This window comes from Ferrovibrio sp., assembly GCF_017994015.1.
Taxonomy (GTDB): Bacteria; Pseudomonadota; Alphaproteobacteria; order Ferrovibrionales; family Ferrovibrionaceae; genus Ferrovibrio.
On record NZ_JAGOLP010000014.1, the window covers coordinates 1 to 55,513 of the forward strand.

A 55,513-nucleotide genomic window follows, 5' to 3' on the forward strand; every position below is an offset into this window, starting at 1 on the left:
GTTCCGCCTAGACCACGATTTCTGAAATGCTAGGCTCATGATGCTGGCGGTGCCGTGCAAAAGTCGGTTCCGCCTAGACCACGATTTCTGAAATGCTAGGCTCATCGTTTGGTCGTCTGCTGCTGGCGTTGGTTCCGCCTAGACCACGATTTCTGAAATGCTAGGCTCCGCCTCTTGGCCGCCGCGCTGAAACAGGCGTTCCGCCTAGACCACGATTTCTGAAATGCTAGGCTCAAGCTCGGCATATCGCCGCTGCCAGTAGAGTTCCGCCTAGACCACGATTTCTGAAATGCTAGGCTTTACTGCTATCGATCAGGATACAGTGATCAGTTCCGCCTAGACCACGATTTCTGAAATGCTAGGCTAAGCCGCGCTGAAAGGAGAGAAGTGATGAAGTTCCGCCTAGACCACGATTTCTGAAATGCTAGGCTTGATTTGTCGATAACTTGTTGTAATGGCAGTGTTATCGGCAAATCTAAGCTGCCTAAAGCGAGCGGAAGTGCTTAGAAAAGCGCCAGCTGCCCGGGGTTTTGCGGAGCGGTGTCCCGCTTTCGCCCCCGAAAACTGACTAAATTCTCGTATTGCTTGTCGGTGAAACATAGGATTTTAACATCCCCATACTCTGGCACGGCGGACGCAATTCGCCTTGTCAACGACTCGGCCTGCTCCTTGCCGGTCAGGTGCTTCATGTACACCGAGAACTGCGTCATCTGGAAGCCCATATCAAGCAGCTCGTTGCGAAAGTCCGTCGCCGCCCTGCGGCGCTGGGAGTCGTCTACCGGAAGATCGAACAAGGCCATCATCCACATGAGGCGATACCCGCTAAGGATCGTAAATTGAGTGGTGTTGCCGCTCATACGCTGGCTTTTGCGTCGCCAAAGCCAAGCTGCCGAGGCCCAAATATCGGACGGGCGCAATCGAGCTTGCCGTCGCCGTTCTCGAACGCCCTGGCCATCGACAGAGTCAGGCGGCTGAGCGCCACATAAAGCGGACTGACGGAGTCCGGGAATTGCATGTCGATGGAGACCACTCCGGCCAGCCGCTCTTTCACGGTACGGGATACTTCGTACTCGCCATCCTGCAGCAACCCGATGACCACATGATCGACAACCGGCCTGAATGGTTCCACCAGGTCATCGACCAGAGCGAAGGAATTGCCCCGCCCGATATGGGCGATGCCAATGGTCGGATGCAGGCCGGCGCCGACCACGGCACGTGCCATCGCTGCCCGTAGGACTGTATAGCCGTAATTCAGCATGGCGTTAGCACCATCAGCGGTGCGGTCGCGCCGGAAGTCTTCGCCGAGAAGCAGCGGCCAATACCGCCGCGCAGCCTGCGCCTCCAGATTCTCTGGATCGCCGGATTTGACCCGTTGCGCCATGGCGCGAATACCCTCACCGCCACGTTCTCCGCGCGCGAGCAGCAGCGCTGCCTGAGCCCGAATCTTGGCGGCAACGATATCTCGCCACAACCGCTTCATCAGCGGTCGTGGCGCACTCCATTGGGCGCGCAGCCGGCCGCCTTGATCGTGATGGCCGTCAATCGGAAGCGACAAGGCGATTGGAAAGTGATTGGCGCTGCAGGCCACCAGCGGCGCATTGCGGGCTGCTAGTTCGACCAGTACGCTGTTGGAGTAGGTGATGCCGTGGGCATGGACCAGCAGGGCGGCGACATCGTCGAGCGCCACTCTGCCGACTTCGGTGCCATCACGTTCAACCAGCAAGAATCCGCGGTAGATGCTGAGATGCTGGCCGTGCTGACTGATATCGACTATGCGCTCCATGGCCCGACCTCATTCCAGAGGGCCGGGGTCGTAAATCTTTCCGCCCGGAGTAATGCGCAGCTTGCGGGCTGAAAGTTTCTGCAAGCCGCTGGCAGACGTGTTCGTGTAACTGAAATAGTCATCCTTGTCGGCATCGCGGGCCTTCAATGTGCCCGCCTCGAAATGCTCAGCCAGCTGCATTGACCCGTTGGTGGAGAATTTCACCACCCGCATAATACGGCGTCCTTCCGCATCCTGGATCGCGATCATATCGTCCTGCCGCAGGGTCATGATCTTTTTCGCTGTGGGGTGAGCGCTGCGGATTGCTGATGCCAACTTCGTCTGCGCAGCATCGAATAGCGACACAATCTCCGATTGCCATTTCCCGTTCGGTAGTCGCCAGATGGTGAAGCTGAAATTTCCCTCCGAAGCGTAGCCCTTATAGGCAACCCCCTGTCGATTGCGAACCAGGATCACGCTGCGTCGTTCAGCCACGCGGACGCGACGAATGCCCTTGAAGGGACCTTCAGCTTCCCGGAAGGCCAGCAGGGCTTCGGTGAATGCCTTGCCATCCTTACCATGCGTGGCGGCCAGCAGGGCTTCCTTCAGCGGTTCGTTATTGTGAATGGCCTCAAGGTCGGCGGCAGATTTCAGGCTCTCCAGCGGCACGCGATGGGCCACCAGCGGCACGCCGCGTTTGTCAGGCGCGCCAACCACAGCATAGGCCATGTCCTTGAAGAACTTGCCGATCCGCCCGCTGCCGGCTTCGCTGCGCTCGGGCTTGTGACTGATGACGATAGCATCCAGATGGGTCTTGATTTCGTTCTTTAGGCCCGGCCATGGCATCGGCACCTCAATGTGCTCAAGCCCGTCGCGGTCTTCCGCCTGTGCGGATGCACGAGACATGGTGTTCAGGAGGCCCCGATCGATCAGGCCGATCACCGCGGCGTCCTTGGCGTGGTGCTTGTGGTTGTCGCGGTTTTTGGTGTTGCTACCCAGCAATTCGTCGAAGCGCCATTTCCCGCGGATCAATGCCGTCAGGCTACCGGGAATTGCCCAGACCTGATCAGGATTGCAGACCGCCGAGAGATACTGTCTGGCAAGGCGGCTCAAATACTGAGTATCGGTCAGATGGCGCGCGAGAAAGTCCTTCTCGTTTCTCAGGAACCATTCCATCGCATCTGGCTGGAAGCGCCGTCTCTTTCCTGCCGAAAGCTGCTCCGCCCGAGCCGCGATATTCTCCCAGTCACTGCTTGCTCCGAAGGCCTCGTAGGGCGTGCGGTTGCCCTTGCGGCGATTCCATTCGTTCAGTACCAGAACGCGGTTGTCGAAGCGGTTATCCAGCGTTTTTGAGAAAGGCAGGATATGATCGATCTCAACTTCGCTGCTGAAGATCATACGCTGGCTGATGGGTTTGCCGCTGTAGGGGCATTTGTGTTCTAGCGGTGCTAGTTCGTCATACAGCCGCAGGCGAAGACGGTTTTCGCCGGTATCCGGCTGGCCCAGACTGGCCAGAGTTTCCCGGTGCGTGTCGGCCTGTTTCTTGTTGGCGGTGTGCCGTTTGTCCTGTTCCTCACGCTGCTTTTTGCTGGCCTTCAGGTCTCGAGCTAATTCGACGACGATCTGCTCCGGATGGCCGTGCCGGGTAATCAGTTCGTTGACTAGGCGGCGCAGCTGGTTGAGGGCGATATGCACGGTCGGATTGGCGATGCGGCCGTAGCGCGTCGCCTCGTCATCCTCCGGATTGCCGGTGCCCAGCCTGACTGCCGTTGGCAACCAGTCGGCATAGTAGGGCAGTGCATCGCGAATCTCGCCGGTGCGGAAATCGGAATGGTGATAGCCCGCCCGGCTGGCCGCCTCGCTGTAGACCACCACATCCTTTTCCAGTTCGGCTAGGATGACCCGGGTGGCGGTTTCACCCAGCGCACTGTAACCCTCCGGCAACAGCGCCAGCGCCACCGCGATGGCCTGTGCGCCGTCCAGACCGCAATCCTGCTGCAGCCACGCAGCCAGCGCCTGCTCATCCTCGTCCTCCAGCAGGCGGGTAACGATCCGACGCTGGCGATCCAGCGGCAGCTTGCGCCAGCCAGGACCGAAATGCTCGTCTTTCGACAGAATCGCGGCGGTCTCATCGCCGACCAAATCCTTGCGCTTGTCGCTTTCAAGGTTGAACCTGTGATCCGGGGTGAGTTTCAGTAGCCGCCGGATCTGGATAAAGGTGCGTTTTTGATTGGCCAGCAGCGCCGCGGCGACAAGGTCACGCTGCGACCGCGTGAGGGCGACGCCTTTCTGGCCCGGCATAACAATCATCAACTGGTTCACTTGCTCATAGAGCCGCCGCCGCTGGCTCAGCGGATCGGCCCATGGCAGGCGCGGTTCATCTGGCTTGAAGGTGCAGACCCCGGGGTCGACCGCCTTCAGCCGGCGCTGGAAGAAGATTGCATCCTTCAGTTTTGCGCGGGCTTCTACCGTCATGATCGCCGGATGGTGTTTCGCCTGCTCGGCCCAGACGATATCGAACTCGGCTTCCACCAGGGCGCGTTCTGGGTAGATGTCATACTGCTCGACCGTCTTGCCCTTTTCATTGGGCATCGGGCGTTTGCGAGCACGTACCCATTCGCCGTTTAGCTGGCGGGTATGGAGGAACTGGCCGAGTGTGCGGACGCCTGCCTCGTCCATCAGGATTTGGAGGCGATTGACGCCCTGACGCACCACGCCGCGTTCGCTGTCACCCCTGTCGGTCTTGCGGTTTGACTTAAAGCCGCGGCGCTGATGCAGATGGAACAACAAGCGGCCGATCTCGTGGAGTTCGAGCCGACGATCAAGCGCCGCAGCGCGCAGGGCGTAAGGGGCCAGCGTCACCAGCGCCCGGCGGGCGGTTTCGTCCGTCGGCAGCAGGCCGCACGCGATCAGCCGGTTCAGCAGCTTGGTGCGGCGGCGCAGATAGCGGTCGCGCCGCCGCCGCATCGAGCGGCCGAGCCGGCGGGTGGCGGCCAGCGAGGTCTTGTCCTTCGGGTTCCGGCCGTCCTTGAAAATCCGGACGCCGCCGCCCAGCGACCGAAGGGGGTTGTTGTGAGGGGCGAGCTGATACATCCACCAGCCAATCGAATTGGTGCCGATATCAAGCGCCAGTCGGTATCTCATTCCGCCCCCCAATACCCGTTTAACTATTAACTTGACAATTTTCTGGGAAATAGGCAACCTTGCATAGCATTTCAGAAATCGTGGTCTGGTCGGTAACAAGACGATCAGATCGTCACAAGATCGCAAAGGGGGCTCCGGCCCCCTTTGTCATGCTTTGCGCCAATGAATAGGCCGCCGCGCCGCATAACATGAAATTTTCTTTTCCGATCAGTAGGGCGCGGTTAGCGCTGCGGTTTACGGAGGTGTATCAGCTAAACGGTTCAGTCCTGAAACGATTGCATTTGATAAGCAGGCATTTGCCGTTTGGGATTCGTAAAAGATGAATGGCCAGGAGGCATAACTTGAAATATTTCCAGCCGCCTCCCGTTATCCCCGCCTAGTCAAAGCCAGAAATCAGCTGAAAGTCAGCTCGTCGTGGGCAACCTATCCTTCGAGACGCTAAAGGAGGTTCAGCCCAACGTATATGCTGCTGGAGACGGTCTTAAATTTGCCCAGGCCATAGGATCCGGCCTTGCTCTGGCTGAATAGCCCCGATTTTTGTAGACACCTTCGGGGTTAGGTTTGATGTCTCCGCTCGAACTCGACAGGCGATAGCATGCCATTGTGGACATGCTTGTGGGTCAGATTGTAGAACACCTCGATGTAATCGAACACATCCTGGCGAGCTTCATCGCGGGTTCGATATGTCCTCCGCCGAATCCTTTCACGTTTGAGCAGGTTGAAGAAGCTTTCAGCGACGGCATTGTCGTGGCAGTTCCCGCGCCGGCTCATGGAATGGGTCAGATTGTGGTGCCGCAGGAAGGATGATCAGTCCATGCTGGTGAACTGGGAGCCCTGATCGGAATGGACCAGCACCGTGTTCTGCGGCTTCCGCCGCCAGACAGCCATGTGCAAAGCCTGCAGGACAACCTCGCTGGTCTGCCGGCTTTGCAGGGACCAGCTGATGACGCGCCGTGAAAACAGGTCGAGGACCACGGCCAGATAAGCAAAGCCCTCCATGGTCTTGATAAAGGTTATGTCGGTCACCCAGGCGGTATCTGGGGCAGCGACGTCGAACTGCCTGGCCAGGGTATTATCGGCCACGGCCAATGGCTTGCCGCCATGGGTACCCGGCCGACGCCGATAGCCGATCTGGGCCCTGATTCCGGCTAATCGGGCCAGGCGTGCAATGCGGTTGGCGCAGCTGGTTTCGCCCTGGTCCCGCAGGTCGTCATGCAGTTTGCGATAGCCATAGACCTTGCCGCTCTGCTTCCAGGCATCCTCGATCAGCCGGGTCTGGCGGATATCCTCCTGCGCTCGGCTGCTCAACGGGTGCCTGAACCAGGCATAGAAGCCGCTGGGATGGATGCTCAAACACCGGCACATGGCACGAATGCCGAACTGCCCGCGATGCTCGGAAACGAAGGCGTACTTCACTTTGCATCCTTGGCGAAGTACGCGGCCGCTTTTTTAGGATGTCGCGCTCCTCGGTGACCCGCGCCAGTTCCCCTTTCAGCCGACGGTTCTCCTCGGCTTGCTCGTTGCCCTTGTCGACTGGCGTAGCGTACTTCCGCTTCCACTCGTAGAGCGAATGCGTGCTCACCCCCAGGCGCTGCGCGACCTCCGCGGCCGGATGGCCCCGCTCCGTGATCTGACGCACCGCGTCCCGCTTGAACTCGTCGCTGAAATTAGCTTTGCCCATCTTGGCCTCCTTGCCTCAAAATTAGGGAAGAAGACGTCTACGAATCTAGGGGGCTATTCAGCATGCGCTGGTGTGAGTTATGCGGTCTTTCGACCTGATGCGGTCGCGAAGCGCCCGGCGATATCGCCAAGGGTATCTCGACATCATCGCGTCGATGTATGCACGCACCTTTTCGGCTTCCGGACGGGCAGATGAGTCCAGATAGTCGAAGTCGGAGACTTGGCGCCGCAGACCTTCATTGAATGACCGGGCGCCCAACGAAAAGATGCTGGTGCTGCGGCGCGTTTCCCACAGGTCTAGCAGGAACTGCATTCTCTTCAGGGGGCTGGGTAACATCGGGTCGGATTGTAGGGTGTGGCGATTTTACTCTCCATGGCAAACCGAATAGGTCTGCGTTAGCGCTGTTAGATCGCGTTGGCTGAGTTTCTCTTCCTGCGTCGACCGAAATAGGTAATCACTTTTTTTACGGTCATGCCCTGCCATTCCCAGAGCATTTGTCTGGAAACTACCAGCTAGAAATTTAGATGGGTATAAAGATGGGTAAAGAGCAATTCAAAAATTAACATATTGTATTTATTGAATAATTTGGAAATTCTGGCGGAGAGGGTGGGATTCGAACCCACGGAACGCTTGCACGCTCAACGGTTTTCGAGACCGCCCCGATCGACCACTCTGGCACCTCTCCGCATCTGAGACGCTAAGGCCCGGGTGTGGCCCGGGCCGGGGTCGAAAGCGGCGCGGACCATAACCGATGCGGCCCAGGCCCGCAAGGCCCGCCCGGGGGTTAAGCTGCGCCGCCGTTCACGCTAGGATGGCGCCCTGGAATCAGGCAATTGCCGTTTGGGGAGCGGGGCTTATGCGGGCATTGGACGACATTCTGGTCTTGGACCTGAGCCGGGTGCTGGCCGGCCCCTGGGCAACCCAGAATCTGGCCGATCTGGGCGCCACGGTGATCAAGGTGGAAAAGCCCGGCGAGGGCGACGACACGCGGCGCTGGGGGCCGCCCTTCCTGACCGATCCGGCCACCGGCCAGCCCGCCGATGCGGCCTATTATCTGGCCGCCAATCGCGGCAAACGCTCGATCACCGTGGATATGGCCACGCCCGAGGGCCAGGCCATCATCCGCGATCTGGCGGCGCGGGCCGATATCCTGGTGGAGAATTACAAATTCGGCGGCCTGAAAAAATACGGCCTGGATTATGCCAGCCTGTCGGCGCTCAATCCGCGCCTGATCTATTGCTCGATCACCGGCTTTGGCCAGACCGGGCCTTATGCGCCGCGCGCCGGCTATGATTTCCTGATCCAGGGCATGGGCGGGCTGATGAGCATCACCGGCGAGCGCGACGACCTGCCCGGCGGCGGGCCGCAAAAGGCCGGCGTGGCTTTGGCCGATGTGATGACCGGGTTGTATTCCACCATCGCCATCCTGGGCGCCTTGCAGCAGCGGCATCGCTCCGGCCGCGGCCAGTATCTGGATATGGCCTTGCTGGATGTGCAGGTTGGCACCCTGGCCAATCAGGCGCTGTATTATCTGGTGGGCGGCGAGGCGCCGAAACGCATCGGCAATGGCCATGCCACCGTGGTGCCGTATCAGAGTTTTCCGGCCAGCGACGGCCATGTCATCATCGCGGTGGGCAATGATGGCCAGTTCGCCAAGCTGGTGGCCGAGCTGGGCCATGCCGAATGGGCGCAGGATGCCCGTTTCAGCAGCAATGCGGCGCGGGTGACCAATCGCAATGCGCTGATCCCGCTGATCCAGGCCGAAACCGCCAAGCGCAGCATGGCCGATCTGATCGCGGCGATGGAAAAGCGCGGCGTACCCTGCGGCCCGATCAACACGGTGGACAAGGTATTTGCCGATCCGCATGTGCAGGCGCGGCAATTGCGCCGCGATGTGCCGCATAGCCAGCAGGGCAGCGTGCCCAGCGTGGCCAGCCCGTTGCGGCTGTCGGATTCGCCGGTCAGCTATGATCGCGGCCCGCCTCTTCTGGGCGAACATACCGACGAAGTGCTGGCCGAGCAGCTTGGCTTTGATCCGGCCCGGCTGGCCGAATTGCGCCAGCGTGGCATCATCTGAAAAAATCCGCATAGCCTGGGGAGGCAAACATGCAGCTGGTTTCCGTGAAAGGTTCGCCCTATGCCGCGCGCGTCCGGCTGGCGATTTATCGCAAGGAGCTGCCGGTGGAGATCGTGTTTCCGCCGCGCGAGGGGCTGAAGGCGCCGGAATTCCTGGCGCTGAATCCGATCGGCAAAATCCCGGTGCTGGTGCTGGATGATGGCAGCACGCTGCCGGAATCCAACGTGATCCTGGAATATCTGGAAGATGTTTTCCCCGCGCCCAGCCTGCGGCCGGCGGTGGCTGAATTGCGCGCCAAGGCGCGGCTTTTGGCGCAGCTTGGCGATGTGTATGTGTTTGCCGCTTTGGGGCAGTTATTCCGCCAGGTTGATCCGGCGCGGCGCGATGCCGAAACCGTGGCCCGCGGTGCGGCGGCGCTGGGCAAGAGCCTGGGTTATCTGGAGCATCATCTTGGCCCCGGCCCGTTTGCGGTAGGCGAGGGGTACAGCCTGGCGGATTGTTCGCTGGCGCCGGTTCTGGCGCTGGCCGATATCCTGGCGCGGCATCTCGGCCTGCCCGATCCATTCACCACGCCCAAGCTGGCAGCTTATTGGGCCGCCTTGCAGGCCGATCCGGTCACTGCCCGGGTGCTGGAGGAAATCGCCGCCGGCATGGCCAAGATGCTGGCCAAATGATGGCGCCGCCAAGGGGCCTTGCCATGGCGCCGCTCTTGGCCGACACTGTTGGGCATCTGCCACACCGGAGGATCGGATGAGCGGCGGAACATACCGGCTGGTGACACGCAGCGACTTCGACGGCCTGGCCAGTGCCGTGCTGCTGAAGGAACTCGGCCTGATCGACGAGATCCGTTTTGTGCATCCCAAGGACATGCAGGATGGCCTGATCGCCATTGGGCCGCGCGATATCGTCACCAATCTGCCCTATGCGCCGGAATGCCATCTCTGCTTCGATCATCATCTGAGCGAGGCTTTCCGGGTGGGCGCGGCGCCGGCCAATCACATCATCCGGCCGGGTGCCGCCTCGGCTGCCCGGGTGGTGTGGGAGCATTTTGGCGGCGCCGAGCGTTTTCCGCGCCATTTTGATGCCATGATGGCGGCAGTGGACAAGACCGATTCCGCCGCCTTCACGGTGGAAGAAGTGTTGCAGCCGCAGGGCTGGGCCTTGCTCGGCTTCCTGATGGATGCGCGCACCGGCCTGGGCCGGTTCCGGCAATTCCGCATCTCGAACTACCAGCTGATGCTGGACCTGATCGATTACTGCCGCTCGGCCCGCGATATCGCCGATATCCTGGCGCAGCCTGATGTGGCCGAGCGTGCGGCATTGTATTTCGAACATGAGCCACGTTTCCGCGAGCAGTTGCTGCGCTGCGGCAAGGTGCAGGGCAATGTGGTGGTGCTTGATCTGCGCAACGAGGAAACCATCTGGGCCGGCAATCGCTTCATGGTTTATGCACTCTATTTGCGCTGCTCGATTTCGGTGCATGTGCTGTGGGGCGTGAACCGGCGCAACACTGTGCTGGCGGTGGGCAAGACCATCTTCGGCCGCGCGCCCGGACTGGAGATCGGCCCGCTGCTGCTGCATTACGGCGGCGGCGGCCATGCCGGCGCCGGCACCTGCCAGATATCCAATGAAGAAGCCGACCGCGTGTTGCGCGAGATCGTCACCTCGTTGCGGGAGGATTTGTAGCCAGCTTTTCAGCAGCCTGAGGAAAAGGAGGAAGCGTCATGAATGTCGCAATGATCCTGAAGGAAAAGGGCGGAGACATGGTGGCCGCCAAGCCGGGCGACAGCCTGGCGGCGGTGTGCAGTTTGCTTGCCGGCCATGGCATCGGCGCCGTGCTGGTGCTGAACCCCGATGGCGGTATCGCCGGCATCCTCTCGGAGCGCGATGTGGTGCGCGGCCTGGCCCAGCATGGCGGCGCCCTGCTGGAACGCAGCGCTGAAAGCCTGATGACCCGCAATGTGATGGTCTGCGCCCCGGCCGACACCATCGAGGATGTGATGCATGTGATGACCAAGCGGCGTATCCGCCATCTGCCGGTGATGGCGGAAGGCAAGCTGGTCGGCATGATCTCGATCGGCGATGTGGTGAAGCGCCGCATTGCCGATACCGAGCTTGAAGCCGAGGCATTGCGGCAATATATCGCCACCGGCTGAGCGGCATACTATATAGAGCGGCATGGAACAGGTTTCGCCCCACTTCATCCTACGTCCCGATCCCGGCAATCCACGTCTCACCGAAGCGGTGGCCGGGATCGATCAGGATGGCCGCCCGGCAGAAACCCGGGTGCCGGTGGAGCGTCCGTTGACGCTCTATCTCAACGGCCAGGAAATCGTCACCATGATGACGATCGGCGATTACCCGGATTACCTGGCGCTTGGCTATCTGATCAACCAGCATATGCTGCTGCCCGATGATGAAGTCACCGGCATCGATTTTGACGCCGAGATCGATACCGTGGTGGTGCGCACGGCGCGGCGCACCGATTATGAAGAACGGCTGAAGAAGAAAACGCTCACTTCCGGCTGCGCCCAGGGCACGGTATTCGGCAACATGATGGAAGCGCTGGATGGCGTGACGCTCGATCCGGCGGCGCGGCTGCATACGGCATGGATCTATGCCCTGTCGCGCCAGATCAATCTCTGCCCCAGCCTGTATCTCGAAGCCGGCGCGATTCATGGCTGCGTGCTGTGCGAACAGGATCGGCCGCTGGTCTATATGGAGGATGTTGGCCGCCATAACGCGATGGACAAGATCGCCGGCTATATGCGTCAGCATGGCCTCTCGGCCGCCGGCAAGATCATGTACACCACCGGGCGGCTTACCTCCGAGATGGTGATCAAGACGGCGCAGATGGGCATTCCGATCCTGATCAGCCGCTCCGGCTTCACCGCCTGGGGCGTGCAACTGGCGCAGCAATTGGGCATGACCCTGATCGGCCGCGCCAAGGGCCGGCGTTTTATCGCGCTTTCCGGCGCCGAACGGCTGGTTTTTGATGCCGATCCGGCCCAGCAACAGGATGAACCGGCGCGCAGCGGCCGCAAGGGCGCCGCGATGGCAGAGATTTAAGCGATGGCGCGTGATATTCTGGGCGTGGTGCTGGCTGGCGGCCTGGCGCGGCGCATGGGCGGCGGCGACAAGGGCCTGAAACAGCTTGGCGGCCGGCCTCTGCTGGAGCTCATCCTGCAAAGGCTGCGGCCGCAGGTCGGCGCCATCATCCTCAATGCCAATGGCGATCCGGCGCGTTTTGCGCCCTTTGGGCTACCTGTCGCGGCCGATGCGGTGCCGGATTTTGCCGGGCCGCTGGCCGGCGTGCTGGCCGGTCTGGCCTGGGCGCGGCAGCACCGGCCACAAACCACACATATTGTCACCGTGCCGAGCGACGGGCCGTTCCTGCCGCTTGATCTGGTGGCGCGGCTTGAAGCCGCCTGTGATGCGGCACAGGCCGAACTGGCCTGTGTTGCCTCGGCCGGGCGGCCCAATCCGGTGGTGGGGCTGTGGCCGCTGGTGCTGCATGACGATCTGCATCGTGCCGTGACCGAGGAAGGTTTGCGCAAGGTGGATATCTGGACCGCCCGGCACGCCCTGGCGGTGGCGGATTTTGCCGTGTTGCCGGTTGATCCGTTTTTTAATGCCAATACGCCGGAGGAACTGGCCGAGGCGGAAGCGTTGCTGATGCAGTGGGGGCGGCAGGGATGAAGGATTGGCCGATTTTTCCGCCGGGTTATGAAGCCCGGCTCTGTCTGGATGATGCGTTTGAAAGCGCCATTGCCGCCGCCGAGGCCGGGGCTGAGGATGGCCTGCTGCTGTGGCAGGATCGTGCCGACCGCTTTAATGCCGCGGTGCTGTTGCGCCCGCTTGATCCGCTGGATGCGGCTTTGGGCTTAAGCCAGGTTGGCCTGCTGGCGCTGCTGGATGCCCTGGCCGGGCTGGCGCCGGCGGAAACCCCGATCACGCTGGGCTGGCCGGATCGCCTGTTGGTGAATGATGCCACCGCCGGCGGCTTGCGCCTGGCGCATGGTGCGCTGGTGGAAAAGCATGGCATGCTTGAAGTGCCGGATTGGCTGGTGCTGGGCTTCACGCTGCAACTGGCGCCGTTTGGCGACGCCGATGCGCCGGGCCTGGAGCTGGAATATACCAGCCTGCATGAAGAGGGCTGCGGCGAGGTGACGGCCAAGCTGCTGGTGGAAGCCGTGGCGCATCATCTGCTTGCCTGGCTCAATCGCTGGCAGGAAACCGGATTCGAGCCGGTGCGCCGCGCCGCCGAGGCATTTCAGGCCCTGCGCGAGGCCAAGCTGGAGCCGAATGGCGATCTGTGGCTGCATGATGGCACGGCTAAGCGGCTGCGTGTGCTGCGCGCGGCCTTGCGACAGCCAAGCTGGGTGTTGCCCGAGGCGATATCGGCATGATCCGCAAATTGCCACGCTGCATCCAGCTTGATGCCACCGACAGCCGTATTTTTGATCCCTGCGCCCAGCCCGGCGAATGGGCGGTGCCGGGCGCTTTCATGTTTGCCGATATCGCGCCCGAGGCCATTGCCGGCAAGACCCGCCAGGCTTTTGCCAATGGCTTCCTGGGCATCGCCAGTTTCGGCTGGACCACCTTGGTCAGCGTGGCCAGCGTGCCGGAGGCGGAGTTTGAGGCTGCCGTCACACTGCTGGCGCAGCAGATCGGTCGCCGCTTCAATCCGCCCAGCCGGGCCGCGGCAGAGGCCGCCGCGCGCGAGGAACTCGAATATGCCGCCGGCCTTTGCGAACATCCGGTCAATACACTGCTGGCCTTGTCGCGCCGGCTGGAGGGAGAGCATATCGTGGAGCAGTTCCGCGTTGTGACCCCGCCCGGCGAAAAGCCACACGCCAAATTATGGGAGATTGTTGCCGATGAGCCATGATTTCTGGCTGTCCAGTGGCTATCACCTGCTTGATCGCACGGCGGAAGGCCGCCTGGGCGTGACCGAGGATTTTATCCGCGCCTATCTGAGCCGGCCCGAGATGATGCCGCCCGACGAGGCCTGTGCGCAGGAACGCGCCCTGCATGCTGCCCTGCTGCGCGAACCTTTGCGCGCCGTGTCATCGGCTGAACTGGCCGCCCTGGCTGATCCCGATGCGCGCGAGAATTTTGCCATTTTCTTGCGCCTGCGTGACCTGTTGCACCAGAGCGGCAGTGTCGAGACGGCTTATTGCGCGCTGTTCCGCCCCGGTGCGCCGGCCTTGCCGGCTTTGTTCATCGACCAGATGGCCGCCGTGATCCTGCGCGGCCTGCTGGAAGGGCGCGACGATCCGTTTCAGGCCCGTGCGGCGGAATTGTTTTTCCGCGTGCAGCGCAGTTCGTTGCGCGATGGCGCCATCCTGCTGGCGGATGACGAGACGGTGGAGGGCTTGGGCCGCACCGGCGGCTTCGGTGCGCTCGGCGCCCTGGTAGCGCAAGCCGGCACGGTTTTACGCGAAGTGGAGATGGATATTCTCACGCGCGAGAATGGCGAAGCCTATTGGGCGCGCAGCGACCGGCATGACATGGTGCTGGATATCAGCTTCACCCGGCCGGGCCAGGATGCCTTTGCCCGTGTGCTGGAAGCCTGGATCGGCCATCTGCTGGGCGCCGAGGTGCAGGTGCAGCCGGTGCAGACCATCCGCGACGAGCGCTGGGTGTGGCATGTCGGCCTGGATGCCGAGGCCAGCACCATCATGAATGCGCTGTATCAAGGCGAGGATGTGCCGGAGGAGCGGCTCAAGCAGGTGCTGGCGCTGTTCCGCCTGGATTTCCGCGATCCCAGCCTGATGCTGCCGCGGGTTGCCGGCCGGCCGGTCTATCTCGGGCTGGCCCAGGACAGGGCCGGCAATGTACGGATGAAGCCGCAGAATTTGGTGGTAAACTTGCCGCTCAATACTGGTCATTGAAAGCGGAGGTGAAGCCATGGCCCTGCCGCCCGGAACCGAAACCCGCCTGGTCGGCGTGATCCTGGAACGCCGCCGCGCCACCAGCCCGTGGATCGATTTTGTCTGGCGCCCGGTGCAGGTGCTGGATGGTGTGCCGCAATCGCCGCCCTGGACCAAGGTGGCCGAGGGCGAGGATTGGACACATTTTTATGCTGGCACGGCGGAATTGACGCTGTATCGCCATGAGAGCGAAACCTACGCCTATAACCTGGAAGGCCGCGAGCCGGCGGTGTGGGTGTTTCTGCGCCACAGCGCCGAGGCCGGCCGCATCGAGCTTTACGGCGCCTCGGTGGACCCCGGCGAGGCGCATGCCCATAACGATACCGGCGACGATATCGTGGATTTTGTGCCGATGCCGCCCGGCGTGCGTGACTGGATGCAGGATTATGTGCAGCGCTATCCGCCGCGCACCGAGAAATACAAACGCAAGCGTGACAAGGCCGATCCCGAAGCGCTGGCGCGTCGCACCCGGCTTTATGCCAGCGATCCGTTGCGCCAGATGCCGGAGGATGAGTGATGAGCGGCGACAGCTTCCTGTCGCGCTGGGCGCAGCGCAAACAGGCGGTGCGCCAGGCCGAGGCGGTTGAAGCCAAGGCCAAGGCCGAGCCGCCGGCCGAGGCCGAAGCCGCCATCGATCCGGCTACCCTGCCGCCAATCGAGACGCTGACGGCGGAGAGTGATTTCTCGGTCTTTCTGGCCAAGGGTGTGCCGGCAGGTTTGCGCCAGGCCGCGTTGCGCAAATTGTGGCTGACCGAGCCGAGTGTGCTCGAATACAAGCCGCTGGTGGAATATAACTGGGATTTCACCGCGCCGGGTTATGGCGACCTGCTGCCGACCGACGATATCAAAAAATTTGTGCAGCAAATCCTGCCCGATGAACCGGCAGAGCAGCAGCAAGGCGAGCAGCTAGCGGAAACCAGCGCTGTGGTATCGCCCGCCGAGGCAGCCCCCAGTGATACAGGCGCCGATATTGGTACTGGCACCGGCTCACTGCGCATCGCGCCGTTGCCGCCGGAAGCACCATTGGCCGAAGCACCGGAACAGACTGTTGAGCCGGCCGAAGCGGCACCCTTGCCGCCGCGCCGCCGCCATGGCGGCGCCTTACCGGCCTGAGGCTACGGCTGCCAGCAATTTACGATCCAGCGAGATCAGCCGGCAATCAAGCTGGTTTGCCAGCCAAAGATAGCAGGCATCATAAAACGTCAGGTCATGGCGCTCCGCCAGATTTACCGCCGCCCTGTCGGCGACATCATGATAGGTGATGCGCAGATGCTGGAAATGATCAAAAGCGGCAAATAGCTGTGTGTGCAGATGGGCGGCGCGTCGGCTTTTCATCAGGCATATATTCGCCATCTCGGCGCGCAGCAGCAGCGGGGCGTTAAGCTCGGTACCGGCCAGGGCCGCCACCATCCTGCTTGCCTCAGGTTCGCCGTAGATCACGGCGGCCAAGGCCGAGGCATCAACCACGATTACGGCCATCTCGCATCTCGCGCAGCATGGCCGCTGATTCATTCGAGGTTTTCAAACCCAGCCGCTCGATTTCCTCATAGACAGCCTGGATATCAAGCTGCGGCTCCTGGCCGGCCTGCTCAATGATTGTCATCAACTCACCTTGCAGTGAGCGATGATTACGCGCTGCGCGTTGGCGCAGGCGTTCCGCCAGAGAATCGGGCACTGATTTGATCGAAAGCGTTACGGGCATGGCAGGCTCCAATATGGCTCCATAACGGAACCATATAATGCGTGTTTCACACCTGCAATCACAACTTCTGCCTTCATCCGCTCTGCATGCAAATTATTCGGCGATAAATAGGCTTTTCCGGGAAATTCCGCCAAATGAAATATAGAGACTAATACTCATTATCAAAGCTACTGAAAATCACTCGCAAAATTTCGCAATTGCGAAGAGATTGTGCTTTGTTTTCAAGCACTTCCGGCGGATAAAGATTGCCTAACAACAAAACGATTAGTAGGATGAACGGGCAGGGGAGATACCGTGTCAGAAGCATTGGCAAAGGCAATCGAGATCGTCGGTGGGCAGACCCAGCTCGCCCGGCTGCTTGGCGTCAAGCAGGCCAATGTCTGGCATTGGCTCAACCGTGCCGAGCGTATCCCCGCCGAATATGTGCTGCCAATCGAGAAGGCCACCGGTGGCCAGGTCGGCCGCCACATGCTGCGGCCCGACCTGTTTCCCGATGCCGATGCCCCTGGTGCCTTGCCTGATCTGCCGGAAGAGGAAGTCTGGCGGGCGCAGATGTATGCCTTGCTGGCGCGCTGCCTGTCGCGCCGCCCGGATACCGGCCTGCTGACCGCACTGGGGCAGCTCAAGGGTGATGGTTCCGCACTGGGTCAGGCGATTGCCGAACTGGCTCATCTGGCGCGTGCCACCTCGCTGGAGCGGGCACAGGAGGAATGGGACGCCTTGTTTATCGGCCTGGCGCGCGGCGAATTGCTGCCCTATGCCTCGTATTACCGCACCGGTTTCCTGTTTGAGCAGCCGCTGGCCAGCCTGCGCGGCGATATGCGCCGCCTGGGCTTTGCCGCTGCCGATGGCGTGGTGGAGCCGGAGGATCATATCGGCGCATTGTGCGAAATGATGGGCCAGTTGATTGCCGGCGGTGACGGCGTGGCGCCGGCTGCCCTGGCGCAGCAGGAGCGTTTTTTCCAGAACCATCTGGCGCCCTGGGCCGACAAGTTCTTTGCCGATCTTGAAGCCGCCGAGAGCGCAGCCCTGCTGCGCCCGCTGGGCCGCATCGGACGGTTGTTCTTTGCCATCGAATCACAGGGTTTTGCGCTCGCGGCCTGAGCCGCGCGCCGTTTTTCACGGGAGGACCGGATATGAGCAAGCAAGACAAGCAAGAGAAACTGGGCCGGCGCGATTTTCTGCGCGGTGCCGGTGTAGGCGCCGCTGCCGCCACCGTTGCCGTGGTGGCTGCTGCCCCTGCCAAGGTTGAAGCGGCCGAGAATGCGCAGGAGCGCAAGAAGGCGCGCTACAAGGAGACCGAACACGTGAAGACCTATTACGCCCAGAACCGGCTCTGAACGGTTATCACAGGCGACTGTTGCAGGATCGGGAGGCTCCACCATGCTGATCAAAAAAAGTTCCACCACTGCCGTGCAATCCGGTGCGCAATCCGGTTCTGTGGCGCATAGCCGCCTGAGCGGCATGCTCGCGGGCGCCGCGCTTGAAACCATGGATCGCCGTGGTTTCCTCAAGGCTTCCGGCATGGCTGCGGGCGGTTTGGCCGCCATCGGCACGCTCGGCGGCGGCATGGTCAAGCGCGCCGAAGCGGCGCCATCGGCCGGCGCCAAGATCGAAAAGAAGAAGAATATCTGCACCCATTGCTCGGTCGGCTGCACCGTCACGGCGGAAGTGGAAAACGGCGTCTGGGTGGGCCAGGAACCGAGCTGGGAAAGCCCGATCAATCTCGGCACGCATTGCGCCAAGGGCGCGTCGATCCGCGAATTGACCCATGGCGACCGCCGCTTGAAGTATCCGATGAAGCTGGTCGATGGCAAATGGACCCGCATCTCCTGGGATGTTGCGGTCAACGAGATCGGCGACAAGCTGCTCGAAATCCGTGAGAAGTCCGGCCCTGAATCGGTCTACTGGCTCGGGTCGGCCAAATTCTCCAACGAGGGCGGCTATCTGTTCCGCAAGCTTGCCGCCTTCTGGGGCACCAACAATATCGACCATCAGGCCCGTATCTGCCATTCCACCACTGTTGCCGGCGTCGCCAATACCTGGGGCTACGGCGCGATGACCAACAGCTACAACGACATTCACAATTCCAAGTGCATTGTGATCATGGGCGGCAATCCCGCCGAGGCGCATCCGGTGTCGTTGCAGCATGTGCTGCGCGGCAAGGAAAAGAACCGCGCCCCGGTGATCGTGATCGATCCGCGTTTCACCCGCACGGCGGCGCATGCCACCGAATACATGCGCATCCGGCCCGGCACCGATATCCCCGTGATCTACGGCCTGCTGTGGCACATCTTCCAGAATGGCTGGGAAGACAAGGAATATATCCGCCAGCGCGTTTACGGCATGGATGACATCCGCGCCGAAGTGGCCAAGTGGACCCCGGACGAGGTGGAAAAAGTTACCGGCGTGCCGGGCGAGCAGATGAAGCGCGTCGCCGAGACCATGGCGAAGAACAAGCCCGGCACCCTGATCTGGTGCATGGGTGTTACCCAGCATACCGTTGGCACCGCCAATGTGCGTGCGCTCTCCATCCTGCAATTGGCGCTGGGCAATATCGGTGTTGAAGGCGGCGGCGCCAACATCTTCCGCGGCCATTGCAATGTGCAGGGCTGCACCGATCTCGGCCTCGACGTGACCTCGCTGCCGGCCTATTACGGCTTGGTGGAAGGCGCCTGGAAACATTGGTGCCGGGTTTGGGAGGTTGACTATAACTGGATGCTGTCACGCTTCCAGGACAAGAAGATGATGGAGACGAAGGGCATCCCGTCGACCCGCTGGTTCGACGCTGTCCTCGCTGAAAAGAAGGACCTGGAGCAGAAGGACAACGTGAAGGCGATGTTCTTCTGGGGCCATGGCGGCAATACCGTGCCGCGTATGACCGAGATGCGCACCGGCATGGAGAAGGTCGAGTTGATGGTGGTGGTGGATCCGCACCCGACCACCGCCGCCGCCCTGCCGGATCGCAAGAACGGCACTTATTTGCTGCCGGCCTGCACCCAGCTTGAAACGCGTGGTTCGCGCACCGCCTCGAACCGCTCGCTGCAATGGGGCGAGCAGATTGTGCCGCCGGTGTTTGAATCAAAGCCGGATCACTGGATTCTCTACAAGTTCGCCCAGAAGCTCGGCTTCGATAAGGAGATGTTCAAGAACATCAAGATCGATGCCGGCGACGAGCCGAATGTTGAAGACATCCTGCGCGAGATCAATCGCGGCACCATCTCCATCGGCTATTCCGGCCAGTCGCCGGAACGCCTGAAGGAGCATATGAAGCATCAGGGTGATTTTGATATCATCTCGCTACGCGCCACCAAGGGGCCGCTCAAGGGTGAATTCTATGGCCTGCCCTGGCCGTGCTGGGGCACGCCGGAGATGAAGCATCCGGGCACCCATGTGCTCTACAACACTAATCTGCCGGTGAAGGATGGCGGCGGTGCTTTCCGTGCCCGCTTCGGTGTGGAACGCAACGGCGTCTCGCTGCTGGCCGATGGCTCCTATCCGGTCGATTCGGAAATCAAGGACGGTCATCCCGAATTCACCTATGGCCTGCTCAAGAAGATGGGTTGGGACAAGGAACTGACCGATGCCGAACGCGCCACGATCGAGCGTATCGGCGGCAACAATCCCGATGGCGTCGGCTGGGCCATCGACCTGAGCTGCGGCATCATCCGTGTCACCATGGCGCATGGTGTGCAGGCGATGGGCAATGCCAAGGCGCGCGCCAATGCGTTCGGCCTGCCCGATCCGATCCCGGTGCATCGCGAGCCGATCTACACCTCGCGGCGTGATCTTGTCGGCAAGTATCCGGCCATGGCGGATCGCCGCGATTACCGCCTGCCGCATCTTGGCAAGAGCATCCAGGACAAGGATGTGACCAAGGATTTCCCGATCATCCTCACTTCCGGCCGTCTGGTCGAATACGAAGGTGGCGGCGAGGAAACCCGCTCCAACAAGTGGCTCGCCGAGTTGCAGCAGAACATGTTCGTCGAGATCAATCCCGACGACGCGGCGCGGCTCAACGTCAAGGATGGCCAGGATGTCTGGGTTTATGGCCCGGAGAGCAAATCCAAGGCCAAGGTCAAGGCATTGGTCACACCGCGCGTCGGCAAGGGCGTTGCCTTCATGCCGTTCCATTTCTCCGGCTTCTGGCAGGGCGTGGACCAGCGCAAGAACTACCCGCAAGGCACCGATCCGGTGGTGCTCGGCGAGTCGGTGAACGGCGTCACCACCTATGGCTACGACCCGGTTACCCATATGCATGAGAACAAGGCCACTTTGTGCCGCATCGAGGCGGCCTGAGCGCCGGTTAGGGAGACATCATCATGGCCCGCATGAAATTCCTCTGCGACTCCGAGCGCTGCATTGAATGCAATGCCTGCGTCACTGCCTGTAAAAACGAGAATGAGGTGCCTTGGGGCATCAATCGCCGGCGTGTCGTCACGCTGAATGACGGCCAGAAGGGCGAGCGCTCGATCTCGATGGCCTGCATGCATTGCGAAGATGCGCCCTGCATGGCGGTCTGCCCGGTCGATTGCTTCTACAAGACCGAGGAAGGCGTGGTGCTGCATTCCAAGGATTTGTGCATCGGCTGCGGCTATTGCTTCTACGCCTGCCCGTTTGGCGCCCCGCAATATCCGCAGGTCGGCAATTTCGGCAGCCGCGGCAAAATGGACAAGTGCACCTTCTGCGCCGGTGGCCCGGAAGCCGACAACACCAAGGAAGAATACATCAAGTATGGCGCCAACCGTTTGGCCGAAGGCAAGCTGCCGCTTTGCGCCGAGATGTGCTCGACCAAGGCTTTGCTGGCCGGCGATGGCGATGTGATTGCCTCAATCTACAAGGAGCGCGTCAGCCGCCGTGGTTATGGCTCGGGCGCCTGGGGCTGGGCAACTGCCTACAAGGGCGGTCTGGGTGCTTGACGGTTCAGGGAAGGAACAGCGCATGATCTTCGTTAAACGAGGTTTCCTGGCCGCTTTTGCCGTGGTCGCCATGCTGGCGATTGCACCGGTGCAGGCACAGCCGCAGCCGCCGGCCAACAATGATGCGGCCCTGCTGGAGCAGCTCAAGAATCCGGTGCAGGGCCGGGTCTCGATCCCGGATGCCAAATCCGCTTTGCTGATCCAGCCGCAGGGCCGCGAATGGCGTGAAATGCGCGAAGGCCCGGTCAAATCGCTCGGCGGCTGGCTGCTGCTGCTGGTGGTGGTTGGTCTGGCCGCCTTCATGGCGATCCGTGGCCGCATCAAGGTGGATCACGGCCTGTCAGGCCGCACCATCGAGCGCTTCAACGGCGTTGAGCGTTTTGCCCATTGGCTCACCGCCACCAGCTTCATCGTGCTGGGCCTGTCAGGGCTGAACCTGGCCTTCGGCCTCACCGTGGTGCGGCCGGTGCTGGGGCCGGAAGCCTTTGCCTCGCTGGCCAGTTTCGGCAAGGTGGCGCATAACTATCTCAGCTTCCCATTCTGCCTCGGCGTATTCCTGATGGCGGTGATGTGGATCAAGCACAATATCTTCAACGCGGTGGATGCAGCCTGGTTCGCCCAGGGCGGCGGCGTGTTGAAGAAGGGCGTGCATCCGGCAGCCGGCAAGTTCAACGGTGGCCAGAAGGTGTTGTTCTGGCTGGTGGTGCTGGGCTCCGTGGCGCTGGCAGTTTCCGGCTATATCCTGATGTTCCCGTTCTACTTCACCGATATGGCCGGCATGCAGATTTCGCATCTGGTGCATGCCATTGCCGGCATCCTGCTGGTGGCGGTGATCCTGGCCCATATCTATATCGGCTCGATCGGCATGGAAGGCGCCTTTGACGCCATGGGCAGCGGCCAGGTTGATGTGAACTGGGCGAAAGAGCATCACAGCCTCTGGGTGCAGCAGCAGCTTGGCGGCGGCAAGGCGGCAGCCGGCGACGATTGAGCGCCCGGCATAACCGAGGCACAAAAAAAGCGGCGGTCGTTAGACCGCCGCTTTCATTTTGGCCTGATACTCGGATCAGCCCAGATTCTTCTCGGCAAAATCCCAGTTCAGCAACTGGTCGATCACCGCATTGGCATAATCCGGGCGGCGGTTCTGCCAATCCAGATAATAGGCATGCTCCCACACATCGATGGTCAGCAGCGGCTTGACGCCGGCCACGGTCAGCGGGGTTTCGGCATTCGGGGTCTTGCGGATGGTCAGCTTGCCGTTCTCCAGGCACAGCCAGGCCCAGCCGGCGCCGAACTGGCCCACGGCGGCGGCGGCAAAATCGGCCTTGAACTTGGCGTAGTCGCCAAAGCTGTCCTTGATCAGGTCGGCAATGCGGCCAGAGGGCTGCCCGCCGGCCTTCGGCGCCAGCGAATCCCAATAGAAATCATGATTCCAGACCTGGGCGGCATTGTTGAAAATCGCCACCTTGTCGGCCTTGCCGGCGCTGTCCTGGATGATCTGCTCCAGGCTCTTGCCCTGGAGCGACGCATCTTCGCTGGCAAACTTGTTCAGATTGTTGAGATAGGTGGTGTGATGCTTGCCGTAGTGGAAGCCGATGGTGCCGGGATTAACCACCGGGCTGAGCGCATCATCGGCATAGGGGAGGGGCTTCATGCTGAAAGGGGCTGTCATACCAAAATTCCTCTTGCGTTTTGCCAGGCCCGGCCAGGTGGCCGAGCCGGCGGGAGTTACCTGTCTGGGCGGGATTCAAGTAGCGCGCCTTGGCGCTGGGGAAAACCATTTCGCACCCATAAAATGGCTGGAATGAGGCACAAAAAAACGCCCCCACCGGTAGCATGGCGAGGGCGGTGGCGCTGAAGCGGGCCGGATGGTTGGGTGGTCAGCCGAGATTCTTCTCAGCAAATTCCCAATGCAGCAGCTTGTCGATCACGGCGGCGACATAATCGGCGCGGCGATTCTGATAATCCAGATAATAGGCATGCTCCCACACATCGATGGTCAGCAGCGGCTTCACCCCGGCAACATAAACCGGCGTATCGGCATTGGCGGTGCGGCGGATGGTCAGCTTGTCGCCCTCGGCGCAAAGCCAGGCCCAGCCCGAGCCGAACTGGCCCAAAGCCGCAGCGGTGAAGGCGGCCTTGAACTTGTCGTAATCGCCAAAAGAGGCATTGATCCGCTCGGCAATGCGGCCAGTGGGTTTGCCGCCGCCCTTGGGATGCAGTGAATCCCAGTAGAAATCATGGTTCCAGACTTGGGCGATGGCGTTGAACAGCCCGGCCTTGGTCGGGTTGGTGGCGGTGGCCTTGATGATGTCGGCCATCGCCTGGCTGCGCAGATCATCGCTTTCCAGCGCCTTGTTCACGGCGGCAAGATAGCCGGCATGATGTTTGCCATAGTGAAACCCGATGGTATCGGCCGAGATCACCGGGGCCAGCGCATTATCCGCATAAGGCAAAGGCTTGAGTGTGAAGGGCGCGGCGGCGCGGGCAATATGCGGCATGGCGAACAGGCTGCTGCCGGCGAGCAAAGCCGATCCGTGCAGAAAATGGCGGCGCGTGGGGCGCAGCACCATCGAGCTTCGACTGGACATGCTGGTTGTCTCCCTGGATTATTGCTGCCGGTTTGGCACCGGCTGATGGCAGCATAACACAAAAGCCGGCAGCCGGTTGCGGCAGATGGGAGGCGCGGAATGATCGGGGCAAGGCTTGGCGATACGGGCTGGAAACTGCTGCTGGCGGCTGGCCTGTTGCTGCTTTTGCCGGTGTCCGGGGCGCGCGCCGATCTGCTCGGCCATGGCGCCATGGTGAATAGCGTGGCGGTGTCGCCCGATGGCAAAAGCCTGCTCTCGGCCAGTTGGGATTACACGCTCAGGCTCTGGGATTTACGCGCGCAGAGTGAGCTTAAGGTGCTGGATGGCCATACCGCTTCGGTGAACGCAGCGCTGTTCCTGCCCGATGGCCGCTCGGCGGTTTCGGGCAGCTGGGATCACAAGATCATTCGCTGGGATTTGCAAACCGGCAAGGAAACCGCCCGGCTGGAAGGCCATGTCAACAACGTGGCCGGGCTGGCGCTGAGCCGCGATGGCAAATCGCTCGCTTCCGCCAGTTGGGATCGCAGCATCCGGCTGTGGGATCTGGCCGGCAACAAATTGCTGCGCAGCTTCGAGGGCCACCAGGCCAATGTGATGCAGGTGGCGTTTGCCATGGGCGACCGCGAACTGGTTTCGGTCAGCTACGATCTGACGCTGAAAATCTGGGATATCGCTTCGGGCAAGGAAATCGCCAGCCTGACCGGGCATGAAGCCAGCGTGAATGCCGTGGTGGTGACGCCGGATGGCCGCACCGCGATCACCGGCTCCACCGATGGCGCGCTGCGCTTATGGGATATTGCCGGGCGCAAGGCTTTGGGTCGTTTGCCGGGCCATGCCGCCTTCGTCACCGGGCTGGCAATCTCGGCGGATGGCAAAAAGCTGCTTTCGGGCGGTGGCGACAAGCTGATGCGCTATTGGGATATCGCCGAGGCCAAGCAGTTGCGCCAATTCGCCGGCCATGAAAAGCCGGTCTGGACGGTGGCCTTCTCGGCCGATGGCAAACGTGGCATTTCCGGCGGCTATGACACGGTGATCAAGGTATGGTCGCTGGAAACCGGAGAGCCGGTTGAACCCGGCAAGTAGGGCCCAGACAGGACAATGCCCGCGACCGGCTGGCGCGGGCATGCAGTAATGCCGGAAAACCGGCGCGGGATCAGTTATGCGAGACGCGGGCGCTCTGCGTGGTGTAGGCAGTGTCCACCGGCTTGTTGACCGTATCCAGCACAAAGGCAGCGGCCACGGCGAGCAGCACGGCAACAGCAGAACCAGCGATAAAGGCTTTCATGGGTACCCTCCCGGAATTTATGGCCGGATTATAGCAAGCGCCGTCTGGTTGGGCAACAAATCCGTTTGTTTTCAGCGCCCTGTCGCGCGTTATTTCACGCCCAGCTTGTGCTTCAGCCAGAACAGCAGATCGGCGCGGTCCTGGGCGATGGCAAGCCCGCCATACATCTTGTTGCCGGGCATAAAATCCTGCGTCGCCGCCAGATAGGCATCCAGGTTGGCATCGGTCCAGATCACGCCGGACGTTTTCATCGCTTCGGAATAGCGGTAATCGGCCACACTGCCGGCCTGGCGGCCGAACATGCCGAACAGGCGCGGCCCCACCAGATTGCGGCCATTCTGCTCCAGGCTGTGGCAGGCGCGGCATTTGCCCCACAGCTCCTCGCCACGCTCCAGGCTGGGCGGTTCCAGGTCGGCGGCAAAAGCCGGCAGGGCCAGCAGGCAAAGCAGCAGAGCAAGAAATGATCTGAACACGCGGCAACACCCCCACAAGCTGGCCTTGGCGACCGTGAAACACTATAATTCCTTGAAAGCAAAAACCAAATCCTGCGCGGACAAATCCGTTGCCGGAGGCGGTCTGTAAGGGGATGGAGCCGGATGCGCCTGGAAGGCAAACGCCTGCTGGTCTGCGATTGTGAAGGCAGCATGCCGCTGGATGGCGCGGCACTGGCCAGGGCCTGCGGCCAGCCGGCCAAGGAAACGGCCGGGCTTGCCACCCAGCTTTGCCGGGCGCAGGTGGATCGGTTTCACAAGGCGCTGGATGCCGGCGAACCGTTGCTGGTGGCCTGCACCCAGGAAGCGCCGCTGTTTGATGAGTTGCGCGCCGAGCGCAAATCCACCACGCCGGTGGCCTATGTCAATATCCGCGAAACCGCCGGCTGGTCCAGCGAGGCCGAGGCGGCCATGCCGAAGATCGCCGCCTTGCTGGCTGCTGCCACCGTGCCCAATCCGGTGATGCCCACGGTGCCGCTGAAATCCGCCGGTGTCACGCTGATCTATGGCCGCGACGAACGCGCCATTGACGTGGCGCGCCAGCTTGGCAGCCGGCTGGATATCACCGTGATGCTGGATCGGCCGCGCGATGTGCCGGGCCAGCCGCGTATGGATATTCCAGTGGTGCAGGGCCATGTGCGCGGTGCGCGCGGCTATCTTGGCGCTTTCGAACTGGTGGTGGATGATTACGCCCTGCCGCTGCCCTCTTCACGTGGCAGCTTGCGTTTTGGTCCGCCACGGCAGGGCGCCGCGTCGCGCTGCGATATCATCATTGATCTGTCTGGCGGCACGCCGCTCTTTCCGGCACATGAAAAACGCGACGGCTATTTCCGCCCGGATCCCAACGATCCGGCGGCCGTGCAGCGCGCCTTGTTTGAAGCGGTCGATCTGGTCGGCGAATTCGAGAAGCCGCTTTATGTGCAGTATCATGCCGAGCTTTGCGCGCATGGCCGCTCAAAGAAAACCGGCTGCAACCGCTGCCTGGATGTCTGCCCCACCGGCGCAATCCGCCCGGATGGCGACAAGGTGGCGTTTGATCCGCATATCTGCGCCGGCTGCGGTGCCTGCGGCGCCGTCTGCCCCACGGGTGCTGCCGATTACCGCCTGCCGCCCGCCGCCACGCTGGCCGAACGGCTGCGCGCACTGCTGCTGGCCTACAAGGCCGCCGGCGGCGAACAGGCCGTGCTGCTGGTGCATGACGACAAACATGGCACGCCGCTGATTGATGCGCTGGCACGCCATGGCGATGGCCTGCCGGCGCGGGTGCTGCCGTTTGTGGTCTATTCGATCACCGAACTGGGCATTGATTTTTTTGCAGCGGCCTTTGCCTATGGCGTCTCCGCCGTGCAGGTGCTGGCAGCACCGAAGCGCGACGACTTGCTTCCGCTGGCACAATCGCTGGGCCTCAGCGAAGCCATGCTGGGCGGCCTGGGTTATGGCGCCGGCCGGCTCGGCCTGATCGATACCGCCGATCCGGATATTCTGCTGGCGGCATTGCGCGCCTTGCCCGGGCAGACGGCGCCGTCTGCCGCTGCCTTCCTGCCGATGGGCAGCAAGCGCGATATCGCCAAGCTGGGCTTACGCCATCTGCATAAGGTGGCACCGCAGCAGGATGGCGTGCCGCCGCCGGATCAGGTGGCGCTGCCGGCCGGCGCGCCGTTTGGCAATGTGGTGGTGGATGCTGCCGGCTGCACACTCTGCCTGTCCTGCGTCTCGGCCTGCCCCACCGGGGCGCTGAGCGACGATCCGGAATATCCGCGCCTCAGCTTCACAGAAGATGCCTGCGTGCAATGCGGCTTGTGCAAAAACACCTGCCCGGAAAAGGTCATCACGCTGGAACCGCGCTTCAATTTCCTGGCCGCTGCCGCTGCACCGCGCCTGGTGAAGCAGGAGGAGCCGTTTCACTGCATCCGCTGCGCCAAGCCATTCGGCATCAAATCCTCGGTTGAACGCATCGCCGAGAAGCTGGGCGGCAAACATTGGATGTTCGCCGAAAACAAGATGATCGACCGTATTCGCATGTGCGCTGATTGCCGCGTGATTGCGCAATCCGAAAATGCCATTGACCCCTATGCCGGCGCGCCACGCCCGATGGTGCGCACCACGGATGATTATTACGCAGATCGTGCCGCCGAGCCGAAGGACAGGAAGCCGTCGTGACCCATGTGCTTGGCATTGCCGGCTGGAGCGGCGCGGGCAAGACCACTTTGCTGGAAAAGTTGATCCCGGCCCTGGTGGCGCGTGGCCTCAGGGTATCCACGATCAAACATGCGCATCACAGTTTTGATGTGGACAAGCCGGGCAAGGATAGCCACCGCCATCGTGTTGCCGGCGCCAGCGAAGTGCTGATCTCGTCGGCGCAGCGTTTTGCCCTGATGCATGAATTGCGCGGCGCAGCGGAGCCCAGCCTGGCCGATCTGCTGGCGCGGCTCAGCCCGGTTGATCTGGTGCTGGTGGAAGGCTTCAAGCGCGAAGGCCATGCCAAGATCGAGGTTTGGCGGCAATGTGTTGGCAAGCCGCTGTTGCAGCCGGATGATCCGGCCATCATCGCTGTGGCCTGCGATGCCGAGCCGTTGCATCTCACTGCGCCGCGCCTGGATGTGGATGATGTGGCCGGCATTGCCGATTTCATCCTGGCTTGGTGTGCCAGCGCCGCCGGGCAGGCCGGCTTCGTGGCGGGGGTGAAGCTTGGCGCAGCTGACTGACGATTGTTTCGCCCATGGTGGCGCGTTGCTGCCGCTGGATCAGGCCCTGGCCGATCTGCGCCAGCGTCTGGTGCCGGTGACACAAAGCGAAACCCTGCCGTTGCAGGATTGCCTCGGGCGCGCCGTGGCGCTGCCGGTGCTGGCCCAGGTCAGTGTGCCGCCGCAGGCCAATTCGGCGGTGGATGGCTATGCGGTCTATTTCGACGATCTGAATCCCGATACCGCCACCACATTGCCGGTTGTTGGCCGCGCCGCTGCCGGGCATCCGCATGCCGGCCTGCCGCCGCGTGGGAGTGCTGTGCGTATCTTCACCGGCGCGCTGATGCCGCAGGGTATGGATACCGTGCTGATGCAGGAGGATTGCAGCGCAACTGAGGCGCAGGTGACGATCCGCCCGGGTATCAAACGCGGCGCCAATAGCCGCGCTGCGGGTGAGGATATTGCCGCCGGCCAGATGGCGCTGGCGCCCGGCACTGTGCTGACCCCGGCGCATCTGGCGCTGGCTGCCGCTGTGGGCCATGCCGATCTGCCGGTCTATCGGCCATTGCGGGTGGCCTTGCTGTCCACCGGCGACGAGGTAAATCCGCTTGGTCAGCCTTTGCCGCCGGGCGGTATCTATGATGCCAACCGGCCGATGCTGGCGGCCTTGCTGCGCCGGCTCGGCTGCCAGGTCAGTGATTTGGGCATTCTGCCTGACAAGCGCGCTATCCTGGCGGCAAAACTGGCCGAGGCGGCAGCGGGACATGACGCCGTGATTTCCTCGGGCGGCGTTTCCACCGGCGAGGAGGATCACGTCAAGGCCGCCATCGAGATGCACGGCGCGCTGCATCTCTGGCGCCTGGCGATCAAGCCGGGCCGCCCGGTGGCTTTGGGCCAGATTGGCCGTGTGCCGTATTTTGGCCTGCCGGGCAATCCGGTGGCCGCGCTGCTCACGTTTGCTTTTTTCGCACGGCCTTTGCTGGCGCGGCTTGGCGGTGCGGAATTGCCGCCGCTGCGGGCTTTTCCGGTGCGTGCCGGCTTTGCCTACAGGAAGAAGCCGGATCGCCGCGAATGGGTGCGCGTGATATTGGAGCCGGGCGAGCCGGGCGGGGCTTGGCTGGCGCGCAAATATCCGGTTGATGGCGCTGGCATCATCACTTCGCTCACCGGCAGCGATGGCATCCTGGAACTGGAGGAAAGCCGCACCCGGCTGGAGCCTGGCGACAGCGCGCGGTTTTATCCCTACGGATTGCTGGGACTCTGAGCCTCAACCTGGATGGCGCGGCACATGCATCATGCGCGTTTTGTCGACACTGCCAGGAACATCGACACTGCCACAGATCGCGTCACCCCATAAAACCCCGAAGCCGGCTGCCGTGGCGGCGTGCATGATGTCAAAATTATTCACATTGGCCAGGATTGATTCATGCCGGCCCAACGTGGCGCGACGGGCAAACAATGCCAGATCACGTTGCAGCCGCAGCGGCTCCAGCCCGGCCGGAATCTCGGTGCTGAAGCCGTAGCAGCCCACACCGGCATATATATCGATCAGTTTTGGATCGAACGGGATATGCAGCACATGCAGTGCAGCCAGCGGCCGCAGATAGGCGAGCAATTCGGCGATGCGGCTGGCCGGCGTGCCGGGCGGGATATTGTAGAGCGCAAAGGCCAGATAGCGGCGCAGACCTTCAGGCAAATCCTTGATGCGTGCAAAATACACTTCGCGTAGCCGGCTGACATTCAGGGTCTCGTAGCCAACCGCGATCACCACCTTGGCCTGCATGCCATTTTGTAACATGCGGTGCAGCCCCATCATGCCGGCGCCGAGCATGAAGCGATCCAGTGCGAAGGGCAGTTCATGCGGCCTGTCCAGCAACGGATCATCGCTGACCCGTGCCAAGCGGCCGGTATGTTGATTGATGGTGATCGTCAGATAGGAGCCGAAAACCCGGCGCCTCATACCAAAAAGCGGCTGGAAGCGTGTGGTGCAATGTTGCAAAAAGGCTTCGTGACTGGTGCGCTGGAAAAGCTGGCCGAGATCGGAATCGAGGTCCGGGCCGGCTGCCGACATATCTTCCTGCGCTGCTGCGTTGGCGTTTATCGTTGCGGCATTGGCTGCGGCTTCTTCAGCGGTTTTCTGGCGTACGTGATCAAGCAATTCCTGCAAAGAGCCGATTTTTTCCAGCACCAATTCGCGGTCGATTTCGGTCACCCGCGACACCACGGCGATGCCGCTTTCGGCTGCGGCTTCACCCAGGATCAGCGCCTGGATTTCTTTTGAGATCACAGTGGCCTTGAATTCGGCCTCGGTGCGTTGCAGCCGAGTGAACAGCACCAGGTAGCTTTCCTCATCCACCCGGTAATAGGCATCGGTCACATCCAGGCGGCGTTGTAGCACCGATTCAACCAGGCGATGGATGCCTACAGAAAGCCGTGGCCAGTTATCGCCCAGCCTGTCGCGGATGCCGTTGAGGCCGAGCAACTGCAAGCTGCCGGCAGCAATCTTGCTGCGATCCAGATTAGTCAGGCTGCCGATACTGCGCAGGCCAGCCTGTCCGCTCGGCTGGGGCCGAGCCGGTCGTGCCGCTCGGGCTTGACGGCTGGCTTCCTCTTCCCCGAACAGGAAGTCGCCCAGCCATCGTATCGCCGATTTCATACTACGCTGTTGTGTCATGCGCCTATCCAAACGGCGTAGCTTAATGCCTGGAAGAAATATATTCTATAAATTGTGGGGGATTGGGGAATTTAGGCTAAATTTATCATTAATGGTTGTGTGTTATTGATCATTAGTATTAATCAGATAGGAAGAATGCTACTGCTGTCACATTTAGGCGGTATTGCCAGCGCGCAGGATATGATCCATGCGCAAGCCGCGCACCATGCCCGGGGTGTCCAGCAGCGGCGCCACGGCATCACCCAGAAGGTAAGTGAAGCCGGCCGCCACCCCGGTGGACACATCATCCATGCTGTCGGCATCGGTGAGGATACATTCCAGATGGTGCAGATGCGCCCGCTTGGTGAAATTGCTCAATTGCTGAAAGCGTTTAGACAGGTCAAGCTCCTGGTGCGAGACACTGGTGACAACGCCATGACAGCCGGTTGTGGCATAGCTGTCGATGAGATGAAAATCAGCGCCAATGCGTAGCAGCCGGCTACCGCCAAAAGGTTGCAGATAGGCCATAATCTCGGCCACCCGGCTGGCCGGCGTGCCGGCCGGAATGTCGCGCAGGCTGAAGCCGAGATATTTCGCCACCCCGGCCGGCACCTCGCGCAGCCGGGTGAAATAGGCTTCGCGCTGCCGGGAATGTGCCAGGGTGCTGTAGGCCACGCTCATGATCACCAGGCCGCGATCACCATTGCTGAGCATGCGGTGCAGGCCGAGCAGACCGCTGGTCAGCACATAGCGGTCGATCTGAAACGGCAATTCCTCCGGATTTTCCAGCAACGGGTCTTCCACCAGATGCGCCGGCTTGGCGCTCGGGCCATGCACGGCTACGCCAAAATAAGCCGAGAAGGAGCGTCGCTTCAGGCTGAAAGAGGGGTAGAAACCGGCCCGGCATTCCTTCAGAAACATTGCCACGCTCTTGCGCTCGAACAGGCTGCTGAGCGATTGGTCCAAGTCGGTCAGGTCCGGCCCGGCACCGGTCACCGGCGCGGCTGAGGCTGTTGCGCCGCTTTCCGTGCCGGCTTCGTCGGGCAGCGGGCTATCGTCAAACAGCAGCACGTCGCCGGGCTGTTTCGGCTGAGCCGCCATTTCCGCTTCCGAGGATTGCCGCACATAGCGCACCAGGTCGGGCAGGCTCTGAATTTTCTCCAGGATCAGGCCGCGATCCACTTCCGCCACGGCCGAAAGCACAGTGATATGATTGCCGGCCGGCAATTCGCCCAGCACCAGTTTTTCCACTTCCTCGGCGATCACCTTGGCTTTGAAGCCGGCGGCAGTGCGGTTGAGCCGGGTGAACAGCACCAGATAGGTTTCGTCGTCTACTTTGTAGAAGGCATCGGTAACATCGAGCCGCCGGCGCAGTACGCCATCTACCACGCGGTAAACCTTTTCCGCGCTGTCGGCCCATTGCTCGCCCAGGCTCTGACGCAACCCGGCCAGGCCGATCAGCTGCATTGTGCCGGCGGGTAATTTGGCGGGTAACGATGCCGCGGCCGCTGGGCGAGCGGCGGGGGCCGGAGCCACGCCGGTCGCAGTGGACGCGGAGGTACCCGCATCGCCGAAAAGGATGTCGCCCAGACGGTCGAGCAGCGACTTGTTTGGCGGCATGGCTATCTGTTTCCAACCCGATTGATTGGAACCAGACTACACTTTGTGGTCACCATCCCATAGCGACCATGCTGCGTATTAGCGAAATTTTCGCCCATTCTACCAGGGCGAGTGTGATCTCAGAGGATGGTCGGGTTCGGCGCGTCGCCATACACCGCCTTCGGGTCAAACGCTTTTTCGCTTTCCTCGAAGGTCAGGGCTACAGCAGCATCGCCCTGCGCCGCTGCCGCGCCGGTCGGCACCGAGCGGTAGAAGCAGGAACGGTAGCCGACATGGCAACTGGCATCGCCCTCAACCCGTACCCGCAGCCACACGGCATCCTGGTCGTCGTCGATGCGCAGCTCCACCACCTTCTGCACCAGGCCTGAAGTGGCGCCCTTGTGCCACAGAACCTTGCGGCTGCGGCTGTAGTAATGCGCTTCGCCGGTGGCGATGGTGCGCTTGAGGGCTTCCTCATTCATGTAGCCGAGCATCAGCACTTCGCCGCTATCGGCGGCGGTGGTGACACAGGGCAACAAGCCCTCGGCGTCGAATTTCGGCGCCAGTTCGTTGCCTTCTTCGACCTGCTCGATGCTGATCCGCTTGGCGAACATGGTAAGCTCCTGGGCCCGGCTGGGGCCTGTTGTCCTGGGCGATTAGGCCGTTATATATCGTTGCAGACCGGGGTGTTCAACCCACCCCCTGTGGTGAGCCTTATGCTGAATGCCCTATATAACGAAAAAATCCTTGGTTTTGCGGCACATATTGGCCAGACCGAGCGGCTTGAGGCACCCGATGCCACGGTGACCCATCACAGCCCGCTCTGCGGCAGCCGGATCACGGTGGATCTCAAGCTTGATGGCGACCGCGTGGTTGGCTATGGCCAGCTGGTCAAGGCCTGTGCATTGGGCCAGGCGGCGGCCTCGATTTTCGGCCAGCATGTGGTGGGGCAGGATAGCGCCACGTTGCGCAGCCTGCTGGCGCGGATGCGGGCAATGCTGAAAGAGGGCGGCCCGGCGCCGGATGGGGAATTTGCCGATCTGGAAGTACTGACCCCGGTGCGCGACCATAAGGCACGCCACAATGCAGTGCTGCTGCCGTTCGAAGCCACGGTGAAGGCGCTCGATCAGATTGAGGCGGCACGCCAGAAGGCCTGAATTTATTCGGCCTGAATTTATGCTGGCCGGCGTTTCAGCCGATGCAGGCAGTTCACGGTCAGGATCAATTCGCCATGCTGGTTGAAGGTATCATGGCGCATCGTCACCACGCCGCGATCCGGCCGCGATTGTGAGGCTTTTGCCGCCACCACTTCTGCTTCCACCCGGATCGTATCGCCCGGCCTGAGCGGAAGCAGCCAGCGCAATTCCTCCATGCCGGGCGAGCCGAGATTGGCCCGGCCAAGTACACCCAGGCGGAAGAACAGCGAAAAGCTGAGCGACAGGGTGTGGAAGCCGGAAGCGATCAGGCCGCCGAATTCGGTGCCGCGTGCCGCCTCGGTATCAATATGGAAAGGCTGCGGATCATAAACCCGGGCAAAATCCAGGATCATTGCCTCGCTTACCGTCATGCCCGGTGTGCTGAAACGCTGCCCGGGCAGCAGGTCGTCAAAATACCAGTCTTGCATCATCCTGCCTTGCCTCAAGCCTGCTGGCCGCGCTGCATGCCGATCCGTGTTGCCACCAGGCCGCCCAGCACGATGGCGGTGCCGATGCCTTGCAGCAGCGAAAAATCCTCGCCCAGCACCAGCACGGCGCTGATCAGGGCAAAGACCGGAATGAGATAGGAATAGCTGGCGGCGCGCGCCGCACCCAGCCGTGCCACGCCCTCATACCACCACAGATACCCCAGCGCGCCGGCCAGGATCGCAGTATAGCCGAAGCCGGCCCAGACCCCGGCAGACAGGCTGGCGAGATCGACCCGGTGAATATCCAGCAGGCTGAAGGGCAGCAGCATCAGCGCGCCAAACAGCATCGACCAGGCGGTAACGCGCAAAGGCCCCATGCTGGCCAGGTAGGGCGGTGCCAGCATCGAATAACTGGCCCAGCAAAGCGCGGTGGCAATGAACAACAGGTCGCCAACCACATCGCCACCGGTGATGTTCAGCGCGGTGAGGCTGTTGTTGATGATCAGGAAAACACCGGCAAAGGACACCACCACGCCAGACCAGGCCAGCAAGCCCGGGCCGCGCTCGCCACGGCTGAGGGCGCGAAGCGCGGTGAACAGCATCACGAAAAGCGGCGAGATGCCAACCAGGATGGCGCCCTTGGAGGCCGAGGTCATGGTCAGCCCGTTGGTCCAGAAGAGCTGCATCATGGTGACACCAAGCAGGCCGAGCAGCAGCAGGGCCGGCAGGTCGCGGCGGCGCGGCAAACTCAATCCCTGGCGCCAGGCCAGCAAACCCATCAGCGCCAGTGCGGCAATGAAATAGCGGATGCCGGCATAGCTGAAGGGTGGCAGGCTGCCCAGCACGTATTTGGCGGTGGGAAAGGTGTTGCCCCAGATCGCCACTGTCACCAGCAGGTAGAGGTCGCCGGCATTTACGGGCTTCTTTGCAGTCATGTCGGCTGCTCCAATTTACGTTCCTGGCGCCGCAATAGCAGCGCCAGGGTGAAGCCGAGCAGGGCGCAGAGCGGCAGCAGCCAGCGTCCCTGTTGCCAGCCGCCCAATGCCGCCACAGCGGCGGCCAGGCCGGGCGGGCCGAGGAATGAACCGATATTCGAGAGCTGCACCACCAGGCCGTTCAGCGTGGCAATCTCGCCGCCACCGCGGGCATGCAGCGGCACACCGGCCAGTACCGTGGCCGGCACACTGCCGCCGCAACCGGAAAACGCCATGCCGAGCAGCACTGCCAGCCAGGGATTGGCTTGTGGCCCCAGCCCGAAGATGAACAGCCCGAACACGCTCATCGCTAGCGGCACACCGGCTAGTATGGCGCCGCGCGGCACACCATGTTGCAACAGGAAAGCGGCGCTCAGGCTGCCGCAGGCATTGGCGATCACCACCAGGGCGCCGGCCAGGCCGATACTGCCGGTGCTCAACTGGCCGCTTTCGGCCAGGTAGCTCGGCAGCCAGGTGATAACGGCAAACCATTGTGTGGTGTAGCAGGCAAAGCAGCCGGCCATCAGCCAGGGGCCGGGCCGGCGCAGCGCATGCCAGCGCGGGCCACCACTGGCCGCGCTGGCTGGCGCCGCTGCCTGCTTAGGCTGGCGCAGCAGTACCAGCAAGGCCAGGGCCAGCAGCAGCGCCGCCATCATCAGCCAGACCGGGCGCCAGCCGCCGGCCAAAGCCGCCAGTGGCGGCGCCAGCAGCATGCCCAGCGCCACGCCGGTTGGCATGTAGGCGCCCCAGATGCCGAGCCAGAAACGCTGCCGCGTCGCTCCTGCGCCATGCGTGATCGCCACCGGCGCGGCCACCACGGTCAGCACAAAACCCAGCCCTTCCACCATGCGGCCAAGCAGCAGGCCGCCGGCCATATCGGCGGCAGCGCCGAGCAGGTTGCCGAGGCCGAGCAGCGCAAGGCCCAAAGCAATGGTGCGCCGGCTGCCAAAACGGTTGCTGGCCAGGCCGGCCAGCACGCCGCCCAGCGCCGCCAGGATCGAGAAGGAAGAGGCGACCAGCCCAGCCAGCACCAGGCCAAGGCCAAATTCTTCCCGCAGGCCGGGCAGCAGCGGCGGCAGTTTGCCCACCTGCATGCTGGTGCAGATGCCGGCCGCCAGCGCCAGCAGCACAACGCCACGGTCGAAAGCGGCAGGTGCGGCGGAAACCGCATGCTGGCCTTGCGAAAATTGCAACCCTGGCTCCCAAAACAAAGACGGCAGGGGAAACCCCTGCCGTCGCTACGCTCTGCTGGTGTCTATAGCCGATTTTCAGCGGCGCGTCACTTGCCGCCGAATTTGCCTTACTTGAACGGCATCATGCGCTCGGCCTTGGGCGGCAGATACGCATCGGTGAACAATTCGTCGGCCTTGGGCGCACGGTCGAGACCAAAGGAAGCGGCCACGGCTTCCGCCGAGCGGGTCAGGCGCGCCGGATCAATGCCGCCAAAGCCGTTCTCCTTGACCCAGGGGGTCATCACGTTCTTCTCCAGCGACAGGTTGAGGCGCTCCAGTTCCAGCACATCGTCGGTCAGGCCGTCGCGGGTCTTGGCAGCCATGGCACCCAGTTTCGGATCGGCCGCAATCTCCTTCCAAGCCTTGATGGTGGCCTTGACGAAACCCTTGATGGCATTCGGATTGGCCTGCATGAAAGCCGGCGAGGCGATCACCGCATTGCCGTAGAAATCCATGCCGAAATCGGCATAGAAAAACACCTGCACGTCCTTCGGATCGACGCCGATCTTCTTCAGATCAAGCAGCGACGAGAAGAAATGCCCGGTGATGAAATCGACGCTGCCATTCTTCAGGCTCGGCTCACGCAGCGCCGGCGCCAGATTGACCGTCTGCACCTTGGCCTTGTCGATGCCGGTCTTGGCGGCGAAGGCCGGGAACAGCTTGAACGAGGCGTCGAAAACCGGGGCGCCGAGCTTCTTGCCTTCCATATCCTTCGGCGTCTTGATGCCGGAAGACTTGAGCGCATAGGCGCCGAAAGGCGGGGCGTCGTAGCCCATCATCACCGCCTTCACCTGCTGGTTCGGGTTTTTCACATTGTATTCGATCAGCGCGTTGATATCGGCGAAGCCCATCTCATAGGCGCCGGTGGCGACACGCTGCAAGGCGCCGGCCGAACCCTGGCCGGCATCCAGCGTCACATCCAGGCCCTCGGCTTTGTAATAGCCCTTCTGCTCGGCATAGAGGAAGGCCGAGGTCGGACCCTGGAAAGCCCAGTCGAGGGTGAATTTGAACTTGGTCTGCGCTTCCGCCTGGCCGATGGCCGAGAAGGCCAGGCCAACGCCGAGAACGGCTGCCGAAAGCTTGAGCATGGTGGTCATTCGAGAGGTCTCCCCGTGGATAAAGCCGCCATCCGGACGATTCCCCCCGGCGGCGCGTGGCGGCAGTTTATGCCGCCGTAATGTAGCGCGCCAAGGCAGAATCGCGGCCTGACTGGTGCCGGTGGTATGCAATTCAGGGACCAGACCGGGGCGGGCCGGTCTACGGGCGTTTTTTCAGGCTGCGCCGGAGCAGATGCCGGCCAACCGCCTAATTCGGCGCCGGCCTGCCTTATTCGTGTGCAGCAGGTCGGCCATTGGGAGACAATTGGGACATTGTTGCGGTTGCACAGGGGGCGGGCGCGGCGTAATGTCCGCCCGCAAAAACCTTTGTAAACCGCACTCGGGAGTCGTTTCCATGCCGTTTCTGTCCGACGCGCTTGGCCGGATCAAGCCATCCGCCACCATTGCCGCCACCCAGAAGGCGCGCGCGCTCAAAGCCGCCGGCCGGGATGTGATCGGCCTTGGCGCCGGTGAACCGGATTTTGACACGCCGCAGAATATCCGCGATGCCGCCAAGGCGGCCATCGACCGTGGCGAAACCCGCTATACCGATGTGGACGGCACCCCGGCATTGAAGGCGGCCATCGTCGCCAAGTTCAAGCGCGAGAATGGCCTGGATTACAAGCCGGAGCAGATCAGCGTTGGCACCGGCGGCAAGCAGGTGCTGTTCAACGCTTTGTTGGCCACGATCAATCCGGGCGATGAAGTGATCATCCCGGCGCCCTATTGGGTCAGCTATCCGGATATCGTGAACTTTGCCGGCGGCACGCCGGTGGCAGTGCCCACCAAGGCCGAGAATGGCTTCAAGCTACAGGCCGCTGAACTGGATGCCGCGATCACGCCGCGCACCAAGTGGCTGATCCTGAATTCGCCATCCAATCCCTCGGGTGCGGCCTATACCCGCGACGAGCTGAAGGCGCTGACCGATGTGCTGCTGCGCCATCCGCATGTCTGGATTCTGACCGACGACATGTATGAGCATCTGGTGTACGACAATTTTGTCTTCACCACGCCGGCCCAGATCGAGCCGCAGCTTTATGATCGCACGCTGACCATGAATGGCGTGTCGAAGGCTTATTGCATGACCGGCTGGCGTATCGGCTATGCTGCCGGCCCGGTGCAGCTGATCAAGGCGATGGGTGGCCTGCAATCGCAATCCACCTCCAATCCGTCGTCGATCAGCCAGGCTGCTGCGGTGGAAGCGCTGAACGGCTCGCAGGATTTCATCCCGAAGAACAATGCCGTGTTCAAGGAGCGCCGCGATCTTGTGGTGTCGATGCTGAACCAGGCCAAGGGCATTGTCTGCCCGAAGCCGGAAGGCGCCTTCTATGTCTACCCGAGCTGTGCCGGCACCATCGGCAAGACCAGCAAGGGCGGCGTGAAGATCAACAACGACGAAGATTTCAGCAACGCCCTGCTGGAAGAGGCCGGCGTGGCGGTGGTGTTTGGCGCGGCCTTTGGCCTCAGCCCGCATTTCCGCATTTCCTACGCCACCGCCACCGACACGCTGCGCGAAGCCTGTGCCCGAATTCAGGATTTCTGCGCCAAGCTGAGCTGATAGCAGCCTTGGCTGCGCCCCTGCATAGGACGAAGGCTGCCCCAGCGGAAAGCGCCGGGGCAGCCTTCGCTGTTTTCGTGACCGCCATCACGCAGCCATCAGGCGCGGCGGTTTTTCCCCAAATCATCGCTTTGTGTCGCCCGGCAGCAATGCTAAACGGGCGCAACAGGGATACGCGCGACGCAATAAGGCCGGAACGATGCCGACGACAGTGAAGAAACGCTCCGTCGTCGTTGGCGGGCATCGTACCAGCATTTCGCTTGAGCGCGCTTTCTGGCAGGCGCTACGCCAGCTCGCCACTATCGAGGGCAAGACCATCAATCAGATGGTCAGCGAGATCGATGCAGCGCGCAGCGGCAATCTGTCGAGTGCGATCCGGGTCTATATCCTGGCGCGCGCGCGCCAGGGTGAATTGCCGCCCGCTGCGCTGGATGTCGGAGACACGCTCTCCGACGAGGACGAAGACGACGGGGAATAGCGGCGCCGCCGGTCTCGGTGCCGCGTCAGACGCGGAGACGAGAATATGCGCGCGCTTTCAGCCCTTGCCCTGCTGGCCAGTTTTGGCCTTGCTGCCTGCGATCAGCCGCCGCCGCCGCCCGAGCCGATCCGCCCGGTGCGGGTTGCCACCGTCACACCACAGGCCTTTGAGGGCCGCTCCACCTATACCGGCGAAGTGCGCGCCCGCTATGAAACCAATGTCGCCTTCCGCATTGGCGGCAAGATCGTGGCGCGTTATGTCGAGATCGGTTCCGAGGTCAAGAAGGGCACGCTGCTGGCGCGGCTTGATCCCGAAGATACCCGGCTGGCGATTGAGAATGCCCGCGCCCAGGTGAATGCGGCGCAGGCCGATCACAATCAGGCGCAGATTGACCTGGCGCGGTATCGCAAGCTGTATGAAACAAAGGTGATCAGCCAGGCCGAGATCGACCGGCGCGGCACCGTGGCGGATTCCGCCGCCGCGCGGCTGGAAAGCGCCCGCTCGCAATTGCGCGTGACGCAGAACCAAATGGCCTATACCGAATTGAATGCCGATGCCGATGGCGTCATCACCTCGATTGCGGTGGAAGCCGGCCAGGTGGTTTCAGCCGGCCAGACCGTGTTGCGCCTGGCGCGGCCGGAAGAAAAGGAAGTGGTTTTCAATGTTGCCGAGAACCGCCTGGATGAATTGCGCGGCGCCTCGGCAATCCGTATCAGCCTGTGGGCGCAGCCCGACCAGACCTATGCCGGCGTGGTGCGCGAAATTGCGCCCGGCGCCGATCCGGTGACGCGCACCTATGCGGTGAAGGTGAGTGTGCAGAATGCACCTGCCGCAATGCGGCTGGGCATGACCGCCAGTGTGGCGATCCTGCGGCGCGGAGACGAAGGCATGGTGGCGTTGCCACTTTCGGCGCTTTATCAGGAGAAGGACAAGCCGGCGGTGTGGGTGTTCGATCCGGCCAGCGAAACCGTGGCATTGCGGCCGGTGCAGGTTTCTTCCTATGTCGAACGCTATGTGCTGATCAAGGATGGCCTCAAGCGTGGCGAGAAGGTTGTGACCGCCGGGGTGCATAAGCTGATCCCGAACCAGAAGGTGCGGCTGCTGCCGGAAGCCGGCCAGGAGAGCAAGTCGTGAGCCAGACTGATCTGGAGCGCGGCAATCTTTCCGCCTGGGCGCTGAAGCATCCCTCGCTGATCGGCTTCCTGATCGTGGTGCTGCTGCTGTCTGGTGCCATGTCGTATTTCAGCCTGGGGCGGGCGGAAGACCCGGATTTCACCTTCAAGCTGATGATCGTGCGCACCAACTGGCCCGGCGCCACGGCGCGCGAGATGGAATTGCAGGTTACCGACAAGATCGAGAAGAAACTTCAGGAAACACCCTGGCTCAGCCATGTGATGAGTTATTCCAAGGCGGGTGAATCCACCGTCTATGTGGTGCTGCGCGATGATACGCCGCCGAAGCAGGTGGAGGGCGTATGGTATCAGGTGCGCAAGAAGGTCAACGATATTCGGCATACCCTGCCACAGGGCAGCCAGGGGCCATTTTTCAACGATGAATTCGGTGACACATTCGGCACCATCTATGCCTTCACCTCGGATGGTTTCACGCATCGCGAATTGAAGGATTATGTTGAGGATGTGCGCGAGGAATTGCTGCGTATCCGCGATGTGGGCAAGGCCGATCTGCTCGGTGTGCAGCCCGAGCGTATCTATATCGAATTCTCCAACAAGAAGCTGGCCAGCCTGGGTGTTTCGCCACAGCAGATCATGGATGTGGTGCAGCAGCAGAATTCGCAGGCCGCTTCCGGCATTGTGCAGACCGCTTCTGATCGCATCTACACCCGTGTCTCAGGTGATTTCCAGGATGTGCGGGCGCTGACCGAATTGTCGATCCAGGCCAATGGCCGCCTGCTGCGGCTGGGCGATATCGCCGAGATCAAGCGCGACTATGTTGATCCACCCTCGGCGCAGTTCCGTTATAATGGCGAACCGGCCATCGGCCTTGCCATCTCGATGGCCAAGGGCGGCAACATGATCCAGCTTGGCGAACGCCTGAAGCCGGTGCTGGCGCAGATCAAGGCCAATATGCCGATTGGCATTGATGTGCATCAGGTCGCCGATCAGCCCGAAGTGGTGCAGCGCAGTATCGACGAATTCATGAAGGTGCTGCTCGAAGCCGTGGTTATTGTGCTCGGCGTCAGTTTCCTCAGCCTCGGTCTGCGTTCCGGCCTGGTGGTGGCACTCTGTATCCCGCTGGTGCTGGCGATCACCTTTGTCTGCATGCAGATATTCGGCATCGACTTCCAGCGCATTTCGCTCGGCGCGCTGATTATCGCGCTGGGCCTGCTGGTGGATGATGCGATTATCGCGGTGGAGATGATGCAGGTGAAGATGGAGCAGGGCTGGGATCGCTTCAAGGCGGCCAGCTTCGCCTATAAATCCACCGCCTTCCCGATGCTCACCGGCACGCTGATCACCGCTGCTGGCTTTGTGCCAGTGGGCTTCGCCAAATCCTCAGCCGGCGAATACACGTTTTCGATTTTCGCCGTCGTCACGATTTCGCTGGTGGTGTCGTGGATCGTGGCAGTGATTTTCACGCCGTTTATCGGCTTCAAGCTGCTGCCCAGCCCGAAGCCCGGCCATGCCCATGACGACCTGCACAAGCGCGGTGTCTATGCCTATATCCGGCCGGTCATCGCCTGGTGCGTGCGTTTCAAGTGGGTGGTGATTGTCATCACGCTGGGCTTCTTTGCCCTGTCGGTGTTCGGCTTCAAGTTTGTGCAGCAGCAGTTTTTCCCCAGTTCCAACCGGCCCGAATTGATGGTGGATTTGCGTCTGCCGCAGGGCGCCAGCATTGCCGCCACCCAGGTGGAAGCCGAGAAGCTGGAAGCGATGCTGAAGGGCGATCCGGATATCGAGAATTTCACCAGCTATATCGGCAGCGGCGCGCCGCGCTTTTATCTGCCGCTGGATATCCAGTTGCCGAATGATAATTTCGCCCAGATCGTGGTGCTGACCAAGGGCGATGCAGAGCGCGAACGGCTGCGCACCAAGCTGATCCAGGCTTTCCAGGAGGATTTCACGCTGCTGCGTGGCCGTGTCAACCGGCTGGAAAACGGCCCGCCGGTCGGCTTTCCGGTGCAGTTCCGCATCAGCGGGCCAGACCCGATGGAAGTGCGCCGCATTGCCTTCCAGGTCGCCGATGTGATGCGCGCCAATCAGAATACCCGCGATGTGAATCTGGATTGGAACGAACTCAGCAAAACCGTGCGGCTGGATGTTGACCAGGCCAAGGCGCGCCTGCTGGGCATCTCATCGCAGGATTTGGCGGCGGCGCTGAATGCGGCGCTCTCCGGCGTCACCATCACACAATATCGCGAAGGCAAGGAATTGATTGACGTGGTGGCGCGTGCCGAGGCGGCGGAACGGCTCAGCCTGTCCGGCATCAAGGATCTGAATGTTGGTGGCTCGGGCGACAATGCCCGCTCGGTGCCGCTGACCCAGGTGGCCGAGGTGCGCTATGCGCTGGAGGAGGGCATCATCTGGCGCCGTGATCGCCAGCCGGTGATTACCGCGCGCGCCGATGTGGTGGATGGCATCCAGGCGCCGGTGGTTTCGACCCAGATCGAGCCGTTGCTGAACGATCTGCGCAAGCAACTTCTGCCGGGCTATCGCATCGTGATGGGCGGTGCCATCGAGGAAAGCGCCAAGGGCAATGCCTCGCTGGCCGCCGTGATGCCGGTGATGGTGCTGATCATGGTCACGCTGCTGATGATCCAGTTGCAATCCGTGTCGCGCATGCTGCTGGTGCTGCTCACCGCGCCGCTCGGCCTGATCGGCATCACCGCCGCTCTGCTGCTGTTCAATGTGCCGTTCGGCTTTGTTGCGCTGCTTGGCGCGATTGCCCTGGCCGGCATGATCATGCGCAATTCGGTGATCCTGGTGGATCAGATCGAGCAGGATATCCGCGCCGGCCATGCCGCGTTTGAGGCCATCGTGGATGCCACCATGCGGCGTTTCCGCCCGATCATGCTCACCGCGCTGGCCGCTATCCTGGCGATGATCCCGCTGTCACGCTCGAATTTCTGGGGGCCGATGGCGGTGGCGATCATGGGCGGCCTGGCGGTGGCCACGCTGCTTACCGTGCTGTTCCTGCCGGCGCTTTATGCCGCCTGGTTCCGCGTCAAGCCGGAGAAAGCTCCGGCCTGAGAGATCAGGCCTGATCGTTCAGGTGGCAGGCACTGAGCCGGTTCGGTGCCACCTCACGCAACACAGGCTTTTCCGCCTTGCAGCGCGGCATGGCATGCGGGCAGCGCGGATGGAAATGGCAGCCGCTGGGCGGTTCCAGCGGTGAGGGGATTTCGCCGCTGATCGGCGTGTAGTCGCGTCGCTTGGCCACCAGCTTCGGCGCTTCCGCCAGCAAAGCCTGAGTATAGGGATGATTGGCGCCCTTGAACAATTCCTCGGTCGGCGCGCTTTCCACCACGCGGCCGAGATACATGATCACCACGCGGTCGGAGAGATGCTCCACCACCGCCAGGTTATGGCTGATGAACAGGTAGGTCAGGTTAAGCTGTTCGCGCAGGTCCATGAACAGGTTCAGCACCTGGGCCTGGATCGACACATCGAGCGCCGCCACGGCTTCGTCGCAAACGATGAAGCGCGGTTTCACGGCCAGGGCGCGGGCGATGCCGATGCGCTGGCGTTGGCCGCCAGAGAATTGATGCGGGAAACGCTTCTTGTAGCGCGGATCAAGGCCGACTTGCAGCAGCATGGCCTCCACATAGGCATCCTGCTCGTTGCGCTTGATCAGATCATGCGCCAGCGGCGCCTCGCCGATGATGTCCTCCACCCGCATGCGCGGATTGAGCGAAGCATAGGGGTCCTGGAAGATCATCTGCACGGCGAGCTTGTAGGCCCTGCGCTCGGCCGCGCTCATCGTGGCGATATCCTTGCCCTCGAAACGCATGCTGCCTTCGGTGACATCCATGATGCCGGCAACGATGCGGCCCAGCGTGCTCTTGCCGCAGCCGCTTTCGCCCACCAGGCCAACCACTTCGCCATGCTTCACGCTCAGCGAAACGCCATCCACCGCATGTACGGCGCGTTCCTGCATGCCGGCGCCCAGCAGGTTGGCCAGCTTGGCGGCAAAATCCAGCTTCCAGACGAAGCGCTTCGAGATATTCTCAAGATCAAGCATGGTGGTTGACATCGTTATAGCCCCCCGCTCATCGGGTGCTGGCAGCGCACACCATGGCCGGGGCTCAGTTCCAGCAGGTCAGGCATGCTGTCACAGGCAGCATCGGCATAGTCGCAGCGGGTCTTGAAACGGCACCCCGGCGGCAGGTTCAGCAAGGGCGGCGTCATGCCGGGAATCTGATAGAGCCGCTTGCCGCGCCCGCCCATATTGCCATGCGTGCCGGGCACCGAGCCAATCAGGCCGGCGGTGTAGGGGTGGCGCGGATGCTCGATCACATCAGCCACGCTGCCGGTTTCAACGATGCGGCCGGCATACATCACCATAACGCGGTCGGCCAGGCCGGCCACCACGGAAAGGTCATGGGTGATCCAGATCAGCGCCGTGCCGGTCTCGCGGCATAGTTTGCGCACTTCATACAGAATCTGGCCCTGGATGGTCACGTCCAGCGCCGTGGTCGGCTCGTCGGCGATGATCAGTTCCGGCTTGTTCAGCAGGGCGGTGGCAATGGCGATACGCTGCCGCATGCCGCCGGAAAGCTGGTGCGGATAGGCCAGCAGGCGATCTTCCGGCGCGGCAATGCCCACCGCCTTCAGCGTCTCCACGGCGCGGGCGCGGGCGGCGGCCTCGCTCACCTTGTCATGCGCCTGCACCGCCTCAATCATCTGCGTATCGACGCGCAACACCGGATTGAGCGTCATCATCGGATCCTGGAAGATCATGGCGATGCTCTTGCCGCGCAACTGGCGCAGCCGGTCCGGCTTGGCCTGGGCGATATCCTCGCCCTTGAACAGCACGCGACCGGCGGCGATATGGCCTGGTTGGTCGAGCAGGCCGATGATCGAGAAGCCGGTAATGCTTTTGCCCGAGCCGCTTTCGCCCACCAGGCCGAGAATTTCGCCCTGGTTGACCTCGAAGCTGACACCATCCACCGCCCGCACCACGCCGTCGCGGGTCGGGAAATGTGTTTCCAGGTTTTCGACTTTCAATGTGGGGGTCATTGCGTCAACGCTTGAGGCGGGGGTTGAGCACGTCGCGCAGCTGGTCGCCCACCAGATTGATCGCCACGATCACTAAGGTAAGCACGATGCCGGGAAACATCGAAATCCAGTAAACGCCGCTGAGCAGGAAGTCGAAGCCATTGGCGATCAGCATGCCGAGCGAGGGTTCAGTCACCGGCACACCGAGGCCAAGGAAACTGAGCGTGGCTTCCAGCGTGATCGAGCGCGCGATATCCACGGTGGCAATCACGATCAGCGGCGGCAGGCAATTGGGCAGCAGATGGCGCCACAGGATGCGGCTGCGGCTGAGGCCCAGGCAGCGCGCCGCCTCAACATATTCCTTGTTGCGTTCCACCAGCGCGGCGCCGCGTGCGGCACGGGCGAAATACGCCCATTGCACCGCCACCAGCGCCATGATCACCTTGTCCACGCCATTGCCCAGCACCGCCAGCAGGATCAGCGCCACCAGGATGGCGGGGAAGGAAAGCTGGATATCGACGATGCGCATGATCAGGGTTTCCACCCCGCCGCCGAAATAGGCCGCCGCCAGGCCGGCCGCGGCGCCGATTGCCAAAGCGCAGCTTACCGCCACCACGCCAACAAACAGGCTGATGCGCAAGCCGTGCAGCATGGCCGACAGCATGTCGCGGCCCTGGCCATCCGAACCGAGCCAGAATACCAGGCCATCGCCGGAAAGCTGGCCCGGCGCCAGGCGCGAATCCATGATGTCGAGCTTGGCAAGGTCATAGGGATCTTGCGGCGAAATCCACGGTGCCAGCAAAGCCGCCAGCAAGGCGAGGGCAAACAGCGCCAAGCCAAACAAAGCCAGCTTGCTTTCGGCAAATTCCGAAACGATCCGCTGCAACGGGGTTTGCGCCGGCGCCGGCGCCGTAATCGGGGAAGCCACGCTCTGGCTGCTCATTTTGCGCCTCCCAGCCGCACGCGCGGGTCCAGCACGGTATACAGGATATCCACCACCAGATTGATCACCACCAGCAGAAACACCACCACCATCAGATAGGCCACGATCACCGGCCGGTCGAGCTGGTTGATCGAATCGATCAGCAGCTTGCCCATGCCGGGCCAGGAGAAGATGGTTTCGGTGATCACGGCGAAGGCGATCAGCGCGCCAAGTTCCAGGCCGGTGATGGTGACTACCGGCACCAGGATATTCTTCAGGATATGCACGCCGATCACACGGCGTTCGCTGAGGCCCTTGGCACGGGCGAATTTCACATAATCCATTAGCATCACCTCGCGCGCAGTGGCGCGCGCCAGACGCACGATCAGGGCGCATTTTGAAAGCGCCAGCGTCACCGCCGGCAGCAGGATGTGATGCCAGCCCTTCACGGTCAGCACGCTGAGTTGCAGGCCCAGCACATCCACGGTGGGGCCGCGGCCGGAAGCCGGCATGATGCCGAGCTGCACTGCAAAGACCATGATCAGCATCAGCCCGACCCAGAAATTCGGCAGGCTGAAACCCAGCACCGAGCCGGCCATGATGGCGCGGGCACCGAGGCTCTCATGCCGCAGGCCGGCATAAACCCCGAGCGGCAGGCCGATCAGCACCGCCATCACCGTGGCGGTGATGGCAAGTTCCAGCGTTGCCGGCATCCGTTCCAGGATCAGCGCCATGGCCGGCTGGCCGTAGACAAAAGACTTGCCGAATTCGCCAATAAAGGCCGAACCGACAAAGCGCATGTATTGCACCCAGATCGGCTGATCCAGGCCTAGCGCCTTGGAGATTTGCTCGCGGTCAATCTCGGTGGCTTCCGGGCTGGCCAGCACCGCCAGCGGATCGCCCAGCAGATAGATGCCGCCAAAGACCAGCACCGACATCACAGCCACGACCAGCGCCGCTTGCAGCAGGCGCCGGATGATGAAAACCAACATCCCCCGATGTCCCTATCCGTTATGTTGCGCGGAGCCTAGCGGAAAGTGGGACACGGAACCAGTGCGAACCACACTCAACAATGCGCAAAAACTAACCTGCGCAAAAAAACACCTGTAACCCGAAACAGAAACGGCAGCGATGGTTTTCGCTGCCGTTACATCGAAGCCCAGGGTGAGCGGAAATTCAGTCTTCGTCGCCGTCAATCTCGTCAAGCGGCACGGCGCCGGCAGCGGCAGCCGCAGCCGGCGGCGCTTCGATGCCGGCCCGCTCGCGCTCGCGCGCTTCCCGCTTTTCCTTGCTGTCGCGCCGCTTGGCGGCCAGCAGCAGCACGCGGTCGAGTTCGGACTGGCTGCAAATGCCCAAGCTGACCGGATCGCGCGGCTTGATATTCGGCGCATTCCAATGGGTGCGGCTGCGCACGGAATCAATTGTTGCCTTGGTGGTGCCGAGCAGCTTCTGCACCTGGGCATCGCCCACTTCGGGGTGATATTTCAGCAGCCAGGCGATGGCATCCGGGCGATCCTGGCGCTTGGACAGCGGCGTGTAGCGCGCGCCCTTGGTCTTCTGCCGCGCCAGCGGCACGGTGGGCGCCAGCAGCTTCAGATTGGCGGCAGGATTGGCTTCGCAGCGGGCGATTTCCGCAGCGGTGAGCTGGCTGCTCGCCACCGGGTCCTGGCCCACAATACCAATGGCAACCTCGCCATCGGCGATGCCCTTCACTTCCAGCGGGTGCAGACCGCAGAAAAACGCGATCTGGTCGAAGGTCAGCTTGGTATTGTCGATCAGCCAAACGGCGGTGGCTTTGGGCATCAACGGTAGGGCCATGAGACGCATCCTTCTAGGCCGGGCAGCCGAGTGAGGTATGCCGGGCAGCCGGTTAGAGCCGCCCCGGTCCACGCCAGGCTGGGGGTGTCCGGAAATCGGGCGCCACTATACCCGAGCCGGCGCCCAACGCAACCGCCGAGCGGCTAGCTTTGCGCCATTATGTTCAAATGGTTAGCAAAACTTTGCCGATATGATCCCCCTGGTCCAGCCGGGCATGGGCCGCGCCGGCCTGGGCCAGCGGGAAGCGGGAATCGATCACCGGCCTGATCTTGCCGGCGGCGAAGGCGGGCCACACTTTGGCTTCCAGCGCGGCGGCAATGGCGCCCTTGAACGGCACCGGCCGGGGCCGCAAAGTCGAGCCGGTGATGCTCAGGCGGCGGCGCATCACATGGCTCAGCTCGGCTTCGCCCTTGGGGCCGCCTTGCAGGGCGATGATCACCAGCCGGCCGTCATCGGCCAGGGCCTTGATGTTGCGCGGCAGGTAGCTGCCGCCCACCATGTCCAGGATCACGTTCACGCCACGGCCATCGGTCAATTGCCGGATCGCCTCGCCAAAATCCTCGGTCTTGTAGTTGATGCCGCGCTCGGCGCCGAGCTGTTCAACAAAGCGGCATTTGGCATCCGTCCCGGCGGTGGCGAAAATACGCCCGGCGCCGAGTAGCTTGGCAAGCTGGATCGCCGCCACGCCGATGCCGGAAGCACCGCCATGGATCAGGATGCTTTCACCCGGCAGCAGGCCGCCACGATCGGCAATGTTGCTCCATACCGTGAACCAGTTTTCCGGTAGCGCAGCGGCTTCTTCCATCGACAGGCCACTCGGGATCGGCAGGCATTGCAGGCCTGGCGCGGTGCAATATTCGGCATAGCCGCCGCCGGCCACCAAAGCAGTCACCTTGTCGCCAACCTGCCAGCGTGTGGCGGCCTGACCCAGGGCAACAATTTCGCCGGCCACTTCCAGGCCGGGGATGTCGGGCGCACCGGGCGGCGGCGGATACATGCCGGAACGCTGCAACAGATCAGGCCGGTTCACCCCGGCCACGGCCACCTTGATCAGCACTTCGCCGGTTTCCGGCTGTGGCAGCGGGCGCAGGCCCGGCTGCAACACCTCGGGGCCGCCTGGGCTGGTGATCTCGATGGCGGTGATCTGCTGCGGCAACATTGGCTTTCCTCCGTTGAATGTCTCCTGCTGATCTAACGCTTGCCGGCGCCTGCGGCAAGGCTAGGATGTTGCAACAGGATCAGGGAGGGCGGCGATGGATTGGGATGAGGCGATGGGCAAGAAGCCGGCTGCGCCGAAATACGACGTCATGTCGGTTGCCGATCTTGAAGAGCGTATCGCCGAATTGCAGGCCGAGATTGAAACCATCCGCCAGGTGATTGCAAAGAAACAGGCGGCGCGCGGCGCAGCCGCGGGCTTCTTCAAACAATAGGCCCAAGCAACCGGGCCATGGCCTCAGCGTTCGGTAAGCTTCAATTCGATGCGGCGGTTACGGCGCAAGGCGATTTCGTCGCTGCGTTCATCCAGGGGCTGGTATTCGCCAAAGCCGGCAGCGGCCAGGCGCTCGGCCGGCACGCCCTGGGCGATGAGGAATTTGGTCACCGAAATGGCACGGGCTGATGAAAGTTCCCAGTTCGACGGGAATTGCGGCGTGTTGATCGGCACCTTGTCAGTATGGCCGTCAACCCGCAGCACCCAGGGCAGGTCGGTGGGAATTTTCTTCGAGATATCGATCAGCGTGCGCGCCAGCTTGGCCATCTGGTCGCGGCCCTGCGGGTTCAGGTCAGCCGAGCCGCTGGGAAACAGCACTTCCGACTGAAACACAAAGCGGTCGCCGACAATCTGGATATCGCGCCGGTCGCCCAGCGCCTGACGCAGCCGGCCAAAAAATTCCGAGCGATAGCTGGTCAACTCATCCACCTTGCGTGCCAGCGCGGCATTGAGCCGCTTGCCCATATCAAGCACTTGGGCCTGGCTGGCTTTTTCTTTTTCCTCGCTTTCGCGCAGGATTCGTTCGATCTGGCCCAATTGTTCACGCAAGGCCAGGATCTGGCGGTTCAGCAGGTCGATCTGGCTGCGCGCCTCGGCGCTGACACGGCGCTCCTGCTCCAGTGCGCCGCGTTCAGACACCAGCTTGCCATCCAGATCAACAATGATCTGCTTGGTTTCGGCCAGTTGTTTTTCGGCCTCGTCATGCCGGGCCTGGGCATCGCTTAACGCGGCGGCAAGCTGGTCGCGCTCGGCATTGCTGGCGGCCAAAGTGGCCTGCATCTGGCCCAGATTGAGGCGCAGGTCGTCGCTGGTTTTTTTCTCCAGCGACAATTGCTCCACCATGCGGGCTAGGTCGCCACGCAGGGCATCAATCGCCTTGTCCTTGCCTGAAATTGCATTGGCAAGGAAAAACTGCGCCAGGATAAACACTGCCAGCACAAACACGATCACCATCAGCAGGGTGGACAGTACGTCCACATAGCCCGGCCAGGGATTGCCGGCATTGCTGTCATTCCTGCGCCAGGCGCGGCTGGCCATGATCAATTGCCCCGGCGCTGGTTATCGGCCGCCGCTGCGATGGTGCGCGACAGCAGCTTGATCTCGGCGCGCATGTCATCCACCAGTTTGGTGCGGCCCTGGGCCGCATCATCCAGCAGGCGGGTGAGCAACAAGTCCATGTTGCGCAGATGGCCGCGGCTGGCGGCATCAAAGCCACCGCTTTCGGTATTCTGCGCCAGCTTGGCCATGATCGGCCGCATCTCGATCTGATGCTCGGTCAGTTTCAACAACAGGCCCTGTTCGGCGCGCATCTGCTCGGTCAGCAGGCTCAGCTTTTCATTCAGTTGCAGCAAGGCGGTACTGGCATTGCTGCGGTTATCCTCGCCGCGCGCCATGGTGCGTTGCAGATTGTCCAGGCTGTCGGCGGTCTGCTCCAGCAAAGCCTGAACATAAGCCGGCACCGACTGGTCGCCTTCCAGCACGCCGCCGCCGCCGACCCGGGTGAAGCCGGCGAGCCACTCCTCAAGATCGTTATAGAAGCGGTTCTGCGCCTGGCCGGCCTGCAAATCCAGAAAGCCGAGCACCAGCGAGCCGGACAGGCCAAGCATCGACGAGGAAAACGCCAGCCCCATGCCAACCAGGGGCCGCTCCAGGCCGCTTTTCAGCTTCTCGAACAGCACATTGATATTCTCTTCGCCGCTCAGCGAAAGGCCGGAGATCGTATCGCTCACCGAGCCGATGGTTTCCAGCAGGCCCCAGAAAGTGCCGAGCAGGCCGAGAAACACCATCAAACCGATGAAATAGCGCGAGATATCGCGGGCTTCATCCAGCCGCGAGCCGACGGAATCGAGCAGGGCGCGGGTGGCGGCGGCGGAAACCTGGCCGCGTGGGCCACGGTTTTCCAGCATCTTGGCCAGCGGCGCCAGCAGGTTGGTGGGTTTGCCGACATGCGGCACGGTGCTGGTAAGCTGCGATTTCTGCCAGGCTTCCAGCCAGTTGGCTTCGCTGCCCAAAAGCAGGGTCTGGCGGAAGCTGAACAGAATGCCGATCAGCGCCACGGCGGCGATCAGGCCGTTGAGTGCCGGATTGGCCAGGAAGGCGCGCTGCAACGGCGCGTGCAGTACAAAGACCACGGCGCCTACGGCGATTAAAAACAACACCATGCGCAGCAGGTAGCGGCCCGGTTTGGTCATGCCTGCACCTTCTCCTGAATATAAGTCGGTCGCGGTCGCCCAAGGGCAACAGTTATGCAATTACGCAGCGAATATGGCTTTTCCGGGGCGATATCCCGGGAAAACATTGCCGTCAGCGGCCGACGGTGACCACTTCAACGCGGTCGGCCGGGCTATTGTCGGTCGGGGCGCCAAGCGCGCGCACATCAATGCGGGTGGAGCGGATACCGCGATCAATCAGGAAACCGCGCACCGCCAAAGCCCGGCTCAGCGACAGGCGGCGGGCGCCGCTGGCGGCATCGGCGCCGGAAGCGCTGGCATAAGCCCTGATCTGGATGCGGTCTTCGGTATTGGTCAGGCTGCGTGCCATGGCTTCCAGGGCGGCGCTGCCATTGCCGGCCAGTTCGCTCTTGCCCGGCTCAAACACCAGGTTGACCTGGCCGGCACCGCCCGGCAACGGCGTCGGGGCGGCAGAGGCAGCCGGCGGCGGGGTGAGCAGAGCGGTCTGCTGGCTGGCCGGATTGCTGCTAGCGGGCGGGCGCACCAATGGTGCAGCGGCTGTTGGGGCGGCGGGCGGCGCGGCAGCGGCGGGCATGGGTGCCGGGGCTGGCGTCGCAGTGAGCGGGGTTGGTGCCGGTGCCGTGGCCGAGGGCGGTGTGGGCAATTGCAGCGGCATGCCGGCAGCAGGCGCGGCGGCAATAGCGGGTGCGCTGATGCTGGGAACGCTGACGCTGGGCGTGCTGATGCTGGGCGGCGGCAGATTGACGCTGGCAACAGGTGTCTGCGTCGACGGGCGCGTGGCGGGTGCCGGCTTGGCAACCACGGGTTTGCTGGTGGCTTTGGGCGCCGGGGTCGGGGTGTTGGCCACCGCCGGTGTGGCGCTGCTGGCAGCGGGCGCGGCGCGGCTGGCCTTGCTGGCGGCCGGCGGGCGCAGTTTCACCTTCTTGCTGCTGCGCTTGGTGCTGGTCTCGGGGCCGGTTTCACCCAGCAAGGGCTTGGGCATGCCGCCCAGCACGGCAGCTTGCGGATTCTGCGCGCCGGCAAAGCCAGGCAGCGGCGGTCCCAGGCGATCCAGCGCCTGCATGTTCACGATCACGCTGCCGCCGCCAACATAACTGGTCTGGGCCACAGCGATATGGGAAACCGGCAGCGCCAGCGCCAGCGCGGCGAGCGAAAGCTTTGTCAGCTTGACGGCCATTGGTTTAATCCCCCGGTTACGCAATACCGCACGAACGATAGCGGACCTTGGCCACTAGCTCAACCCGGCAAACTATTCAACTTAGAGCGAATTAAGCCGGTTTATTGAGCAATTTCTGGATCGGGGTATACAGCGTGTCATTGCTGGCCAGGATATCGCCGGTGGCCTGCATGGTGTCGCCGCCGCGCAGGTCGGTGACCAAGCCGCCGGCCTCGCGCACCAGCACAATGCCGGCAGCAATATCCCAGATCGACAGGCCACGTTCCCAGAAGGCGTCATAGCGCCCGGCGGCAACATAGGCCAGGTCCAGTGCAGCGGCGCCCATGCGGCGGATGCCGGCCACTTCCGGCATCACGGCGGCCAGTTCGCGGCGGAACTGGGCATGGTCGCCACGGCCATGGAACGGAATGCCGGTGGCCAGCACCGCATCAGGCAGCTTGCGGCGGGCGGAAACCCGCAAGCGGCGTTCGTTGACATAGGCGCCCTGGCCCTTTTCGGCCCAGAACAGCTCGTCGCGCACCACGTCCAGCACGATGCCGGCAATCAGCTCGCCTTCACGCTGCACGGCGATGGAAATGGCAAAATGCGGAATGGCATGCAGGAAATTGGTGGTGCCGTCGAGCGGATCGATGACCCAGTAATTCTTGCCATCCTTGGCCTCGATGCGGCCGCCTTCCTCCATGATGAAGCCGAAATCCGGCCGCAGCTTGGCTAATTCCACCTGCAAGGCCTTTTCGGCCTTGCGGTCGGCGGCGGAGACAAAATCGGCTGGCCCCTTGCGGCTGACCTGAAGATGCTCAACCTCGTTGAAATCGCGCAGCAGGCCACGCGCAGCCTTGCGCGCCGAATTGGTCATCGCGTTGATCAGGGCGGATCGCAGGGCCATGGGATTCGTGCTCGACCGAATAAAAAGGAAGCCGGGGGGTGGCGGAAAGGCGCGGAACCTATCAGCCAAGCCCCGGATTGGCAATTGCTTGGTGAAACGCCTGCACCGCCGCTGCCGGACCGCCCGGATGCTGCCAGATACCGGCTGAAACCGCCAGGAAATCCGCCCCGGCACGCACCAGCGGGGCGCAATTCTCCGCCGTGATGCCGCCGATGGCAACGCAGGGTATTTCCATCAAATCATGCCACCAGGCCACCAGATCGGGTTCGGCCTGGAATTTCGGCTGCTTGGTGCTGGTGGGGAAGAAGGCGCCAAAAGCCACGTAATCCGCCCCGGCCTCGGCCGCTTCCATCGCCAGATGGCGGGAATTGTGGCAGGTGACGCCAACAATACGATCCGGGCCGAGCAGGCGCCGGGCTTCCTCATAGGGCGTATCCTGCTGCCCGATATGCACACCATCGGCGCCCAGCTTCACGGCCAGGTCGGGCCGGTCGTTGATCAGCAGCGCCACGTCATGTTCATGGCAGATCGGCAGCACAGCCTCGGCGGCGCGGCGGAAGGCATTGTCGGCGGCCGGTGCCTCGCCATCCTTGAGGCGCAGTTGCAGGCAGGCCACATCGCCAGCGCCGCAGGCGGCCTTGAGCTGTTCGGCAAAGGCCGCCGGATCAATCACCGGGGGTGTAATCAGATAGAGCCGCGTGGTGGTCGCTTGTTTGCTGCTCATGCCAGGAAAGCCTTCAACGCATCCAGGGTTTCATCGGGCTTTTCGCCCATCATCAGATGGCCACAATCCGCCAGCACATCGACCCGCGCCTGTTTGAGCTTTTTGGCAAAGGCCGCGCCGCCGCGCGCCGGGGTCATCATGTCGCGGGCGCCAGACAGCACTTGCACCGGGCAGGTTATCGCCGCCGCTGCCGCATCGCCGCCGGCATAGGCGTTGCAGATGCGGAAACCGGTGGCTAAAGCCTCACGCGGGGCGCGGTCGGTGAGCCGGATCGCGCCACCCAGCAGCCAGCCGCCGGGATTGCGGTTGCCGCCGATATGGCTTTTGCGCGCCAGCATCCAGTCATTCATCAGCGCGATGGCCTTGAAGTCGCCGCTATCGGCCAGCGCCTGCAATTCCGGGTTCACCGCCATCGGCAGGCCGAAGCCGAGCAGCGACAATTTGCTCACCCGCCCCGGATGCCGTGCGGCGGCTTCAAGCCCGATCAGCGCGCCCATCGAATGGCCCACCAAGGCGGCTTGCTCAATGCCAGCTGCATCCAGCAGATGCGGCAGCCAATCAGCGAAAGCCTCAATGCTCTGCGGCATCGGCCCGTCTGACTTGCCATTGCCCGGCAGGTCCACGGCCAGCACCGACCAGCCATGA

54 protein-coding genes, 1 tRNA gene, 2 pseudogenes and 1 CRISPR repeat array (1 of these 58 cut by a window edge) are annotated in these 55,513 nt (G+C 62.4%); of the genes and pseudogenes, 27 read left to right on the plus strand and 30 right to left on the minus strand.

Annotation, left to right across the window (positions count from 1 at the left end; genetic code table 11):
- Positions 1-431: a CRISPR direct-repeat array (repeat unit 36 nt; unit sequence GTTCCGCCTAGACCACGATTTCTGAAATGCTAGGCT).
- Positions 432-503: 72 nt separating this feature from the next.
- The 5 genes and pseudogenes from cas2 to KBB36_RS09445 all read right to left on the minus strand — a co-directional run bounded on the left by cas2 (position 504) and on the right by KBB36_RS09445 (position 7,272).
- Positions 504-857: a CRISPR-associated endonuclease Cas2 gene (gene cas2, locus KBB36_RS09425; protein ID WP_290979289.1), complete on the minus strand. Its 354-nt coding sequence runs from the start codon at positions 855-857 to the stop codon at positions 504-506.
- On the minus strand, positions 854-1,783 hold the full coding sequence (gene cas1 / locus KBB36_RS09430) for a type II CRISPR-associated endonuclease Cas1 (RefSeq protein WP_290979292.1): 930 nt from the start codon (positions 1,781-1,783) through the stop codon (positions 854-856). Before cas1 ends, cas2 begins: the two co-directional genes overlap by 4 nt.
- Before the next feature lie 9 nt (positions 1,784-1,792).
- A complete protein-coding gene (cas9, locus tag KBB36_RS09435) occupies positions 1,793-4,906 on the minus strand; it encodes a type II CRISPR RNA-guided endonuclease Cas9 (RefSeq protein ID WP_290979295.1) in 3,114 nt (1,037 codons plus the stop codon).
- A gap of 555 nt (positions 4,907-5,461) precedes the next feature.
- Positions 5,462-6,587: pseudogene (locus tag KBB36_RS09440) on the minus strand (IS3 family transposase).
- Between the two features lie 595 nt (positions 6,588-7,182).
- A tRNA-Ser gene (locus KBB36_RS09445) sits at positions 7,183-7,272 on the minus strand.
- 171 nt (positions 7,273-7,443) lie between these two features.
- On the opposite strand from KBB36_RS09445, the gene KBB36_RS09450 reads away from it, so the two are divergent.
- The 11 genes from KBB36_RS09450 (at position 7,444) to KBB36_RS09500 (ending at position 15,713) form a co-directional block, all read left to right on the plus strand.
- Positions 7,444-8,664, plus strand: coding sequence for a CaiB/BaiF CoA-transferase family protein (locus KBB36_RS09450; RefSeq protein ID WP_290979298.1), 1,221 nt, complete (start codon positions 7,444-7,446; stop codon positions 8,662-8,664).
- Positions 8,665-8,693: 29 nt separating this feature from the next.
- On the plus strand, positions 8,694-9,338 hold the full coding sequence (locus tag KBB36_RS09455; RefSeq protein WP_290979301.1) for a glutathione S-transferase family protein: 645 nt from the start codon (positions 8,694-8,696) through the stop codon (positions 9,336-9,338).
- A gap of 76 nt (positions 9,339-9,414) precedes the next feature.
- Entirely contained in the window at positions 9,415-10,350 is a 936-nt protein-coding gene (locus KBB36_RS09460) for an exopolyphosphatase (protein ID WP_290979304.1), read from the plus strand.
- 38 nt (positions 10,351-10,388) lie between these two features.
- Positions 10,389-10,820 (plus strand): CBS domain-containing protein, encoded by a 432-nt coding sequence (locus KBB36_RS09465; protein ID WP_290979307.1) that lies wholly within the window; start codon positions 10,389-10,391, stop codon positions 10,818-10,820.
- Between the two features lie 22 nt (positions 10,821-10,842).
- Complete coding sequence (locus tag KBB36_RS09470; RefSeq protein WP_290979309.1) at positions 10,843-11,733, plus strand: formate dehydrogenase accessory sulfurtransferase FdhD; 891 nt, start codon at positions 10,843-10,845, stop codon at positions 11,731-11,733.
- Between the two features lie 3 nt (positions 11,734-11,736).
- Positions 11,737-12,363 carry a molybdenum cofactor guanylyltransferase MobA gene (gene mobA / locus KBB36_RS09475; RefSeq protein ID WP_290979312.1) on the plus strand — a complete coding sequence of 209 codons (627 nt, stop codon included), beginning with the start codon at positions 11,737-11,739 and terminating at the stop codon, positions 12,361-12,363.
- Positions 12,360-13,073, plus strand: a complete 714-nt coding sequence (locus KBB36_RS09480) for a biotin/lipoate--protein ligase family protein (RefSeq protein ID WP_290979315.1) — start codon at positions 12,360-12,362, stop codon at positions 13,071-13,073. The genes mobA and KBB36_RS09480 overlap by 4 nt, the downstream gene beginning before the upstream one ends.
- The gene (locus KBB36_RS09485) at positions 13,070-13,555 is read left to right on the plus strand and encodes a DUF6505 family protein (protein ID WP_290979318.1); all 486 of its coding nucleotides are present in this window, start codon (positions 13,070-13,072) and stop codon (positions 13,553-13,555) included. The genes KBB36_RS09480 and KBB36_RS09485 overlap by 4 nt, the downstream gene beginning before the upstream one ends.
- Positions 13,545-14,561: a DUF6352 family protein gene (locus KBB36_RS09490; protein ID WP_290979321.1), complete on the plus strand. Its 1,017-nt coding sequence runs from the start codon at positions 13,545-13,547 to the stop codon at positions 14,559-14,561. The genes KBB36_RS09485 and KBB36_RS09490 overlap by 11 nt, the downstream gene beginning before the upstream one ends.
- A 16-nt stretch (positions 14,562-14,577) precedes the next feature.
- Complete coding sequence (locus KBB36_RS09495; RefSeq protein WP_290979324.1) at positions 14,578-15,117, plus strand: DUF3305 domain-containing protein; 540 nt, start codon at positions 14,578-14,580, stop codon at positions 15,115-15,117.
- Positions 15,117-15,713, plus strand: coding sequence for a DUF3306 domain-containing protein (locus KBB36_RS09500; RefSeq protein WP_290979327.1), 597 nt, complete (start codon positions 15,117-15,119; stop codon positions 15,711-15,713). The genes KBB36_RS09495 and KBB36_RS09500 overlap by 1 nt, the downstream gene beginning before the upstream one ends.
- Here KBB36_RS09500 and KBB36_RS09505 read toward each other — a convergent pair.
- Both KBB36_RS09505 and KBB36_RS09510 read right to left on the minus strand, forming a co-directional pair.
- Entirely contained in the window at positions 15,702-16,079 is a 378-nt protein-coding gene (locus tag KBB36_RS09505; protein ID WP_290979330.1) for a type II toxin-antitoxin system VapC family toxin, read from the minus strand. The two genes, KBB36_RS09500 and KBB36_RS09505, sit on opposite strands and share 12 nt — an antisense overlap.
- A complete protein-coding gene (locus KBB36_RS09510; RefSeq protein ID WP_290979333.1) occupies positions 16,060-16,302 on the minus strand; it encodes an Arc family DNA-binding protein in 243 nt (80 codons plus the stop codon). The genes KBB36_RS09505 and KBB36_RS09510 overlap by 20 nt, the downstream gene beginning before the upstream one ends.
- A gap of 294 nt (positions 16,303-16,596) precedes the next feature.
- Between KBB36_RS09510 and KBB36_RS09515 the strand changes: the two are divergent.
- From KBB36_RS09515 to KBB36_RS09540, 6 genes and pseudogenes are all read left to right on the plus strand, one after another.
- A pseudogene (locus KBB36_RS09515) lies at positions 16,597-16,794 on the plus strand (helix-turn-helix domain-containing protein); the annotation flags it as partial.
- Positions 16,771-17,406 (plus strand): molecular chaperone TorD family protein, encoded by a 636-nt coding sequence (locus KBB36_RS09520; RefSeq protein ID WP_366933179.1) that lies wholly within the window; start codon positions 16,771-16,773, stop codon positions 17,404-17,406. The pseudogene KBB36_RS09515 and the gene KBB36_RS09520, both read left to right, overlap by 24 nt.
- Positions 17,407-17,438: 32 nt before the next feature.
- A complete protein-coding gene (locus tag KBB36_RS09525) occupies positions 17,439-17,642 on the plus strand; it encodes a twin-arginine translocation signal domain-containing protein (RefSeq protein WP_290979336.1) in 204 nt (67 codons plus the stop codon).
- Positions 17,643-17,685: 43 nt separating this feature from the next.
- Positions 17,686-20,601: a formate dehydrogenase subunit alpha gene (locus KBB36_RS09530; RefSeq protein ID WP_290979339.1), complete on the plus strand. Its 2,916-nt coding sequence runs from the start codon at positions 17,686-17,688 to the stop codon at positions 20,599-20,601.
- 23 nt (positions 20,602-20,624) lie between these two features.
- Entirely contained in the window at positions 20,625-21,221 is a 597-nt protein-coding gene (gene fdh3B / locus KBB36_RS09535) for a formate dehydrogenase FDH3 subunit beta (RefSeq protein ID WP_290979342.1), read from the plus strand.
- A 22-nt stretch (positions 21,222-21,243) separates the two neighbouring features.
- On the plus strand, positions 21,244-22,209 hold the full coding sequence (locus KBB36_RS09540; protein WP_290979345.1) for a formate dehydrogenase subunit gamma: 966 nt from the start codon (positions 21,244-21,246) through the stop codon (positions 22,207-22,209).
- Positions 22,210-22,284: 75 nt separating this feature from the next.
- On the opposite strand, the gene KBB36_RS09545 is transcribed toward KBB36_RS09540, so the two are convergent.
- Both KBB36_RS09545 and KBB36_RS09550 read right to left on the minus strand, forming a co-directional pair.
- Positions 22,285-22,890 (minus strand): superoxide dismutase, encoded by a 606-nt coding sequence (locus KBB36_RS09545; protein WP_290979347.1) that lies wholly within the window; start codon positions 22,888-22,890, stop codon positions 22,285-22,287.
- Positions 22,891-23,098: 208 nt separating this feature from the next.
- A complete protein-coding gene (locus KBB36_RS09550) occupies positions 23,099-23,809 on the minus strand; it encodes a superoxide dismutase (protein WP_290979350.1) in 711 nt (236 codons plus the stop codon).
- Between the two features lie 99 nt (positions 23,810-23,908).
- Between KBB36_RS09550 and KBB36_RS09555 the strand changes: the two genes are divergently transcribed.
- Positions 23,909-24,892, plus strand: coding sequence for a WD40 repeat domain-containing protein (locus KBB36_RS09555; RefSeq protein ID WP_290979353.1), 984 nt, complete (start codon positions 23,909-23,911; stop codon positions 24,890-24,892).
- 70 nt (positions 24,893-24,962) lie between these two features.
- Here the strand turns inward: KBB36_RS09555 and KBB36_RS09560 are convergent, their stop codons facing one another.
- Both KBB36_RS09560 and KBB36_RS09565 read right to left on the minus strand, forming a co-directional pair.
- On the minus strand, positions 24,963-25,094 hold the full coding sequence (locus KBB36_RS09560) for a hypothetical protein (protein WP_290979356.1): 132 nt from the start codon (positions 25,092-25,094) through the stop codon (positions 24,963-24,965).
- Positions 25,095-25,183: 89 nt separating this feature from the next.
- Positions 25,184-25,567 (minus strand): c-type cytochrome, encoded by a 384-nt coding sequence (locus KBB36_RS09565; RefSeq protein WP_290979358.1) that lies wholly within the window; start codon positions 25,565-25,567, stop codon positions 25,184-25,186.
- A 123-nt stretch (positions 25,568-25,690) separates the two neighbouring features.
- Between KBB36_RS09565 and KBB36_RS09570 the strand changes: the two genes are divergently transcribed.
- The 3 genes from KBB36_RS09570 to glp are packed head-to-tail and all read left to right on the plus strand — an operon-like array spanning position 25,691 to position 29,533.
- Complete coding sequence (locus tag KBB36_RS09570) at positions 25,691-27,745, plus strand: 4Fe-4S binding protein (protein ID WP_290979361.1); 2,055 nt, start codon at positions 25,691-25,693, stop codon at positions 27,743-27,745.
- Positions 27,742-28,290, plus strand: a complete 549-nt coding sequence (gene mobB, locus KBB36_RS09575) for a molybdopterin-guanine dinucleotide biosynthesis protein B (RefSeq protein WP_290979364.1) — start codon at positions 27,742-27,744, stop codon at positions 28,288-28,290. Before KBB36_RS09570 ends, mobB begins: the two co-directional genes overlap by 4 nt.
- Positions 28,274-29,533 (plus strand): gephyrin-like molybdotransferase Glp, encoded by a 1,260-nt coding sequence (gene glp / locus KBB36_RS09580; protein WP_290979367.1) that lies wholly within the window; start codon positions 28,274-28,276, stop codon positions 29,531-29,533. The genes mobB and glp overlap by 17 nt, the downstream gene beginning before the upstream one ends.
- A gap of 3 nt (positions 29,534-29,536) precedes the next feature.
- Here the strand turns inward: glp and KBB36_RS09585 are convergent, their stop codons facing one another.
- The 3 genes from KBB36_RS09585 to hisI form a co-directional block, all read right to left on the minus strand.
- A complete protein-coding gene (locus tag KBB36_RS09585) occupies positions 29,537-30,943 on the minus strand; it encodes a hypothetical protein (RefSeq protein ID WP_290979370.1) in 1,407 nt (468 codons plus the stop codon).
- A 153-nt stretch (positions 30,944-31,096) separates the two neighbouring features.
- Positions 31,097-32,389 (minus strand): hypothetical protein, encoded by a 1,293-nt coding sequence (locus tag KBB36_RS09590; RefSeq protein WP_290979373.1) that lies wholly within the window; start codon positions 32,387-32,389, stop codon positions 31,097-31,099.
- Between the two features lie 272 nt (positions 32,390-32,661).
- Complete coding sequence (hisI, locus tag KBB36_RS09595) at positions 32,662-33,135, minus strand: phosphoribosyl-AMP cyclohydrolase (RefSeq protein ID WP_290979376.1); 474 nt, start codon at positions 33,133-33,135, stop codon at positions 32,662-32,664.
- A 102-nt stretch (positions 33,136-33,237) separates the two neighbouring features.
- Between hisI and KBB36_RS09600 the strand changes: the two genes are divergently transcribed.
- On the plus strand, positions 33,238-33,678 hold the full coding sequence (locus KBB36_RS09600) for an iron-sulfur cluster assembly scaffold protein (RefSeq protein ID WP_290979379.1): 441 nt from the start codon (positions 33,238-33,240) through the stop codon (positions 33,676-33,678).
- Between the two features lie 17 nt (positions 33,679-33,695).
- Here KBB36_RS09600 and KBB36_RS09605 read toward each other — a convergent pair whose 3' ends face one another.
- The 4 genes from KBB36_RS09605 to KBB36_RS09620 all read right to left on the minus strand — a co-directional run bounded on the left by KBB36_RS09605 (position 33,696) and on the right by KBB36_RS09620 (position 37,448).
- Entirely contained in the window at positions 33,696-34,148 is a 453-nt protein-coding gene (locus KBB36_RS09605; protein ID WP_290979382.1) for a MaoC family dehydratase, read from the minus strand.
- Between the two features lie 11 nt (positions 34,149-34,159).
- Complete coding sequence (locus KBB36_RS09610) at positions 34,160-35,080, minus strand: DMT family transporter (RefSeq protein ID WP_290979385.1); 921 nt, start codon at positions 35,078-35,080, stop codon at positions 34,160-34,162.
- On the minus strand, positions 35,077-36,312 hold the full coding sequence (locus tag KBB36_RS09615) for a CynX/NimT family MFS transporter (protein WP_290979388.1): 1,236 nt from the start codon (positions 36,310-36,312) through the stop codon (positions 35,077-35,079). Before KBB36_RS09615 ends, KBB36_RS09610 begins: the two co-directional genes overlap by 4 nt.
- Before the next feature lie 107 nt (positions 36,313-36,419).
- Positions 36,420-37,448 carry an ABC transporter substrate-binding protein gene (locus tag KBB36_RS09620; RefSeq protein ID WP_290979391.1) on the minus strand — a complete coding sequence of 343 codons (1,029 nt, stop codon included), beginning with the start codon at positions 37,446-37,448 and terminating at the stop codon, positions 36,420-36,422.
- Positions 37,449-37,803: 355 nt separating this feature from the next.
- Here KBB36_RS09620 and KBB36_RS09625 point away from each other — a divergent pair, with 355 nt between their 5' ends.
- The 4 genes from KBB36_RS09625 to KBB36_RS09640 all read left to right on the plus strand — a co-directional run bounded on the left by KBB36_RS09625 (position 37,804) and on the right by KBB36_RS09640 (position 43,692).
- Positions 37,804-39,006 carry a pyridoxal phosphate-dependent aminotransferase gene (locus KBB36_RS09625; protein WP_290979394.1) on the plus strand — a complete coding sequence of 401 codons (1,203 nt, stop codon included), beginning with the start codon at positions 37,804-37,806 and terminating at the stop codon, positions 39,004-39,006.
- Between the two features lie 211 nt (positions 39,007-39,217).
- Positions 39,218-39,484 (plus strand): ribbon-helix-helix domain-containing protein, encoded by a 267-nt coding sequence (locus tag KBB36_RS09630; protein WP_366933178.1) that lies wholly within the window; start codon positions 39,218-39,220, stop codon positions 39,482-39,484.
- A gap of 45 nt (positions 39,485-39,529) precedes the next feature.
- Positions 39,530-40,618, plus strand: coding sequence for an efflux RND transporter periplasmic adaptor subunit (locus KBB36_RS09635; protein ID WP_290979400.1), 1,089 nt, complete (start codon positions 39,530-39,532; stop codon positions 40,616-40,618).
- A complete protein-coding gene (locus KBB36_RS09640; RefSeq protein ID WP_290979402.1) occupies positions 40,615-43,692 on the plus strand; it encodes an efflux RND transporter permease subunit in 3,078 nt (1,025 codons plus the stop codon). Before KBB36_RS09635 ends, KBB36_RS09640 begins: the two co-directional genes overlap by 4 nt.
- A 4-nt stretch (positions 43,693-43,696) precedes the next feature.
- Here the strand turns inward: KBB36_RS09640 and KBB36_RS09645 are convergent, their stop codons facing one another.
- The 6 genes from KBB36_RS09645 to KBB36_RS09670 all read right to left on the minus strand — a co-directional run bounded on the left by KBB36_RS09645 (position 43,697) and on the right by KBB36_RS09670 (position 49,559).
- Entirely contained in the window at positions 43,697-44,695 is a 999-nt protein-coding gene (locus KBB36_RS09645; protein ID WP_290979405.1) for an oligopeptide/dipeptide ABC transporter ATP-binding protein, read from the minus strand.
- A 2-nt stretch (positions 44,696-44,697) separates the two neighbouring features.
- Complete coding sequence (locus KBB36_RS09650; protein ID WP_290979408.1) at positions 44,698-45,681, minus strand: ABC transporter ATP-binding protein; 984 nt, start codon at positions 45,679-45,681, stop codon at positions 44,698-44,700.
- A gap of 4 nt (positions 45,682-45,685) precedes the next feature.
- Entirely contained in the window at positions 45,686-46,603 is a 918-nt protein-coding gene (locus KBB36_RS09655) for an ABC transporter permease (protein WP_290979411.1), read from the minus strand.
- Entirely contained in the window at positions 46,600-47,574 is a 975-nt protein-coding gene (locus KBB36_RS09660; RefSeq protein WP_290979414.1) for an ABC transporter permease, read from the minus strand. The genes KBB36_RS09655 and KBB36_RS09660 overlap by 4 nt, the downstream gene beginning before the upstream one ends.
- Before the next feature lie 184 nt (positions 47,575-47,758).
- Complete coding sequence (locus tag KBB36_RS09665; RefSeq protein ID WP_290979417.1) at positions 47,759-48,400, minus strand: cell cycle transcriptional regulator TrcR; 642 nt, start codon at positions 48,398-48,400, stop codon at positions 47,759-47,761.
- A 163-nt stretch (positions 48,401-48,563) separates the two neighbouring features.
- Entirely contained in the window at positions 48,564-49,559 is a 996-nt protein-coding gene (locus tag KBB36_RS09670) for an NAD(P)H-quinone oxidoreductase (RefSeq protein ID WP_290979420.1), read from the minus strand.
- A gap of 112 nt (positions 49,560-49,671) precedes the next feature.
- Between KBB36_RS09670 and KBB36_RS09675 the strand changes: the two genes are divergently transcribed.
- The gene (locus KBB36_RS09675) at positions 49,672-49,830 is read left to right on the plus strand and encodes a DUF1192 family protein (protein WP_290979423.1); all 159 of its coding nucleotides are present in this window, start codon (positions 49,672-49,674) and stop codon (positions 49,828-49,830) included.
- A 23-nt stretch (positions 49,831-49,853) separates the two neighbouring features.
- Here KBB36_RS09675 and KBB36_RS09680 read toward each other — a convergent pair whose 3' ends face one another.
- The 6 genes from KBB36_RS09680 to KBB36_RS09705 form a co-directional block, all read right to left on the minus strand.
- A complete protein-coding gene (locus tag KBB36_RS09680; RefSeq protein WP_290979427.1) occupies positions 49,854-50,927 on the minus strand; it encodes a peptidoglycan -binding protein in 1,074 nt (357 codons plus the stop codon).
- A 2-nt stretch (positions 50,928-50,929) separates the two neighbouring features.
- Entirely contained in the window at positions 50,930-52,081 is a 1,152-nt protein-coding gene (locus tag KBB36_RS09685; protein ID WP_290979430.1) for a flagellar motor protein MotA, read from the minus strand.
- 112 nt (positions 52,082-52,193) lie between these two features.
- Positions 52,194-53,258, minus strand: a complete 1,065-nt coding sequence (locus tag KBB36_RS09690; RefSeq protein WP_290979433.1) for an OmpA family protein — start codon at positions 53,256-53,258, stop codon at positions 52,194-52,196.
- A gap of 91 nt (positions 53,259-53,349) precedes the next feature.
- Positions 53,350-54,144, minus strand: a complete 795-nt coding sequence (locus KBB36_RS09695; RefSeq protein ID WP_290979436.1) for an inositol monophosphatase family protein — start codon at positions 54,142-54,144, stop codon at positions 53,350-53,352.
- Between the two features lie 61 nt (positions 54,145-54,205).
- The gene (thiE, locus tag KBB36_RS09700) at positions 54,206-54,868 is read right to left on the minus strand and encodes a thiamine phosphate synthase (RefSeq protein WP_290979439.1); all 663 of its coding nucleotides are present in this window, start codon (positions 54,866-54,868) and stop codon (positions 54,206-54,208) included.
- Positions 54,865-55,513: the 3' portion of an alpha/beta hydrolase gene (locus KBB36_RS09705; protein WP_290979442.1), read on the minus strand. It continues 143 nt past the right edge of the window; 649 of the gene's 792 nt are visible here — the last part of the coding sequence; its start codon lies off the right edge, out of view; it ends in the stop codon at positions 54,865-54,867. Before KBB36_RS09705 ends, thiE begins: the two co-directional genes overlap by 4 nt.

What these genes read in the sequence shown, in the direction of transcription:
- cas2 (WP_290979289.1), bottom strand. Translation starts at nt 857, where the DNA reads ATGAGCGGCAACACCACTCAATTTACGATCCTTAGCGGGTATCGCCTC.
- cas1 (WP_290979292.1), bottom strand. Translation starts at nt 1,783, where the DNA reads ATGGAGCGCATAGTCGATATCAGTCAGCACGGCCAGCATCTCAGCATC.
- cas9 (WP_290979295.1), bottom strand. Translation starts at nt 4,906, where the DNA reads ATGAGATACCGACTGGCGCTTGATATCGGCACCAATTCGATTGGCTGG.
- KBB36_RS09450 (WP_290979298.1), top strand. Translation starts at nt 7,444, where the DNA reads ATGCGGGCATTGGACGACATTCTGGTCTTGGACCTGAGCCGGGTGCTG.
- KBB36_RS09455 (WP_290979301.1), top strand. Translation starts at nt 8,694, where the DNA reads ATGCAGCTGGTTTCCGTGAAAGGTTCGCCCTATGCCGCGCGCGTCCGG.
- KBB36_RS09460 (WP_290979304.1), top strand. Translation starts at nt 9,415, where the DNA reads ATGAGCGGCGGAACATACCGGCTGGTGACACGCAGCGACTTCGACGGC.
- KBB36_RS09465 (WP_290979307.1), top strand. Translation starts at nt 10,389, where the DNA reads ATGAATGTCGCAATGATCCTGAAGGAAAAGGGCGGAGACATGGTGGCC.
- KBB36_RS09470 (WP_290979309.1), top strand. Translation starts at nt 10,843, where the DNA reads ATGGAACAGGTTTCGCCCCACTTCATCCTACGTCCCGATCCCGGCAAT.
- mobA (WP_290979312.1), top strand. Translation starts at nt 11,737, where the DNA reads ATGGCGCGTGATATTCTGGGCGTGGTGCTGGCTGGCGGCCTGGCGCGG.
- KBB36_RS09480 (WP_290979315.1), top strand. Translation starts at nt 12,360, where the DNA reads ATGAAGGATTGGCCGATTTTTCCGCCGGGTTATGAAGCCCGGCTCTGT.
- KBB36_RS09485 (WP_290979318.1), top strand. Translation starts at nt 13,070, where the DNA reads ATGATCCGCAAATTGCCACGCTGCATCCAGCTTGATGCCACCGACAGC.
- KBB36_RS09490 (WP_290979321.1), top strand. Translation starts at nt 13,545, where the DNA reads ATGAGCCATGATTTCTGGCTGTCCAGTGGCTATCACCTGCTTGATCGC.
- KBB36_RS09495 (WP_290979324.1), top strand. Translation starts at nt 14,578, where the DNA reads ATGGCCCTGCCGCCCGGAACCGAAACCCGCCTGGTCGGCGTGATCCTG.
- KBB36_RS09500 (WP_290979327.1), top strand. Translation starts at nt 15,117, where the DNA reads ATGAGCGGCGACAGCTTCCTGTCGCGCTGGGCGCAGCGCAAACAGGCG.
- KBB36_RS09505 (WP_290979330.1), bottom strand. Translation starts at nt 16,079, where the DNA reads ATGGCCGTAATCGTGGTTGATGCCTCGGCCTTGGCCGCCGTGATCTAC.
- KBB36_RS09510 (WP_290979333.1), bottom strand. Translation starts at nt 16,302, where the DNA reads ATGCCCGTAACGCTTTCGATCAAATCAGTGCCCGATTCTCTGGCGGAA.
- KBB36_RS09520 (WP_366933179.1), top strand. Translation starts at nt 16,771, where the DNA reads ATGCTGCGGCCCGACCTGTTTCCCGATGCCGATGCCCCTGGTGCCTTG.
- KBB36_RS09525 (WP_290979336.1), top strand. Translation starts at nt 17,439, where the DNA reads ATGAGCAAGCAAGACAAGCAAGAGAAACTGGGCCGGCGCGATTTTCTG.
- KBB36_RS09530 (WP_290979339.1), top strand. Translation starts at nt 17,686, where the DNA reads ATGCTGATCAAAAAAAGTTCCACCACTGCCGTGCAATCCGGTGCGCAA.
- fdh3B (WP_290979342.1), top strand. Translation starts at nt 20,625, where the DNA reads ATGGCCCGCATGAAATTCCTCTGCGACTCCGAGCGCTGCATTGAATGC.
- KBB36_RS09540 (WP_290979345.1), top strand. Translation starts at nt 21,244, where the DNA reads ATGATCTTCGTTAAACGAGGTTTCCTGGCCGCTTTTGCCGTGGTCGCC.
- KBB36_RS09545 (WP_290979347.1), bottom strand. Translation starts at nt 22,890, where the DNA reads ATGACAGCCCCTTTCAGCATGAAGCCCCTCCCCTATGCCGATGATGCG.
- KBB36_RS09550 (WP_290979350.1), bottom strand. Translation starts at nt 23,809, where the DNA reads ATGTCCAGTCGAAGCTCGATGGTGCTGCGCCCCACGCGCCGCCATTTT.
- KBB36_RS09555 (WP_290979353.1), top strand. Translation starts at nt 23,909, where the DNA reads ATGATCGGGGCAAGGCTTGGCGATACGGGCTGGAAACTGCTGCTGGCG.
- KBB36_RS09560 (WP_290979356.1), bottom strand. Translation starts at nt 25,094, where the DNA reads ATGAAAGCCTTTATCGCTGGTTCTGCTGTTGCCGTGCTGCTCGCCGTG.
- KBB36_RS09570 (WP_290979361.1), top strand. Translation starts at nt 25,691, where the DNA reads ATGCGCCTGGAAGGCAAACGCCTGCTGGTCTGCGATTGTGAAGGCAGC.
- KBB36_RS09585 (WP_290979370.1), bottom strand. Translation starts at nt 30,943, where the DNA reads ATGACACAACAGCGTAGTATGAAATCGGCGATACGATGGCTGGGCGAC.
- KBB36_RS09590 (WP_290979373.1), bottom strand. Translation starts at nt 32,389, where the DNA reads ATGCAGCTGATCGGCCTGGCCGGGTTGCGTCAGAGCCTGGGCGAGCAA.
- hisI (WP_290979376.1), bottom strand. Translation starts at nt 33,135, where the DNA reads ATGTTCGCCAAGCGGATCAGCATCGAGCAGGTCGAAGAAGGCAACGAA.
- KBB36_RS09600 (WP_290979379.1), top strand. Translation starts at nt 33,238, where the DNA reads ATGCTGAATGCCCTATATAACGAAAAAATCCTTGGTTTTGCGGCACAT.
- KBB36_RS09605 (WP_290979382.1), bottom strand. Translation starts at nt 34,148, where the DNA reads ATGATGCAAGACTGGTATTTTGACGACCTGCTGCCCGGGCAGCGTTTC.
- KBB36_RS09610 (WP_290979385.1), bottom strand. Translation starts at nt 35,080, where the DNA reads ATGACTGCAAAGAAGCCCGTAAATGCCGGCGACCTCTACCTGCTGGTG.
- KBB36_RS09620 (WP_290979391.1), bottom strand. Translation starts at nt 37,448, where the DNA reads ATGACCACCATGCTCAAGCTTTCGGCAGCCGTTCTCGGCGTTGGCCTG.
- KBB36_RS09625 (WP_290979394.1), top strand. Translation starts at nt 37,804, where the DNA reads ATGCCGTTTCTGTCCGACGCGCTTGGCCGGATCAAGCCATCCGCCACC.
- KBB36_RS09635 (WP_290979400.1), top strand. Translation starts at nt 39,530, where the DNA reads ATGCGCGCGCTTTCAGCCCTTGCCCTGCTGGCCAGTTTTGGCCTTGCT.
- KBB36_RS09645 (WP_290979405.1), bottom strand. Translation starts at nt 44,695, where the DNA reads ATGTCAACCACCATGCTTGATCTTGAGAATATCTCGAAGCGCTTCGTC.
- KBB36_RS09650 (WP_290979408.1), bottom strand. Translation starts at nt 45,681, where the DNA reads ATGACCCCCACATTGAAAGTCGAAAACCTGGAAACACATTTCCCGACC.
- KBB36_RS09655 (WP_290979411.1), bottom strand. Translation starts at nt 46,603, where the DNA reads ATGAGCAGCCAGAGCGTGGCTTCCCCGATTACGGCGCCGGCGCCGGCG.
- KBB36_RS09660 (WP_290979414.1), bottom strand. Translation starts at nt 47,574, where the DNA reads ATGTTGGTTTTCATCATCCGGCGCCTGCTGCAAGCGGCGCTGGTCGTG.
- KBB36_RS09665 (WP_290979417.1), bottom strand. Translation starts at nt 48,400, where the DNA reads ATGGCCCTACCGTTGATGCCCAAAGCCACCGCCGTTTGGCTGATCGAC.
- KBB36_RS09670 (WP_290979420.1), bottom strand. Translation starts at nt 49,559, where the DNA reads ATGTTGCCGCAGCAGATCACCGCCATCGAGATCACCAGCCCAGGCGGC.
- KBB36_RS09675 (WP_290979423.1), top strand. Translation starts at nt 49,672, where the DNA reads ATGGGCAAGAAGCCGGCTGCGCCGAAATACGACGTCATGTCGGTTGCC.
- KBB36_RS09680 (WP_290979427.1), bottom strand. Translation starts at nt 50,927, where the DNA reads ATGGCCAGCCGCGCCTGGCGCAGGAATGACAGCAATGCCGGCAATCCC.
- KBB36_RS09685 (WP_290979430.1), bottom strand. Translation starts at nt 52,081, where the DNA reads ATGACCAAACCGGGCCGCTACCTGCTGCGCATGGTGTTGTTTTTAATC.
- KBB36_RS09690 (WP_290979433.1), bottom strand. Translation starts at nt 53,258, where the DNA reads ATGGCCGTCAAGCTGACAAAGCTTTCGCTCGCCGCGCTGGCGCTGGCG.
- KBB36_RS09695 (WP_290979436.1), bottom strand. Translation starts at nt 54,144, where the DNA reads ATGGCCCTGCGATCCGCCCTGATCAACGCGATGACCAATTCGGCGCGC.
- thiE (WP_290979439.1), bottom strand. Translation starts at nt 54,868, where the DNA reads ATGAGCAGCAAACAAGCGACCACCACGCGGCTCTATCTGATTACACCC.